This is a genomic window from Curtobacterium sp. MCPF17_051 (assembly GCF_003234595.1).
Lineage (GTDB): Bacteria > Actinomycetota > Actinomycetes > Actinomycetales > Microbacteriaceae > Curtobacterium > Curtobacterium flaccumfaciens.
In genome coordinates, this window is the sequence record NZ_QKSE01000004.1 from 1 (window position 1) to 57,671 (window position 57,671).

General features: G+C 71.7%; 49 protein-coding genes and 1 tRNA gene (1 of these 50 running past the window's edge). 19 read left to right on the top strand and 31 right to left on the bottom strand.

Translation table 11 applies throughout. The annotated features are described in order from the left end of the window. The 17 genes from DEJ35_RS03840 to DEJ35_RS03920 form a co-directional block, all read right to left on the bottom strand. On the bottom strand, positions 1–5,850 hold a 5,850-nt coding region (locus DEJ35_RS03840), incomplete at its 3' end, for an Ig-like domain-containing protein (protein ID WP_146244742.1). After that, a complete protein-coding gene (locus tag DEJ35_RS03845; RefSeq protein ID WP_110859006.1) occupies positions 5,847–7,259 on the bottom strand; it encodes a serine/threonine-protein kinase in 1,413 nt (470 codons plus the stop codon). The genes DEJ35_RS03840 and DEJ35_RS03845, both read right to left, overlap by 4 nt. A gap of 130 nt (positions 7,260–7,389) precedes the next feature. Continuing rightward, positions 7,390–8,211, bottom strand: coding sequence for a PP2C family serine/threonine-protein phosphatase (locus DEJ35_RS03850; RefSeq protein WP_017885739.1), 822 nt, complete (start codon positions 8,209–8,211; stop codon positions 7,390–7,392). Between the two features lie 3 nt (positions 8,212–8,214). After that, positions 8,215–9,000: an FHA domain-containing protein gene (locus tag DEJ35_RS03855; protein WP_111192091.1), complete on the bottom strand. Its 786-nt coding sequence runs from the start codon at positions 8,998–9,000 to the stop codon at positions 8,215–8,217. A 55-nt stretch (positions 9,001–9,055) separates the two neighbouring features. Further along, positions 9,056–9,613, bottom strand: a complete 558-nt coding sequence (locus tag DEJ35_RS03860) for a hypothetical protein (protein ID WP_111192092.1) — start codon at positions 9,611–9,613, stop codon at positions 9,056–9,058. Between the two features lie 107 nt (positions 9,614–9,720). Beyond that, positions 9,721–10,491 (bottom strand): peroxide stress protein YaaA, encoded by a 771-nt coding sequence (locus tag DEJ35_RS03865; RefSeq protein WP_309147146.1) that lies wholly within the window; start codon positions 10,489–10,491, stop codon positions 9,721–9,723. Next, a complete protein-coding gene (locus DEJ35_RS03870; protein ID WP_027465776.1) occupies positions 10,488–10,751 on the bottom strand; it encodes a F0F1 ATP synthase subunit epsilon in 264 nt (87 codons plus the stop codon). The genes DEJ35_RS03865 and DEJ35_RS03870 overlap by 4 nt, the downstream gene beginning before the upstream one ends. A gap of 1 nt (position 10,752) precedes the next feature. Continuing rightward, on the bottom strand, positions 10,753–12,207 hold the full coding sequence (gene atpD / locus DEJ35_RS03875; protein WP_017885744.1) for a F0F1 ATP synthase subunit beta: 1,455 nt from the start codon (positions 12,205–12,207) through the stop codon (positions 10,753–10,755). Positions 12,208–12,254: 47 nt separating this feature from the next. Further along, positions 12,255–13,157: a F0F1 ATP synthase subunit gamma gene (locus DEJ35_RS03880; RefSeq protein WP_027465777.1), complete on the bottom strand. Its 903-nt coding sequence runs from the start codon at positions 13,155–13,157 to the stop codon at positions 12,255–12,257. Then, positions 13,158–14,786 (bottom strand): F0F1 ATP synthase subunit alpha, encoded by a 1,629-nt coding sequence (gene atpA / locus DEJ35_RS03885; protein WP_110859011.1) that lies wholly within the window; start codon positions 14,784–14,786, stop codon positions 13,158–13,160. Positions 14,787–14,894: 108 nt separating this feature from the next. Then, positions 14,895–15,689 carry a F0F1 ATP synthase subunit delta gene (locus tag DEJ35_RS03890; RefSeq protein ID WP_027465779.1) on the bottom strand — a complete coding sequence of 265 codons (795 nt, stop codon included), beginning with the start codon at positions 15,687–15,689 and terminating at the stop codon, positions 14,895–14,897. A 2-nt stretch (positions 15,690–15,691) separates the two neighbouring features. Beyond that, positions 15,692–16,246, bottom strand: a complete 555-nt coding sequence (locus DEJ35_RS03895; protein WP_110859012.1) for a F0F1 ATP synthase subunit B — start codon at positions 16,244–16,246, stop codon at positions 15,692–15,694. A gap of 9 nt (positions 16,247–16,255) precedes the next feature. Then, on the bottom strand, positions 16,256–16,492 hold the full coding sequence (atpE, locus tag DEJ35_RS03900; RefSeq protein WP_027465781.1) for an ATP synthase F0 subunit C: 237 nt from the start codon (positions 16,490–16,492) through the stop codon (positions 16,256–16,258). Positions 16,493–16,553: 61 nt separating this feature from the next. Beyond that, complete coding sequence (gene atpB / locus DEJ35_RS03905) at positions 16,554–17,414, bottom strand: F0F1 ATP synthase subunit A (protein ID WP_027465782.1); 861 nt, start codon at positions 17,412–17,414, stop codon at positions 16,554–16,556. A gap of 107 nt (positions 17,415–17,521) precedes the next feature. Continuing rightward, entirely contained in the window at positions 17,522–18,013 is a 492-nt protein-coding gene (locus DEJ35_RS03910) for a hypothetical protein (protein WP_258369795.1), read from the bottom strand. Further along, positions 18,010–19,236 carry an MraY family glycosyltransferase gene (locus tag DEJ35_RS03915; protein ID WP_027465783.1) on the bottom strand — a complete coding sequence of 409 codons (1,227 nt, stop codon included), beginning with the start codon at positions 19,234–19,236 and terminating at the stop codon, positions 18,010–18,012. Before DEJ35_RS03915 ends, DEJ35_RS03910 begins: the two co-directional genes overlap by 4 nt. After that, positions 19,233–19,907 carry an L-threonylcarbamoyladenylate synthase gene (locus DEJ35_RS03920; RefSeq protein WP_110859013.1) on the bottom strand — a complete coding sequence of 225 codons (675 nt, stop codon included), beginning with the start codon at positions 19,905–19,907 and terminating at the stop codon, positions 19,233–19,235. Before DEJ35_RS03920 ends, DEJ35_RS03915 begins: the two co-directional genes overlap by 4 nt. A 25-nt stretch (positions 19,908–19,932) precedes the next feature. On the opposite strand from DEJ35_RS03920, the gene DEJ35_RS03925 reads away from it, so the two are divergent. Further along, a complete protein-coding gene (locus DEJ35_RS03925) occupies positions 19,933–20,598 on the top strand; it encodes an HAD family phosphatase (RefSeq protein WP_110859014.1) in 666 nt (221 codons plus the stop codon). Between the two features lie 495 nt (positions 20,599–21,093). Here DEJ35_RS03925 and prmC read toward each other — a convergent pair whose 3' ends face one another. From prmC to argS, 9 genes are all read right to left on the bottom strand, one after another. Next, entirely contained in the window at positions 21,094–21,969 is an 876-nt protein-coding gene (gene prmC / locus DEJ35_RS03930) for a peptide chain release factor N(5)-glutamine methyltransferase (RefSeq protein ID WP_111024548.1), read from the bottom strand. 25 nt (positions 21,970–21,994) lie between these two features. Beyond that, positions 21,995–23,077, bottom strand: coding sequence for a peptide chain release factor 1 (gene prfA, locus DEJ35_RS03935; RefSeq protein WP_110859015.1), 1,083 nt, complete (start codon positions 23,075–23,077; stop codon positions 21,995–21,997). 3 nt (positions 23,078–23,080) lie between these two features. Beyond that, positions 23,081–25,414 carry a transcription termination factor Rho gene (gene rho, locus DEJ35_RS03940; protein WP_111124232.1) on the bottom strand — a complete coding sequence of 778 codons (2,334 nt, stop codon included), beginning with the start codon at positions 25,412–25,414 and terminating at the stop codon, positions 23,081–23,083. Positions 25,415–25,594: 180 nt separating this feature from the next. Beyond that, entirely contained in the window at positions 25,595–26,578 is a 984-nt protein-coding gene (thrB, locus tag DEJ35_RS03945; protein WP_181435502.1) for a homoserine kinase, read from the bottom strand. Between the two features lie 32 nt (positions 26,579–26,610). Continuing rightward, positions 26,611–27,690, bottom strand: a complete 1,080-nt coding sequence (thrC, locus tag DEJ35_RS03950; protein ID WP_111124231.1) for a threonine synthase — start codon at positions 27,688–27,690, stop codon at positions 26,611–26,613. An 86-nt stretch (positions 27,691–27,776) separates the two neighbouring features. Beyond that, the gene (locus DEJ35_RS03955; protein WP_027465790.1) at positions 27,777–29,084 is read right to left on the bottom strand and encodes a homoserine dehydrogenase; all 1,308 of its coding nucleotides are present in this window, start codon (positions 29,082–29,084) and stop codon (positions 27,777–27,779) included. A 65-nt stretch (positions 29,085–29,149) separates the two neighbouring features. Next, positions 29,150–30,571 (bottom strand): diaminopimelate decarboxylase, encoded by a 1,422-nt coding sequence (gene lysA, locus DEJ35_RS03960; protein WP_110859017.1) that lies wholly within the window; start codon positions 30,569–30,571, stop codon positions 29,150–29,152. Between the two features lie 58 nt (positions 30,572–30,629). After that, positions 30,630–31,385 (bottom strand): LmeA family phospholipid-binding protein, encoded by a 756-nt coding sequence (locus DEJ35_RS03965; RefSeq protein ID WP_111124230.1) that lies wholly within the window; start codon positions 31,383–31,385, stop codon positions 30,630–30,632. A gap of 153 nt (positions 31,386–31,538) precedes the next feature. Then, positions 31,539–33,209: an arginine--tRNA ligase gene (gene argS, locus DEJ35_RS03970; RefSeq protein ID WP_110859019.1), complete on the bottom strand. Its 1,671-nt coding sequence runs from the start codon at positions 33,207–33,209 to the stop codon at positions 31,539–31,541. A 59-nt stretch (positions 33,210–33,268) separates the two neighbouring features. On the opposite strand from argS, the gene DEJ35_RS03975 reads away from it, so the two are divergent. From DEJ35_RS03975 to DEJ35_RS03995, 5 genes are all read left to right on the top strand, one after another. Next, positions 33,269–33,844 (top strand): hypothetical protein, encoded by a 576-nt coding sequence (locus DEJ35_RS03975; RefSeq protein ID WP_110859020.1) that lies wholly within the window; start codon positions 33,269–33,271, stop codon positions 33,842–33,844. A 147-nt stretch (positions 33,845–33,991) separates the two neighbouring features. Continuing rightward, positions 33,992–34,063 (top strand) — tRNA-Arg (locus DEJ35_RS03980). Between the two features lie 223 nt (positions 34,064–34,286). Then, positions 34,287–35,363 (top strand): Gfo/Idh/MocA family protein, encoded by a 1,077-nt coding sequence (locus DEJ35_RS03985; RefSeq protein ID WP_258376403.1) that lies wholly within the window; start codon positions 34,287–34,289, stop codon positions 35,361–35,363. Positions 35,364–35,407: 44 nt separating this feature from the next. Next, positions 35,408–39,304: a Pls/PosA family non-ribosomal peptide synthetase gene (locus DEJ35_RS03990; protein WP_111192094.1), complete on the top strand. Its 3,897-nt coding sequence runs from the start codon at positions 35,408–35,410 to the stop codon at positions 39,302–39,304. 14 nt (positions 39,305–39,318) lie between these two features. Next, positions 39,319–40,647 (top strand): M1 family metallopeptidase, encoded by a 1,329-nt coding sequence (locus tag DEJ35_RS03995; protein WP_258378429.1) that lies wholly within the window; start codon positions 39,319–39,321, stop codon positions 40,645–40,647. Between the two features lie 21 nt (positions 40,648–40,668). Here the strand turns inward: DEJ35_RS03995 and DEJ35_RS04000 are convergent, their stop codons facing one another. Further along, positions 40,669–40,938, bottom strand: coding sequence for a helix-turn-helix domain-containing protein (locus DEJ35_RS04000; protein ID WP_027465796.1), 270 nt, complete (start codon positions 40,936–40,938; stop codon positions 40,669–40,671). Positions 40,939–40,970: 32 nt separating this feature from the next. On the opposite strand from DEJ35_RS04000, the gene map reads away from it, so the two are divergent. Next, positions 40,971–41,738: a type I methionyl aminopeptidase gene (map, locus tag DEJ35_RS04005; RefSeq protein WP_111124238.1), complete on the top strand. Its 768-nt coding sequence runs from the start codon at positions 40,971–40,973 to the stop codon at positions 41,736–41,738. Here the strand turns inward: map and DEJ35_RS04010 are convergent. Next, complete coding sequence (locus tag DEJ35_RS04010; RefSeq protein WP_181435503.1) at positions 41,722–42,276, bottom strand: 4'-phosphopantetheinyl transferase superfamily protein; 555 nt, start codon at positions 42,274–42,276, stop codon at positions 41,722–41,724. The genes map and DEJ35_RS04010 overlap by 17 nt on opposite strands. A 72-nt stretch (positions 42,277–42,348) precedes the next feature. Then, a complete protein-coding gene (locus DEJ35_RS04015; protein WP_017885770.1) occupies positions 42,349–42,552 on the bottom strand; it encodes a hypothetical protein in 204 nt (67 codons plus the stop codon). A gap of 283 nt (positions 42,553–42,835) precedes the next feature. Between DEJ35_RS04015 and DEJ35_RS04020 the strand changes: the two genes are divergently transcribed. From DEJ35_RS04020 to DEJ35_RS04040, 5 genes are all read left to right on the top strand, one after another. Next, positions 42,836–44,674, top strand: coding sequence for a YgcG family protein (locus DEJ35_RS04020; protein WP_181435504.1), 1,839 nt, complete (start codon positions 42,836–42,838; stop codon positions 44,672–44,674). 113 nt (positions 44,675–44,787) lie between these two features. After that, entirely contained in the window at positions 44,788–45,513 is a 726-nt protein-coding gene (locus DEJ35_RS04025; protein ID WP_110859024.1) for a PspA/IM30 family protein, read from the top strand. Positions 45,514–45,557: 44 nt separating this feature from the next. Beyond that, on the top strand, positions 45,558–46,379 hold the full coding sequence (locus DEJ35_RS04030; RefSeq protein WP_111123429.1) for an arginase family protein: 822 nt from the start codon (positions 45,558–45,560) through the stop codon (positions 46,377–46,379). A gap of 55 nt (positions 46,380–46,434) precedes the next feature. Continuing rightward, positions 46,435–47,838 (top strand): NAD(P)/FAD-dependent oxidoreductase, encoded by a 1,404-nt coding sequence (locus DEJ35_RS04035; protein ID WP_111192097.1) that lies wholly within the window; start codon positions 46,435–46,437, stop codon positions 47,836–47,838. 2 nt (positions 47,839–47,840) lie between these two features. Continuing rightward, the gene (locus DEJ35_RS04040) at positions 47,841–48,197 is read left to right on the top strand and encodes a Fe-S oxidoreductase (RefSeq protein WP_175330772.1); all 357 of its coding nucleotides are present in this window, start codon (positions 47,841–47,843) and stop codon (positions 48,195–48,197) included. 990 nt (positions 48,198–49,187) lie between these two features. On the opposite strand, the gene DEJ35_RS04045 is transcribed toward DEJ35_RS04040, so the two are convergent. Next, complete coding sequence (locus tag DEJ35_RS04045) at positions 49,188–50,006, bottom strand: ABC transporter ATP-binding protein (protein WP_111192098.1); 819 nt, start codon at positions 50,004–50,006, stop codon at positions 49,188–49,190. Then, positions 50,006–50,905: a siderophore-interacting protein gene (locus tag DEJ35_RS04050; RefSeq protein ID WP_258376336.1), complete on the bottom strand. Its 900-nt coding sequence runs from the start codon at positions 50,903–50,905 to the stop codon at positions 50,006–50,008. Before DEJ35_RS04050 ends, DEJ35_RS04045 begins: the two co-directional genes overlap by 1 nt. Before the next feature lie 65 nt (positions 50,906–50,970). On the opposite strand from DEJ35_RS04050, the gene DEJ35_RS04055 reads away from it, so the two are divergent. The 7 genes from DEJ35_RS04055 to DEJ35_RS04085 form a co-directional block, all read left to right on the top strand. Next, a complete protein-coding gene (locus DEJ35_RS04055; protein ID WP_181435505.1) occupies positions 50,971–51,981 on the top strand; it encodes an alpha/beta fold hydrolase in 1,011 nt (336 codons plus the stop codon). After that, positions 51,978–53,522 carry an ABC transporter substrate-binding protein gene (locus tag DEJ35_RS04060; RefSeq protein WP_111123434.1) on the top strand — a complete coding sequence of 515 codons (1,545 nt, stop codon included), beginning with the start codon at positions 51,978–51,980 and terminating at the stop codon, positions 53,520–53,522. The genes DEJ35_RS04055 and DEJ35_RS04060 overlap by 4 nt, the downstream gene beginning before the upstream one ends. A 46-nt stretch (positions 53,523–53,568) precedes the next feature. Further along, entirely contained in the window at positions 53,569–54,522 is a 954-nt protein-coding gene (locus tag DEJ35_RS04065) for an ABC transporter permease (RefSeq protein WP_110859030.1), read from the top strand. After that, a complete protein-coding gene (locus DEJ35_RS04070; protein ID WP_110859031.1) occupies positions 54,519–55,385 on the top strand; it encodes an ABC transporter permease in 867 nt (288 codons plus the stop codon). Before DEJ35_RS04065 ends, DEJ35_RS04070 begins: the two co-directional genes overlap by 4 nt. Continuing rightward, a complete protein-coding gene (locus tag DEJ35_RS04075; RefSeq protein WP_111192099.1) occupies positions 55,382–56,209 on the top strand; it encodes an ABC transporter ATP-binding protein in 828 nt (275 codons plus the stop codon). Before DEJ35_RS04070 ends, DEJ35_RS04075 begins: the two co-directional genes overlap by 4 nt. Further along, positions 56,206–56,988 (top strand): ABC transporter ATP-binding protein, encoded by a 783-nt coding sequence (locus DEJ35_RS04080; protein ID WP_111192100.1) that lies wholly within the window; start codon positions 56,206–56,208, stop codon positions 56,986–56,988. Before DEJ35_RS04075 ends, DEJ35_RS04080 begins: the two co-directional genes overlap by 4 nt. A gap of 153 nt (positions 56,989–57,141) precedes the next feature. Beyond that, positions 57,142–57,671: the start of an aminotransferase class I/II-fold pyridoxal phosphate-dependent enzyme gene (locus DEJ35_RS04085; RefSeq protein WP_111090449.1), read on the top strand. It continues 949 nt past the right edge of the window; 530 of the gene's 1,479 nt are visible here — the first part of the coding sequence; it begins with the start codon at positions 57,142–57,144; its stop codon lies beyond the right edge, outside the window.

A 57,671-nucleotide genomic window follows, 5' to 3' on the forward strand; every position in this document is an offset into this window, starting at 1 on the left:
GCCGGGGGCTGGTTCCGGGGCGGGCTGCTCGGGAGCAGGGGCCGCGTCCGACTCGTACGTCCAGGTGTCCGTCTGCCCGGCGATCTGCACCTCGATGGTCACGGTGGTGGTCCGGAGCGGTGAGAGGGCAGATGTCGGCACGACCGAGTTCGTCGTGTACGCCACGTCCTGATCGTCGCTCCCACGACCGTCGAAGCGCACGGTGTACGTGGGGGTGGCGCGACCGTTCGAGGGATCCTGGACGTTGAGGGCCGTGCCCTCGACGGGTCGCTGCACGATCGGCTTGGTGATGATCGGGGTCGCGGAGTCGGATTCCGAAGACGCGGGACCGCAGTAGTCGTAGTTATTGCTCGGTCCGCGGCAGCCCTGCACCTCGATCGAGACCGCCGTCCCGTAACCCAGTGCTGCCGTGGGCCCGGAAGGTGCGTCCTGCCATCCACCACCGTTGTAGCGAACACGGTAGTGATCAGCGCGTCCGGACTTCACGCCGTACCCCTCTGCGACCAGCTGGTAGACGCCGTTGTCCCGGTCGGTCTTCACCACACGGATCGAGGGTGTGGTGGCCTGGCCAGGACGCTCGTAGCTCGTCACGGATGTCGTCGCTCGGCTGACGCTGCAGAACCCGTAGGTGTTGGACGCCACGACGACGTAACTGGTCGTGCTGCCGTCCGCAGCGTTGCCGTCACGGAGTGTCCCGCCTCCGGGGCCCGTGCTGTCGACCTGCTGACCGCCGCCGATCGGACCGCAGGTGACCTGGCCCCCGACCCGGACGAGCGCGTACGACTGGATCGGCGCACCTTGACCGTCGGACTTGGAGTAGTCGACGCTGACGACCGTGCGACCGGAGGAGGCATCGACGTTCGGATCCCCCGCGGAGACGGCTGTCGGCACGCCGACCGCGCTCCCGGTGGCGGACGCGGAGTTCCACTGCACGACGGTGCCGTTGCGGTCGGCGGCGTTGCGGGCCGACACGGTGACCGTGTACTGGGCGGCACTCTGGGCTCCGGTGAACGAGGTGCTCGTGGCGGTGCCGGTGTTGCGCGTGTCGGACAACCCCGGACCCTCGATCGTCACGACGTAGTTGTCGACCGCGCTGCCGTTGTTCGGCGCGGACACCTTGCCCCACTTGACGTCGAGCTGGTTCGGCGTCGACTTGCTGGGCGTGACCGTGATGCCCTTCGGCGGTGCCGGCACGAAGTCCGCACTCATCGGACCCGAGCGGGCCGAGGGCTTCGAGTCACCGATCGCGTTGGTCGCCACGACCTGGAACCGGTAGGACTCCTTCGGGTCGAGGCCGGTGACCGTGCACACCGTCGCGGTCCCGCAGTTCTTCGAGACGCCGTTGGTCCCGACGACGCGGTAGCCCGTGATGGGCGAGTTGTTGCCCTGCGGGGTCGCCCACGTCAGCGTGGCCTGGCCACCGTCGTAGGAGCCGGTCCGGGTGGGCGCACCCGGCGCGTCCGGAACGTCCTGCACCGAGATCGTGACGTCGCCCCAGACGTACCGGGCGGGGTCGTTCGTGGCGTCCGCCACCTGGTACTGCAGGTGCGCGTCGCCGGGCTTCGCGGTTCCGGCGACCGCAACCTGCAGACGCGAGCGATCACCGCTCGGTGTGACGGTGACACCCTTCGGGAGTCCGCCGGACAGACCGCGGATGTTCACGACGCGCAGCCGCTCGCCCGGGAACGGGTTGGTCGGCTGGTCGTTCGTCAGGACGTCGATGGTGGTGGTCGCCCCGCGCTTCGTCACCGAGCGGTCGGCGCCCGGCTGGACCACCGGCCGGGTGGAGGCGACGACGCCGACGGTGACTGTGCCGGCGCGACCGGCGTTCGCGTCGTCCGCGACACCGATCCCGATCGACGCGGTGGTGTTCTTCTTCGCGGTGTCAGCAAGCGAGATGGTGAGCTGCTGCTTCGCGATCGACGCGGTCGTCCCGGCGGCGGGCCGGCCGACGATCGAGTACCGGAGCTCCGGCAGGTCCTTCGGGTACGGGTAGTCGGTGAGCTTCGTCAGGTCGATCTTCCGCGTCTCGCCCGGCTGCATCTCGATCGAGGAGCCCGCGAACGCCGGCGGCTGGTTCGACCGGGGCGTGACCGTGATCGGGAGCACGAGGGTGGCGACGCGGCCCTTGCCGCCGTTCGCCGACGACCCGTCGGTGACCTCGAACGAGATCGACGCCTTGCCGTAGTAGAGCTTCGACGACGTGAACTGCAGCGTCGACGAGTCGACCACCAGGGTCTGCCCGTTCGCGTGGGTGGCCTTGACCGTGCCGCGGTCGGTGATCTTCGCGGTCTGGCCGTTCGCCGTCACGACGAAGTCCTGCAGCGGGATGCGAACCGTGGCCTCGCTCTTCACCGTGACCGCGCCGGCGCTGCGGTTGATCTGGGGCAGGGCGTCGTCGAAGCCCGGCACGTTGATGAAGCCGTAGGAGACGATGTCCGGGTGGTCGAGCCGGGCGACCGAGAACGGGATCACCTGCGAATCGTCGGTCAACCGAACGGTGATGCGGCCGTCGTCGGTGGGCGTCGCCGTGTCGCCGTAGCCGGGGACGACCCCGACCCGGAGGTCGGCCGCGGTGCCCTCGGCGAAGAAGACGTTGTCGAGCACGTCGACGGTCACGCTCTGCCGGCGCAGGATGTCCTGCAGGTCGAGGGTCGTGTCGTCGACCTCGGGCCGGAGGGGCTGGGCGTCCGGGTCGACGGTCACCGTGAGGAACGCCGTGCTCGATCCCCCGCTGCTGTTCGCGACGGTGTAGAGCACCGCGAAGTCACCACGCTTCGCCGACTTCGGCGGCGTGACGCGGATCTGCTGCTTCCGGAGGATCTTCGCGGAGACGTCCTCGGCCGTCGGCTGGGCCTGCGCGACGGTCAGCTGCCCACCCTCGGGGTCGGAGTCGTTCTGCAGGACACGCACCGTCACCGACCCACCGGGACGGATCGTGACGTGGTCGGCCTCGGCCACGGGGTTCGAGGCCTGCTCGGCGCGGGGTGCGATGCCCACCCGCACGGTGCCGGTCGCACGGGCACCGAGGGCGTCCACGACCGTGTAGGTGAACTCGTCGGTACCTGCCGAGTAGTCGCCGGCCTCGTAGGTCAGTGCGTCCGAGGCCACGTCGGCGACCGATCCCTTGTCGGGGTTGGAGCCCACGCCGACGAGCTGGACGGAGTCGCCGTCCGGGTCGATCCCGTTCAACGGCACGCTGATCCGCACCGACGACCCGGCGACCACGCGCGCGGTGACGGTCTGCGGGACCGGTGGGTTGTTGGTCGCGGCGTCACGCTCGCGCACCGAGATCGACACGGCGGCATCGGCGTACTGGCCGTCCGGGCCGGCGACCCGGTAGACGGCGGTGTAGTTGCCCGGCGTCTTCGGGGCGAGGTAGCGCAGGTGGTCACCGGAGACGAACAGCAGGCCGCCGTCGCCCGGCACGTTCTGCACCAGCTCGGGCTGGAGCGTCAACGGTTCGCCCTCGGGCTGGGTGTCGTTGCCGAGCACGTCGATGTTCGCGACGTCGCCGACGCGCACGGTGGCGGTGTCCGGCTGGGCGACCGGAGGCTGGATGCGGTCGGGCTTCGGGATCTCGACGACGGTGATCGTGCCTGGGGACGACGCCAACCCGTTCGTCTCCGTGTACCCGAACGACACCGGACCGTCGAGCGGCGCCGTGAGCGTCACACGGACCGTGTGCTGGTCGAGGATGCTCGCCTGCACGCCGCTGCCCCGCGCGGGTCCGTCGAGCGCCGTCACGAGCAGCACGCCGCCCGCCGGGTCGATGTCGGTGGCGGTCACGTCCGTGTCCTTGGTGGACAGCGTGTTGACGAACACCGTCTTCGGCGTGGTGATCGGCGCCGTCGAGGCGTCCGGTGGCGCGAGGACGGTCACGCGGACGATCCCGCTCGACGTCTTCACGCCGTCGGTCACCGTGTACTCGAGCTGGTGGTCGCCCGCCCGCTCCCCCTGCACCCGGAAGGTCCCGGCGTCGTAGCTCGGGGTGACGGTGAGCCCGGACGCCGACGACACGCTCGTCAGCGTCACGGTGCCGTTGCCACCACGGACGTGGTCGAGCGGCTCGACCGTGAAGGCCTTGCCGGCGTACCCGGACACGGGGAACGGATCGGCACGCAGCGGGACGGTGCCCTGCTTGGCCACGCGCACCGTCACGGCACCCCGGCCGTCGGCGCGTCCGTCGCTCACGACCAGCTGCACCGACCGCTCACCGGTCCGGCCGCTGTCGTTCCGGAAGTCGAGCAGGCCGTCCGGTGTGGTGGACGCCCGGTCGCCGTTCGACGCGGTCGCCGACTCCAGGTACACCGGGTCGCCGTCCGGGTCGACCCAGTCGCCGAGGACGTCCGAGACGACGTGCCCGTTCTGGACGACGTCAGCCGAGGTGTCACGGACCTGCCGCGGCGCCTCGTTCTGACTGTCGGGGCGCACGCTGATCCGGACGGTCGCTGTGTCCGATCCGCCGTTGCCGTCGGTGATCGTGTACGGGAACGTCACGGTCCCGGAGGCGCGCGACGACAGCGTGACCTGCAGGCGTTGGCCGTCGCCGACGATCGCGACGCGGCCGGCGGCCTTCGAGATGGTGCCGACCTCGCTCACGATGATCGGGTCACCGTTCGGGTCGTAGTCGTTCAGCAGGACCGGGAGGCTCGTGGTGCGTCCCGGACGAGCGCCCAGTTCGTCGTCCACCGCCACCGGCGGCTTCTGGTCCTTGTCGACCTCGGGGTCGTCGTCGGAGACCTGCTCCTGCTGCTGCTCGTCGTCCTGCTTGATCAGGTCGGCCCAGTTGTCGATGAGCTGGCCACTCCGGTCGATCGCCCAGGAACGGCCGCTCGTCGGGTCGTTGGCGACGACGGTGTCGCCGTTGTGCAGGATCTGCAGTTCGCTCGCGCCGCCGGTGCTCGCCAGGCGCTGCAACGCGCTGCCGTCACACGTGTCGATCGCCTGTCCGCCCGCCCACGCCGCGTACGTGCAGGACCCGTCGACGTAGGGCCGCGCGGGTCGCCCGGACACCTGGAGCGCGGTGGCGTCCACGGTGCCGGAGGCGCTGACGCGGACCAGGCCCGCCGTGCCCGCGACCGTGACCTCGGCCGCGCTGTCGGAGGACCGCTGGAGGGCCGGCGACGACCCCACCCGGTCGCCGAGCTCGACCGTGCGGCCGTCGACCGACAGGGCACCGCTCGTGCGGTCGAGCACGGCGAGGTGCCCGTCGAACGTGGCGACCTGGAAGTCGTCGCCCCGGTCCATGTCGACCTTCCACCGTTCGGAGACGGTGAGTGTCGCGCCGACGTCGACCAGCGACGCCGTCCCGGTCTTCGCGGAGTAGACCGCGACGTGGCCGTCGGAGGCGTCGAAGACGGTGTCGGCGCCCAGGGTCAGGTCGGCCTTGGCCGACGCGTCGAACTCGCCGAGGTCGCTCGTGGGGGTCGCCCAGAGTTCGCCCGTGTCCGCGTTGCCGATGACCGCGGTGTCGCCCGCGAAGAAGACCTGCGGCGTCCCCGCCGGCAGCGTGATCGCATCACCCACCGTGGCGTCGGCGACGTCGACGCGGGCGACCGTGCCCTTGGTCTCGTCGACGCTGTAGACGGTGGAGCCGCGCTGCAGCACCGACAGGTCGTCGCTGGCCGTCTCGACCGCGGTGTTGAGCTGCAGGATGCCGGTGTTCGCCCGGCCGACCGCGCCGTACTCGGCCGAGGGGACCCAGACGGTGCCGTCGCCGAGGTCGACGCGTTGGGTGTGGTACCCGGTGGAGACGATCGCCGTGGTCGCGACGACGGCGGCGACGAGCACCGAGGCACCCGTGGTCACGGCAGCGGAGCGGTGCTTCGCGAGGAGGGCGCGGATCACCCGGCGCTCCCGATCGTCGCGCACTTCTGCGCGCTCGCGGCACCTGTCCTGCCGTCGCGGTTCACCGCGACGGCGATGCACTCCTCGTCGCCGCGTTCACCGGAGACGACGAACGTCGTGCCGGTCTGCTGGCTCGAGGACCCGTTGGACGAGATGACGTACGTGTCGCCGCTGCGCAGCCCGGGGTCGGTCCAGCTGAAGGACACGAACTGCGGCGACGGCTCGGCACGGACCTCGGCCACGACCGGGATGGCCCCGGCGCCGAGCCGACCGACGACGACGACCGTGGCGATCGCGAGGGCGGCGACCACGACGACGGCGAGGGACGTCGCCCACACCAGGGTCGAACGGGTCCGGCGCCGCGAACGGGTCACGGACCCGGTGCGGTGCACGGTGCCGACGCTGTGCGAACCGCCGGCCACGACCCCGCCCTGCACCGCGCGGCGGGTGCGACGACGCCCGCCGACCCGGGTGGGTGGCTGCAGCTCACGGATCACGGTGCGGTCACCGTGCGGGGTCGGCGTCGAGATCGCCCAGGCCTCGACCGCGACGTCGGCGGTCGTCTGCGGGATGCCGAGTTCGGCCTCGACCTGCTGGAACCCGCGCACGAGTTCGATCACCGTCGCGGGGCGTCCCTGCGGCTTGCGGGACAGCGCCGAGGCGAGCAGGCGCTCCAGCGAGGGCGGCACGTCGGTGCGACCGGTGGGCTTCACGCCGCCCTTGTCGATCCGGTGCATCAGGTCGTTCGCGCCGTTCTTGCCGCCGCGGACCTCGAACGGGCTGCGCCCGGCGAGGAGCGAGTACACCGTCGCCGCGAGGGAGTACACCTCGGACTGGATCGTGCCGCGCGACTCGTCGATCAGGACCTCGGGCGCAGACCACGGGATCGACATGCCGATCGGCTCGTCCGGGTCGGTGCCCCCGATCGTCGCGGCGATGCCGAAGTCGGAGAGCACGGGGTTGCCGTAGGCCGTCAGCAGGATGTTCGACGGCTTGATGTCGCGGTGCAGCACGCCCTCACGGTGTGCGGTCTCGAGCGCCGACCCGATGCGGATGCCGATCGACAGCACCTCGGACACGGGGATCGGTTCGCGACGGTACCGCTCGCTGAGGGACGAGGAGCAGAGCTCCATGACCAGGTAGGGACGGCCGTCAGCCGCGACGCTGGCCTGGAAGACGGTGAGGATCGACGGGTGGGTGCTGAGCCGGGCCATCAGGTTGGCCTCGGCCTGGAACATCTGCCGGACGCGGTCGTCGACGACCTCGTCCAGCAGCACCTTCACCGCGACCTGTCGTCGGGGCATGTCCTGCTCGTAGAGAAAGACGTCGGCGAAGCCACCGGACCCGAGGACGTGGACGGGGCTGAAACCGCCGATCACGGGCGGGGTGGACGGCAGGCGTCTCGCCATGGTCCTCTCCTCCCCCGGCCGAGCGGCCAGCTCTCTCGACGTGGCCATGTCATTGTACGAAGCGTGGGTGACGGACATTCCGCACGTCGATCCCCCACAGCTCGACGTGTTCCCCCAGTTCGGGGGCCAGCTAGTGCCGCGGCAGCGTGTCCTCGAGGTCGCCGTCGTCCGGTGCGGCATCGACCTGCAGCACCACCACGGTGACGTTGTCACGACCGCCGGCCACGACGGCGTCGCCCACCAGGCGTTCCGCCAGGTCCTGCGCGCCTGGCTCACGTGCCGCGATGCGCGCGATCCCGGCGTCGCCGAGCTCCTTGGTCAGCCCGTCGGAGCACACGATGTAGCGATCGCCGGCCCGCAGGGGCAGGGTCCACCAGTCCGGCGCCGGCGGTTCGCCGAAGCCGACCGCACGCGTGATGACGTTGCTGTCCGGGTGCTGCTCGGCGTCCTCGGCGCGCAGCAGGCCGGCGTCCACCATCTCCTGCACCACCGAGTGGTCGACGGTGACGCGGCGGAGCACGCCGTCCTCGATGCGGTAGGTGCGGGAGTCACCGACGTTGAACACGAGCGCCGCGGGCTGCCCGAGCGACGCCACGAGCGCGATCCCGGTGACGGTGGTGCCCGCGCCGATGGCGTTGCCGCCGGCTGCACGCTCGATGTCGGCGGTCGCGAGGAGCAGTGCGCGCTGGATGCCCTGGCGCGTGGTGAACGGCTCGGCCGTCACCTGTTCGAGCCGACGCACGACCGCGTCGCTGGCGCGGTCGCCCGCGAGGTGTCCGCCCATGCCGTCGGCGACGACGAAGAACGGCGCCCCCACGATGTAGCTGTCCTCGTTGTGGTCACGCCGTCGACCGACGTCGGTCGCGGCTCCCCACGAGAGCGTCAGGGTGGCGCCGTCGGCACCGGGGACGTCGATGGCGTGCGCAGTGGCTGCTCGGCCGAGTTCGGTCACGTGTCAGGATCGCTCTCTGGTGGGTCGGGGCGTGCCGTGTGCTGTCTGATCGGAGGGCCACGGGGGAACCGGAGGCAGCCCCTCTGCCGTCGGTGCGACCCGGAGGTACGGCGAGAGGACCTCGATGGCGTTGCCGTCACCGATCTCGACTACCGTACCCGTCAGCGCGACGATCGACGCACCCGACGCCATGCGGTAGGCGGGCGCACCGGCCGGGCGGACGACGGTGCCGTTCGTCGACCGGAGGTCCTGCACGACGACGGCTTCGCCCTCGGCGTGGATCCGGACGTGGGACGACGACACCTGCCCGGACGCGGACCGCACGGTCACGAGTTCGGGCTGCGGACCACGGGTGACCCGGGGCAGCGACGGCCGGCGGCCGATGACCACCGGGTGGTCGAGCCGGAAGGTGCGGCCGTCGATGCGGATCGAGGGCACGCGTGTCGCGGGTGCGGCGGGTACCGACGGGACGGCCGGGAGGCCCGGGGCAGCACCCACGAACGGGTTCGCTCCGGCGCCGGGTCGCGCCGGCACCCGGACGACGGTGTCCTCCGGATCGACGTCGTCCCCCGCTGTCGGTGGCTGGCCGGGTGCGCCGAGCGCGGGCCGGATGACCGTGTCACCGAGGACCCCGTCGTCGGATCCGGGGTCGGAGTCCGGACCGGCGCCGGGGACGACGGGACCTGAGCCGCGGATGACGGTGTCGTCGACGGCGTCCGCCGTCCGGTCGCCCGCCGCCGATAGTCGGGGTCGCCGGATGACGGTGTCCTCGATGTCGTCGTCGCGCAACCGGAGCCCTCCCAGTGTGGTCTCCCCCACCGTAGACGATCCGGTCGACCCCACGTCATCGACGCTCCCACGACGGGCCGCTGCCCGCGACGACCGAGCGCAGGACGAGCCCCGCGAGCGGATCGTCCGCGCGGGTCTCGAGGGCGTACCGGGCACGCGTCTCCGCCCGGGCCCACGACCCGAGCGCCCACGCACACCAGGCTCCGAGCGACAGGGCACCGGCGGCACCCGACGATCCGTCGAACGGGCCGTCCTGCGCCCGCCACACCCGCCACGCGTCGGCACACCGGTCACCGGCGAGCCGCACGCGGCCCCGATCGGGAGCCGGGCCGAAACCGTGGAGCGCCGGCGGGGTCGGGTCGGCGAAGGGGTCGAACACCCGGATCGACCGGGGGTCCGGAGCGCCCTGCGCCGCGATGAACGGCACCAGGGCCATGCGGGGCGCGAGTGCGCCGCACGCCGTCACCACGGCCGTCGCAGCGGCCTTCGACAGTTCCGCGCGGCCGGGCGCGACGAGCGCGGCCGCTGCGGCTGGGAGGGTGACCGCCGCGGCGATCTCGCGAGGGAAACGGACTGCGGAGCCGGGGCCGGACTGTGCCGTGAGGGGGATCATGCACGCCATCGAAGCGTGCTGCGGGCCTCCAGGCAGGGGCGCCGCGGCCAGCTGTGGACCGGAGCAGCCCCGCCCACGCCTGTGGAGGACGAGTCGGCGGAAGCCGCTCAGGCGGCGACGGGCTCCAGGCTCTCGGCGACCAGGTCCCAGCCGCCCTCGTTGCGTTCGACGGCCACGCCGTTCGCGGCCGCCCAGCCGACCAGGTCGTCCATGCTGCCGATGCTCGCACCGGTGCGGGCGAGCAACGCCACCAGGCGGCCCTTCGCGGTCTTGTTCCAGTGGTTCAGTGCACGACGACGACCGGAGCCGTCGACACTCACCACCCGTGGTGCCACCGCTCCGGACACGGGACCGAGCTGCCGGTACCCCTCGGATCGAAGGTCGAGCACCAGGCCGTCCGCACGGGTCAGCAGGGAACGGGTCGACACCGCGGGCCAATGCGCTGCCAGTCGGATCGAACCGAGCCGCGAGTCGTGCGACAGCCGGTAGGCCGGGATCGGGTCACCGGCACCGATCGGGCCGAACATCGCGGACTGCACGATCACGTGCTCCGCCCACCACCCACGGGTCGCCGCGTCCGCGTCCTGCGCACCCAAGGGGTCGTAGAGGACCCCCGTGTACCGCTCGATCGCGGGCATGGTGCCCGAGGTTTCGAGCTCGAGGTTCCGGAGCCGCTCGGCGATCGACTTCGGACCGAGCTTCAGCGCCGTCCTGGCCGAGGACTCCTCGGAACTGACGAAGCGGGCCGCGGTGATCACCGCGGCCCGCTCATCGGCCAGTTCCGGGAACGAGAGTGCACGCAGATCGAGCGTGCGGCTCGTGTCCCCGCCCTCCCGCTTCGTCTCCGAAGGCGGGAGCAGGACGGTCAGTCCGGTCAGGACGCCAGCGCGGCCTGCCGCGCGACGATCGTCACCGTGTCGTGCTCGACCGACAGGAAGCCGTCCTCGGCGTCGACCGCGACGGTCGACCCATCGGCCCGCGTGATGCGGACCTGACCCTGCGCCAGGATCGCGAGCATCGGCTCGTGTCCGGCGAGGATGCCGATCTGGCCCTCTGTCGTCCGTGCGACGACCATGGTGGTGTCGCCCGACCAGACCTCACGGTCGGCCGAGACGACGCTCACGCTGAGACCCGCCATGTCAGCGGTTCTCCTTCTGGATCTGAGCCCACTTCTCTTCCACGTCGTTGATGCCACCGACGTTGAAGAACGCCTGGGTCGCAACGTGGTCGAACTCACCGTCGGCGATGGCGCGGAAGGACTCGATGGTGTCCTTGAGCGGCACCGTGGAGCCCTCGACGCCCGTGAACTTCTTCGCCATGTAGGTGTTCTGCGAGAGGAACTGCTGGATACGACGAGCGCGCTCGACCGTGATCTTGTCCTCTTCGGAGAGCTCGTCGACACCGAGGATGGCGATGATCTCCTGCAGTTCCTTGTTCTTCTGGAGGATCTGCTTGACGCGCGTGGCCGTCTCGTAGTGGTCGGCACCCAGGTAGCGCGGGTCCATGATGCGCGACGTCGACGCCAGCGGGTCGATCGCGGGGTACAGACCCTGCGACGCGATCTCACGGGAGAGCTCGGTCGTCGCGTCGAGGTGCGCGAACGTGGTGGCCGGAGCCGGGTCGGTGTAGTCGTCAGCCGGCACGTAGATCGCCTGCAGCGAGGTGATCGAGTGACCACGCGTCGAGGTGATGCGCTCCTGGAGCACACCCATCTCGTCGGCGAGGTTGGGCTGGTAGCCCACAGCGGACGGCATGCGGCCGAGCAGCGTCGAGACCTCGGAGCCGGCCTGCGTGAAGCGGAAGATGTTGTCGATGAAGAGGAGCACGTCCTGCTTCTGGACATCGCGGAAGTACTCCGCCATCGTCAGCGCCGACAGGGCCACGCGGAGACGCGTTCCCGGCGGCTCGTCCATCTGGCCGAACACGAGGGCCGTCTTGTCGAAGACACCCGCCTCTTCCATCTCACCGATGAGGTCGTTGCCCTCACGGGTGCGCTCACCGACACCGGCGAACACCGACACACCGCCGTGGTCCTGCGCGACGCGCTGGATCATCTCCTGGATGAGGACGGTCTTGCCGACGCCCGCACCACCGAAGAGGCCGATCTTGCCACCCTGCACGTACGGGGTGAGCAGGTCGATGGACTTGATGCCGGTCTCGAACATCGAGGTCTTGGACTCGAGCTGGTCGAAGGCCGGGGCCTTGCGGTGGATCGGCCAGCGCTCGGTGATCTCGAGCTTCTCGTCCGTGTTGAGCACGTTGCCGAGGACGTCGAAGACCTTGCCCTTGGTGACGTCGCCGACGGGGACCGAGATCGGAGCGCCCGAGTCACGGACCTCCTGGCCACGGACCAGGCCGTCGGTCGGCTTCAGGGAGATGGCACGGACGAGGTCGTCGCCGAGGTGCTGCGCGACCTCGAGGCCGATCTCCTGCGACGAGTCACCGATGGTGATGGTCGTGAACAGGAGGTTGTACATCTCCGGGATTGCGTCGTGGGGGAACTCGATGTCGACGACGGGGCCCGTGACACGGGCGATCCGGCCGACACCGGGCGCCGACGACGTCTCGACCGCGGTGGTTGCGGTGTCGGTCATGGCTGGTGCCTTCCTGAGGGTGGGTATCTGTCCGCGAACGACGCGGACTACTTCTTCTTCGACGAGAGGGCGTCGGCGCCGCCGACGATCTCGGAGATCTGCTGGGTGATCTCCGCCTGACGCGCGTTGTTCGCGAGTCGGGTGAAGTCACGGATCAGCGAGTCGGCGTTGTCGCTGGCCGCCTTCATCGCCTTCTGACGCGCGGCGTGCTCGGAAGCAGCCGACTGCAGCATGGCGTTGAAGATGCGGCTCTCGATGTAGACCGGGAGCAGCGAGTCGAGCACCGCATCGGCGTCCGGCTCGAACTCGTAGAGCGGCAGGGGCTCGTTGCCCTCGGGCTCGTCGATGCCCTCGACGACCTCGAGGGGCAGCAGGCGAACGACCTGCGGCTCCTGGGTCGCCAGGCTGATGAACCGGTTGAACACGATGTGGATCTCGTCCACGCCGCCGTCAGCGGTGTCCTGGAGGAACTTCGCCACGACGGCGTCGCCGATCTCCTTGGCCGTCGAGAACTCCGGCTGGTCGGTGTTGCCGACCCACTGCTGCTCGGACGGACGCTCACGGAACGCGAAGTACCCGACGGACTTGCGGCCGACCAGGTAGTAGACGACGTCCTTGCCCTCGCTGCGGAGCAGGGAGGCGAGCTCCTCGCCCTGCTTGAGGACGTTCGTGCTGAACGCGCCGTTCAGGCCGCGGTCCGAGGTGAAGAGCACGACGGCTGCACGGGTCGACGACTCCGGCTCGGTGGTCAGCACGTGGTCGACGTTCGAGAACGTCGCCACGGCCGACACCGCACGCGTGACGGCCCGCGAGTACGGACCGGACGCAGCCATGCGGGCCTGCGCCTTCTGGATCCGCGACGCCGAGATCAGCTCCATGGCGCGGGTGACCTTCTTCGTGGTCTTCGCCGACTTGATCCGCTGGCGGTAGACCCGGACCTGCGCTGCCATCTAGCGACGACCCTTGACGATCTGCTCCTGGTCGACGTCCTCGGCGTCAGCCGCGTCGAACTGCTCGGAGCCGAGGGTCTTGCCGTCGCTCGTCTGGAAGCTCTTCGTGAACTCGTCGATCTGCTTGTCCATCTCGGCGACGGTCTCGTCGCTGAGCTGGTTCGTCTCGCGCAGGGTCGTGAGGACGTCGGAGTTGCGACGCAGGTGGTCGAGCAGTTCGGACTCGAAGCGGAGCACGTCCGGCACCGGGACGGTGTCGAGCTTGCCGTTCGTGCCCGCCCAGATCGAGACGACCTGCTCCTCGACCGGGTACGGCGAGTACTGCGGCTGCTTGAGGAGCTCGGTCAGACGCGCACCGCGCTCCAGCTGACGACGCGACGCCTGGTCGAGGTCGGACGCGAACATCGCGAACGCCTCGAGCGAGCGGTACTGCGCCAGCTCGAGCTTCAGCGTGCCGGAGACCTTCTTGATCGACTTCACCTGGGCGTCACCACCGACGCGGGACACCGAGATGCCCACGTCGACGGCCGGACGCTGGTTCGCGTTGAAGAGGTCCGACTGCAGGAAGATCTGGCCGTCGGTGATGGAGATGACGTTGGTCGGGATGTACGCCGAGACGTCGTTCGCCTTGGTCTCGATGATCGGGAGGCCCGTCATCGAACCGGCGCCGAGCTCGTCGGACAGCTTCGCGCAACGCTCCAGCAGACGGGAGTGCAGATAGAAGACGTCACCCGGGTAGGCCTCGCGGCCCGGCGGACGACGGAGGAGGAGCGACACCGCACGGTAGGCCTCGGCCTGCTTCGACAGGTCATCGAAGATGATGAGGACGTGCTTGCCCTGGTACATCCAGTGCTGGCCGATGGCCGAACCGGTGTACGGGGCGAGGTACTTGAAGCCGGCCGGGTCGGAAGCCGGGGCGGCGACGATGGTCGTGTACTCCATCGCACCGGCGTCCTCGAGCGCACCCTTGACGGAGGCGATCGTGGAGCCCTTCTGGCCGATGGCGACGTAGATGCAGCGGACCTGCTTCTCCTCGTCGCCGGACTCCCAGTTGGCCTTCTGGTTGATGATCGTGTCGATCGCGATGGCCGTCTTGCCGGTCTGGCGGTCGCCGATGATCAGCTGACGCTGACCACGGCCGACGGGGATCATCGCGTCGATGGCCTTGATGCCGGTCTGCAGGGGCTGGTGGACCGACTTGCGGGCCATGACGCCGGGGGCCTGGAGCTCGAGGGCACGACGGCCCTCTGCGGCGATCTCGCCGAGACCGTCGATCGGGGCGCCGAGCGGGTCGACGACGCGACCGAGGAAGGCGTCGCCGACGGGGGCGGAGAGGACCTCACCCGTGCGGGTGACCTCCATGCCCTCCTCGATGCCGCCGAACTCGCCGAGCACGATGGCGCCGATCTCGTCTTCGTCGAGGTTCTGCGCCAGGCCGAGCGTGCCGTCCTGGAAGCGGATGAGCTCGTTCGCCATGACGCCGGGGAGACCCTCGACGTGGGCGATGCCGTCACCGGCGTCGGTGACGTGCCCGACCTCGGCCGTGGAGGCCTTCGTCGGCTCGTAGTTCGAGACGAAGTCCTTCAGGGCATCACGGATCTCATCGGGGCTGATGGTGATGTCTGCCATGGGATTTTCCTTGTGGTTTTCCGGGGCCCTTCGGCTCCGAGAGGGTGACGCTGCCGGACTCGGCAGTTCCCGTTGTGGACTTGGGGAGGAGCGGCTTCGACCGTACGCCTAGCCGGCGAGCTGGAGCCGGAGCTCCGAGAGTCGCGTGGACACGGTGCCGTCGATGACGTCGCCGCCGATCTGCACCCGGACCCCGCCGACGACCGTGGGGTCGACGACCTGGTTGATGCTGATGTCCTTGCCGTACCGCTCGGACAGACCGCGCGTGACGCGGGCCGACTGGGCGGGGGTCAGTGGCGTCGCCGTGACGACGGTCGCGACGAGCTTGCCGGCCTGCTCGGCCACGATGCGTGAGGCGTCGCGGACGATCTCACCGATGCGGCGGCCGCGGGGCTGCTGCACCAGGGCCGACACGATCGTGATCGTCTGCTCCGATGCCTTGGCACCGAGGAGCCGCTCGACGAGCGCGCCCTTCTGCTCGGGGCTGCCGAGCTTGGTGCCGAGCGCCAGCTCGAGGCCGGCGTCCGAGCGGACCGCGGTCTCGAAGGCGAACAGCTCCGACTCGATCGACGAGTCCGGACCCGCGGTGGCAGCGACGGCGCGGATGCCCGCGTCCTCGATGCCCGCGAGCAGGTCCTGCTGCGAGGACCAGCGCGAGCCGGCCACCGCGGTCAGGACCGCACGCGTTGCGTCCGACTGTCCGGCGAAGACACGGTCGATGAGGACCTTCTTGCCGGCCGCGTCGGCCGTGGGGTCGGACAGCAGCCCGAGCAGCTGCGGCGCACCGGCGATCGCACGCCCGGAGGCGAGGATCTCGGCACCCGCGGCCAGGCCGGCGCTCGGACCGAGGTCCGACAGCACCGCCCTGGTGGACGCGAGTGCTTCTCTGGTAGCGCTGCGCATGCTCAGTGCTCCCCCGTCTTCGTGGCCTGCGAGGCCTCGAGGTCGGCGAGGAAGCGGTCGACCACTGCGGTCGACTTGGCGTCGTCCTTGAGGGACTCACCGATCACACCGGACGCGAGGTCCAGCGCGAGGGTGCCCACTTCGGACCGGAGTGCCTGGACGGCGCTCTGGCGCTCGGCCTCGATCTGCGCCTGGGCGTTGGCCGTGATGCGTGCTGCATCGGCGGCCGCCTGCTCGCGGACCTCGTTGCCGATCGCCGTGGCGTCGGCGCGGGCCTGCTCACGGATGCGCGATGCCTCGGCGCGTGCATCGGCGAGCTGCTTGTTGTACTCGTCGAGCGCAGCGGCAGCCTGCTCCTGAGCGGCCTCGGCCTTCTTGATGCCGCCCTCGATGGCCTCGGTGCGCTCATCGAGCATCTTCGTGATGCGCGGCGTGACGACACGCCACATCACCAGGAAGATGATGACGAAGGCGAGCGCCGACCACACGATGTCGTACACCGGCGGGATCAGCGGATTGTGCGCTTCCTCCGCCGCGATGATGAGTGCGTTCTGCATCGAGGAACCTTAGTTGGTGAAGATGAAGTACGTGGCGATACCGATGAAGGCCAGGGCCTCGGTGAAGGCGATACCGATGTACATGAGGGTCGTCAGGCGGCCCTGGAGCTCGGGCTGGCGAGCGACGGACTCGATCGTCTTACCGACGACGATGCCGACACCGATGGCCGGGCCGATCGCTGCGAGGCCGTAGCCAACCGTCGCGATGTTGCCGTTGATCTCCGCGAGAACGGTCGTTGCGTCCACGTGTTTTCCTTTCGAGGTGCGGGTCCGACGGTCGCCGGTCCCGTAGGGGGTCAGTGAGGAATCAGTGCTCGTCGGCCAGCGCCAGCTGGATGTAGACGGCGGTGAGGAGCATGAAGACGTAGGCCTGCAGCAGCGCGACGAGGACCTCGAAGAAGCTGAACGCGATGCCGAACGCGATGGTCCCGACGCCGAAGGCCTTGAAGCCGAGCGAAGCGTCGAAGAAGAAAAACTGCGTGGCCGAGAAGAACAGCACGAGGAGCAGGTGCCCCACGACCATGTTCATCAGGAGTCGCAGCGTCAGGGTGACGGGACGGAGCACGAAGGTGGAGACGAGCTCGATCGGCGTCACGATGATGTACAGCGGCCACGGAACCCCGGGCGGGAAGAGCGAGTTCTTGAGGAACGTGCCCGGGTGCTTGCGGAGACCGGCGTAGATGAAGGCGAGGTACGCGACGATCGCCAGGATCATCGGCATCGCGATGCGGCTGGTGCCGGCGAGGTTCATGCCCGGGATCAGACCGGTCAGGTTCATGAACAGCACGCCGAAGAAGATCGTCGCCAGGAGCGGCAGGAAACGCTTGCCGTCCTTCTCTCCGAGGTTGTCGAAGGTGTTGCGACGGACGACGTCGAACGCGTACTCGATGAACGCCTGACCGCGGTTCGGCACGAGCTTCAGTGCACGGGTACCCACGAACGCGAACACCAGGAGCACGGCGACGGCGAAGAAGCGGATGAGGACGACCCGATCGATCTCGAACGGCGTCCCGGCGAAGAAGATCGCATCCGGGAAGAACTCGTTGATCGACGGACCATGGAACTCGGCGGCCTTGCTGCTCCCCGCCGCGACGGTGTCAACCGCAGCGGAGAGGGACAGGGGAAGAGCGTGGGATAGCAGCGCTGTCTCCTGTGTCGGCGCGCGCACATCATGGCACGCGATGGTGGACGTTGTGGAGGCTCGCCCGCCCCGAGCGAAAGGCTCCGGTAGCGGACTCCGAGAAGCCTATCAGGTGCGAGAGGCTTCCCGGCTTCTCAGATGCGGGGGGCCGGGTTCCCAGGGTCCGCGGAGTCGTCGAGGCCGTCTCCTGGCAGCCGGACGCCGATCGGGATGCGGGCCTTCGCGACGGCGACGACGTCGATCACCAGGGAGCCGACGACCCCCGCGATGATCACGATCGCCAGCACCGGGAAGTCGACCCAGTCGCGGTCCTTGAGCAGGACCAGCAGCACGATGAAGACGATGAACTTGAGCAGCCAGGTCCCCATCACGATGCCGAAGAAGGCACCGGAGATCATCTGGCCCTTCGAGACGCGCAGCGCGACGAGGACACTGACCGCGGTGAGCCCGAGGAACACGACGCTCAGCACCGCGCCGAGCAGTCCCCCGACCAGTCCGGGGCCGTCCGCGACGAGGAACCCGATGAGCCCGCCGACCACCGCGAGGGCGACGGCGAGGACCGCTCCCCAGGTGATGATGCGGCGGAACACCGGCCGGACGTGGTCGAGCGCGTTCGGTGCGGTCACGTGATGTCTCCAGGGATCGTGCGGTCGTTGGCGGCCCGGTCGAGCGGGTCGAGGCTGGCGTCCACCACGGCGGCGGAACGGTTGGCGGTCTGGGCGGCGATCTCGGTGCGTTTCCGGCCGAGCGGCGCGAACGTCGCGACGGCGCAGACGGTGAAGCCGACAGACACGAAGACGACGACCCAGTACCAGTCCACGAAGAGGAACAGCAGGCACCCGAAGGCGACGGTCGCGGTCCACGCGTAGAAGATCAGCACCGCGTGGAAGTGCGAGTGCCCCATGTCGAGCAGGCGGTGGTGCAGGTGCTTCCGGTCGGCCGAGAACGGCGACTTGCCCGCGCTGAGCCGTCGGGTGACCGCGAGACCGAAGTCCAGGATCGGCACGATCAGGATCGCGAACGGCAGCAGGATCGGGATGAACGCCGGCAGCAGCGCCTGGCGTGTCTGCACCGCCGCCGGGTCGATGTTGCCCGTGACCGACACCGCGCTCGTGGCCATCAGGAACCCGACGAGCAGCGCGCCGGCGTCACCCATGAAGAGCTTGGCGGGGTGCCAGTTCAGGATGAGGAAGCCGAAACAGGCCCCGACGAGCACCGCGGTGAGCAGCGACGGCAGGTTGAAGAAGAACTCGGTCTGCACGACCACGCGGTTGATGAAGAACGTGTAGAGGAAGAAGACCCCGCCGGCGATGATCGCGACGCCGGCCACCAGGCCGTCGAGCCCGTCGATGAAGTTCACCGCGTTCATCACGAGCACCACCGCCAGCACGGTGAAGATCAGGCTCATGTACGACGAGCCGACGCCCAGCGTGTTGCCGATGGGCAGCGAGACGATCGCGACGCCCTGCCAGGCGAGGATGCCCGCCGCGATGATCTGCCCGGCGAGCTTCGTCATCCAGTCGAGGTCCCAGATGTCGTCCGCGACGCCGAGGACCACGATGATGGTCGCTCCCCCGAGCACCGCGAGCACGCGGCCGGGTTCGGAGAACACGAGCCGGAAGTAGTCGGTCCCCGCTATCGACGGGAACAGGAACCAGGCCGCGAGCAGCGAGACGATGACGCCGATGTACATCGCGATGCCGCCGAGCCGCGGCGTCGGGGTGCGGTGCACGTCCCGCTCGCGGACCTGCGGGTACCACTTGTACTTCAGCCCGAGCTTCCAGACGATCAGGCTCATCACGAAGCTCACGACCGCGGCGATGGCCCCGGCGAGCAGGTAGTACTTCATGTGACGAGGTCGGCTCCGACGACCCGGATGATCTCCTCGTCGGGGATCACCCCGTGCCGGACGATGCGGAGCTTGCCGCCGTCCGACAGCCCGGTGGCGTCGACGATGGTCGACCCGGTGCTGGCCTCGAAGCCGTCGTGCACCTCGACGGGTCCGCCGTCCAGGTAGATCGCGACGCTGTCACCGAGCATGCGCTCGGCGTCGTCGACGTCCATCGCGGCCGGGTCGCCCGTGGAGTTCGCGGACGAGACCGCGAGGGGCCCGACCTCCTGCAACAGCTCGAGGGCGATCCGCGAGTCCGGCATCCGCAGCGCGACCGTGCCACGCGTCTCGCCGAGGTCCCAGTCGAGCGACGGCTGTGCGTGCAGGATGACGGTCAGCCCGCCCGGCCAGAACTCGGCCACCAGGTCGCGCACCGGCTGCGGGACCTCGCTGGCGAGGGCGTCGAGCGTGGGCGGACCGGGGATGAGCACGGGCGGCGGCGACTGCCGCGTGCGGCCCTTCGCGTCGAGCAGCCGCTGCACGGCCGTCGCGCTGAAGGCGTCCGCGGCGAGGCCGTAGACGGTGTCGGTGGGGACCACGACGAGCTCTCCGCGTCCGAGGGCGGCACGTGCGAGCCGCATCCCGGTCAGGAGCCCGTCGGAGTCGGTGCAGTCGTATCGGGATGCCATGACTCGACGATGATAGTGCGACAGAATGGTGGACATCGTGAACGAGACGCCCGCACCCCCGCTCCTGTTCCTCTTCGACATGGACGACGTCCTGGTCCGGTACGACTGGCAGGTGCGCATGGCCGCACTCTCCGAGTTCACCGGACACGAGTTCCAGGAGCTCCGTCGCCGCTGGTGGGACTGCGGCCACGAGATGCGTGCCGAGGCCGGTGGGTTCGCCGACGGCGACGAGTACCTGGCCGCGTTCGAGCGTGCGATGGAGTGCGACGTCCCCGAGGCCGAATGGGCCCGGATCCGCGGCGCGGCCATGACCGAGCTGCCGGAACGCATCGAGGCGGTCCGGATCGCGAGCGAGCACGGGCGTGTCGGGCTGCTCACGAACAACGGTCCGCTCGCCGGCCGCTGGATCCACGAGTGGGCACCGTCCCTGCCCGAGGTCTTCGGCGAGCACCTGGACACGTCGAGCAACTTCGGTGCCCGGAAGCCCGAGCCCGAGGTCTTCCAGCGTGCGGTCGCGCACCACGGGGTCCCCGCGGAGCGCACGTTCTTCGCCGATGACATGCCCGAGAACGTGGCGGGCGCCCGGAGCGTCGGCATCCACGCGGTCCTGGTCGAGCACGACACCGACCTGCGCGAGCACGTCCGCGCCTTCGTCGCGGCACAGCAGCGCGAGGCCTCCCCCGTCGCGTAGCCCGCCACGCCCGCTCCTTCCCAGCGCGGTCGCGCTGGAAAGCAAGAACGGGCACACCTGGTCATCTCGAACAACCCGGTACGCCCGATCCCACCAGGTACGCCCGGATCCCCCCGGCACACGCACGCACGGCCGAGCGACGGGAGGCCCGCCCCACGCCCGCCACGCCCGCTCCTTCCCATCGCGGTCGCGCTGGAAAGCAAGAACGGGCACACCTGGTCATTCCGAACAGCCCGGTACGCCCGATCCCGCCCGGTACGCCCGGATCCCCCCGGCACACGCACGCACGGCCGAGCGACGGGAGGCCCGCCTCACGCCCGCCACGCCCGCTCCTTCCCATCGCGGTCGCGCTGGAAAGCAAGAACGGGCATACCTGGCCTTCTCGAACAGCCCGGTACGCCCGATCCCACCAGGTACGCCCGGATCCACCCGGCACGCGCGGATCCACCCGGCACACGCACGCGCGGCCGAGCGACGGGAGGCCCGCCCCCGCGCTCAGCGCGTCGCGGTGGTCGTGCGGTCGCGCCCCGTCAGGTCGACGTGCGTCTCCGGGGTGCGGAACCCCCGGCGCGCCAGGACCTGGCGGACGCCGGCGCCCTGCGGCTCGGCGTGCTCGACGACCAGGACTCCCCCGGGCACCAGCAACCGCCAGGCGGTCTCGGCGAGTGCCCGGACGGCGTCGAGGCCGTCCGGCCCGCCGTAGAGCGCCATCGCCGGGTCGTGGTCGCGGACCTCGGGGTCGATCGGGATCGCGTCGTCCGGCACGTACGGCGGGTTCGACACGACGACGGACACCGTGCCGTCGAGTTCCGGCAGTGCGTCGGCGAGGTCGCCCTCGACGAGTCGGACCGTCCCGCCGTGGGCGTCGACGTTGCGCCGGGTCCAGGGCAGGGCCTCTGCTGACCGTTCGACGGCGTAGACCACGGCGTTCGGCACCTCGGTGTCCATCGCGATCGCGATCGCACCGCTGCCGGAGCCCAGGTCCACGGCGATCGGCTCGGGGACCGCGGTCGCCCGCAGCGCGTCGATGCCGAACTGCACGACGCCCTCGGTCTCCGGACGGGGTACGAACACGCCCGGTCCGACGGCCAGGGTGAGCGCGCGGAAGTACGCCTGCCCGGTGATGTGCTGGAGCGGCTCACGGGTGGCCCGGCGGGCGACGGCGTGCCGGAAGCGCTCGACGTGCTCCGGCGCGATGCCGCCACCGATGAGCGCACGGGCCTGGACGGCACCGCGCGAGGTGTCGGTCGCCCACGCGAGCAGCAGCTCGGCGTCGACCCGGGGCGTGGGGACGCCGACGGCGACGAGCGCCGCGGTCGCCTGCTCGAGCAGGCGATCCGCGGCGTACGTGAGGGGCGTGTCGGCGGTGATCCGGGCCTCCAGGCTGGGTGTGCGGTTACGCGTCCTGGTCGCCGATGGCGGCCAGACGTGCCTCTTCGTCCGCCTGGATGGCGGACTGGATGACGGGCTCGAGGGCACCGTTCATCACACGGTCGAGGTCGTACGCCTTGTAGCCGGTGCGGTGGTCCGCGATCCGGTTCTCCGGGAAGTTGTACGTGCGGATGCGCTCCGAACGGTCCATCCCGCGGATCTGCGACTTTCGCGCGTCCGAAGCGATCGCGTCGAGCTCCTCCTGCTGGCGCGCGAGGATGCGTGCGCGGAGCACCCGCATGCCGGCCTCGCGGTTCTGCAGCTGCGACTTCTCGTTCTGCATCGCCACCGTGATGCCCGTGGGCAGGTGGGTGATGCGGACCGCGGAGTCCGTCGTGTTGACGGACTGTCCGCCCGGGCCGGAGGACCGGTAAACGTCGATCTTGAGGTCGTTCTGGTTGATCTGGACCTCTTCGGGCTCGTCCACCTCGGGGAACACCAGCACGCCGGTGGTCGAGGTGTGGATGCGCCCCTGCGACTCGGTCTGCGGCACACGCTGGACGCGGTGCACACCGCCCTCGTACTTCAGGTGGGCCCAGACGCCCTGGGACGGATCGGTCGTGTTCGACTTGATCGCGACCTGGACGTCCTTGTAGCCACCCAGGTCGGACTCGGTGCGCTCGAGGAGCTCCACCTTCCAGCCCTTGGTCTCCGCGTAGTGCGAGTACATGCGCAGCAGATCGGCCGCGAACAGCGCCGATTCCTCGCCGCCTTCCCCGCCCTTGATCTCCATGATCACGTCACGGCCGTCGTCGGGGTCACGCGGGATCAGCAGCCGGCGGAGACGCTCCTGGCGTTCCGACAGCTGCTCCTCGAGCCCGGGGACCTCGTCCGCGAACGCCGAGTCCTCACGCGCGAGTTCCTGGGCGGCGGCGAGGTCGTCCCCCGCCGCCTGCCAGGCCTCGTACGCGGACTTGATCTGGTTGAGCTCGGCGTACCGCCGGTTCACCTTCTTCGCCCGGGCCGCATCGGCGTGGAGCGCGGGGTCCGACAGCTGCTGCGTCAGGTCCTCGTGTTCCGCCAGCAGCCCTGCCACCGACTCGAACACGCGTTACTCCTGGTGACCGTTGTGGTGGGCGCCGGTCGTGGGGACCGACTTCTGCACCTGCACCAGGAACTCGACGTTCGACTGCGTCTCCTTGAGGTTCCGCAGCACGATCTCGAGGGCCTGCTGCGGGTCGAGCCCGGCGAGGGCCCGGCGCAGACGCCAGGTGATCTTGACCTCGTCGGCGGAGAGCAGCTGCTCCTCGCGACGGGTGCCCGAGGCGTTCACGTCGACGGCGGGGAAGATCCGCTTGTCGGCGAGGTGACGGTTCAGGCGGAGCTCCATGTTGCCGGTGCCCTTGAACTCCTCGAAGATGACCTCGTCCATCTTGGAGCCGGTCTCGACGAGCGCGGTCGCGAGGATGGTCAGCGAGCCGCCGTCCTCGATGTTGCGCGCGGCACCGAAGAAGCGCTTCGGCGGGTACAGCGCCGCCGAGTCGACGCCACCGGACAGCACGCGGCCCGACGGCGGGGTCGACAGGTTGTACGCACGGCCCAGACGGGTGATCGAGTCGAGCAGCAGCACGACGTCGTGGCCCAGCTCCACCAGGCGCTTCGCACGCTCGATGGCGAGCTCGGCGACGGTGGTGTGGTCCTCGGCGGGACGGTCGAAGGTCGAGGCGATGACCTCGCCCTTCACCGTGCGCTGCATGTCGGTGACCTCTTCGGGCCGCTCGTCGACGAGGACGACCATCAGGTGCGCCTCGGGGTTGTTCTTGGCGACGGCGTTCGCGATGGCCTGCAGCACGACTGTCTTGCCGGCCTTCGGCGGGGACACGATGAGACCGCGCTGGCCCTTGCCGATCGGCGACACGAGGTCGATGATGCGGGTCGACAGCTTGCCCGGCTCCGTCTCGAGGCGCAGGCGCTCGTTCGGGTACAGCGGGGTCAGGTCGTTGAAGTCGACGCGGGCCGCGGCCTCGTCGGCGGACTGGCCGTTGATCGACTCGACGGCGACGAGCGCGTTGTACTTCTGGCGGCTCTGCTGCTCGCCGTCACGCGGCTGCTTGATCGAACCGACGACGGCGTCGCCCTTGCGCAGGTGGTACTTCTTCACCTGGCCGAGGGAGACGTAGACGTCGCTCGGGCCCGGCAGGTAACCGGTGGTGCGGACGAACGCGTAGTTGTCGAGGACGTCGAGGATGCCCGCGATCGGGATCAGGACGTCGTCCTCGGTGACCTCGGGCTCGAAGTCGTCGTTCTGGCCGCCACGGCCGCGCTTGCGGTCGCGCTGGCGACGGCTGCGGCCGCTCTCGGCCTCGTCGGCGTGCTGTTGCTGCTGCTGCTTCTGCTGACCGCTGGTCTGCTGCTTCTGCTGACCGGCGTTCTGCTGCTGCTTCTGGTCGGCCTTGTCGTCCTGCTTGGCCTCGGCCTGCTTCGGCTGGTCGTTCTGCTTCTGGCCGCCGTTCTGCTGGCCGTTCTGCTGGCCGTTCTGCTGCTCGCCGCCGTTCTGCTTCGGCTGGTTCTGCTGGTCGGCGCCGTTCTGCTTCTGCTGGCCGGCGTTCTGGCCGCCGTTCTGGCCGCCGCTCTGCTGGTCGGCGCCGTTCTGCTGCTCGCCGTTCTCGGCGTTCTGCCCACGGCCACGACCGCGACCACGGCTGCGACGACCGCGACGCGAGCCGCCCTCGCCCTGCTCGGAGTTCTGGTCGCCCTGGTCGTTCTGGTCGCCGGACTCGTTCTGGTCCTGGTCGGCCTGGACGGCGGACGTCGGGGCCTGCTGGCCCTGCTGGCCCGCCTGGCTCGGCTGCTCGGCCTCGGCGGGCGTCGACGCCTGCTGGCCCTGCTCGGTGCCACGCTGGTCGGTGCCACGCTGCTCGGCGTTCCGCTGGCCACGGCCACGGCGCTGCGAGCCGGACTGCGCGGCCTCCTGGGCGTCCTTCTCGGCGCGGACCTGGTCGAGCCCGGCGAGGAGGTCCTCGGTGCCGGTCTGGCCGTGGTTGGTGTGCTCGGCGGCCGAGGTGGGCGCAGCGTTCACGGTGCCACCGGACGACGCGCGGCGCGAACGACGGGCACGGCTCGGGGCTGCTGACTCGGCGGGTGCCTCGGAGTCGGCGACGGGCGCCTCGGCAGCCGGCTGCGCGGGGGTCTCGGCGGGCTCCGACAGGGTCGGCTGCTCGGTGGCGGCCGGCTCGGCGGGGGTCTCGGCGACGACGGCGGCGGCCGGGGCGGCCGGCGTCTCGTCGACGGGACGCTTGTCCTCGATGGAGGCGATCAGGTCGCCCTTGCGGAGCTTGGAGAGCCCGGTGATGCCGAGCGAGGAGGCGATGCGCTGGAGCTCCGGGAGACGGAGGGCACGCAGGTCGCTGGGGATCTCCACCTGGGCGGAGTTGTTGTCGGTCAAGGTCGGTGTTTCCTTTCGAACCGCAGAACGCGGAGAGTTTCCACCGTCCCGGATGCAGGGTGAGCATCGACCGCCGTTCAGACGACGGATCGGGATTCGGTGATCAGAAAGAGATGCACACTCGCGCACCGGACCCTGCGACGTCGCAGGAGCTGTCCTGAGGACGAGCGATCCGTACGGTTACGCGGGTTCGGCTTCGAGCGCCGAGTGCGCTGCCACTGTAGCACCACCGAGATCGACGGCCAGCATGAGCGGCCGCCAGTCGGATTCGGCGTGTCGCTGCACCAGTTCGGCGGCGGTCAGGCGCTGTGCCGGGTCGCTGCCGAGGACGAGCAGGCTCGGCCCGGCACCGGAGACCACCGCGGCGAGGCCGTGCTGTCGGAGCAACCGGATCAGGGCGTCGGTCTCGGGCATGGCGCTGGCACGGTACGCCTGGTGCAGACGGTCCTCGGTCGCGGCGAGCAGCAGCTCGGGGCTCTGGATGAGCGCGGCGACGAGCAGCGCCGAGCGGGAGACGTTGAACGCGGCGTCGGCGTGCGGGACCTGCTCGGGCTGCAGGGAGCGCGCGAGCTTGGTCGAGAGCGTCGAGGTCGGCACGAACACCACCGGGGCGACACCGCGGTGCACCAGGAGCCGCTTGTAGGCCGGGCCCTCAGCGGTCATCCACGCGATCGTCAGGCCGCCGAAGAGCGCCGGCGCGACGTTGTCCGGGTGGCCCTCCATCTCGGTGGCCAGGGTCAGGAGCGTCGAGGCGTCGAGGTCGACGATGCCCTCGAGCAGCCCGCGGGCAGCCATGAGCCCCGCGACGATCGCCGCGGCGGACGAACCGAGGCCGCGGCCGTGCGGGATCGCGTTCGTGGCGTGCAGCTCGAGACCGGGCTGGTCGACACCGGCGTGCTCCAGGCCGCGACGGACCGCACGGACGACGAGGTTCGTGTCGTCCGTGGCGACCTCACCGGCACCGACGCCCTCGACCGTGACGGTCGCGCCGGGTTCGCGGCGGACGCGCACCACGACCTCGTCGTAGAGCGAGAGCGCGAGGCCGAGCGAGTCGAAGCCGGGGCCGAGGTTCGCCGACGTGGCCGGCACCCGGACGCGCACCGCCGATCCGGTCGGCAGCGCACGGACCGCCCGTCCGGCCGATACAGCGCTGCGGGCGGTCATGCCCTCACCCGGTCCGGACGAGCGGTCGGAGATCACTGCTCGCTGACCAGACCGAGCACGTCGGCGATCGACTTCGTGTCGACCGGCACGCTCGTCGGGGTGACCTCGCCGCCGTCCGGCGTGCGGAGGGCCCACTGCGGGTCCTTCAGGCCGTGGCCCGTGACCGTGATGACGACCTTCGCGCCCTTCGGCACGACGCCGGCGTCGGCACGCTCGAGCAGCCCGGCGACACCGATGGCCGACGCGGGCTCGACGAAGACGCCGACCTCGGCCGACAGGATGCGGTGTGCCGCGAGGATGGCCTCGTCGGTGATGGCACCGAAGTAGCCGTCGGTCTCCCGCTGCGCCTCGAGCGCGAACTGCCACGAGGCCGGGTTGCCGATGCGGATCGCCGACGCGATGGTGTCGGGGTGCCGGACGACCTCGCCGTGCACGATCGGGGCGGAACCGGCGGCCTGGAACCCGAACATGCGGGGCAGCTTGGTGCTGCGGCCGGCGGCGACGTCCTCGCGGTAGCCGCGCGAGTACGCGGTGTAGTTGCCCGCGTTGCCGACGGGCAGGAAGTGGAAGTCCGGTGCGTCACCGAGGACGTCGACGACCTCGAACGCGGCGGTCTTCTGCCCCTCGATGCGGTCGTTGTTGACGGAGTTGACGAGGTGCACCGGGTAGTTCGCCGCCAGGTCGCGGGCGATGTCGAGGCAGTCGTCGAAGTTGCCCTGCACCTGCAGCAGCTGGGCGTCGTGGGCGACGGCCTGGCTGAGCTTGCCCATGGCGATCTTGCCCTCGGGCACGAGCACCGCGGCGGTGATGCCGGCGTGCGTGGCGTACGCGGCGGCCGAGGCGCTGGTGTTGCCGGTCGAGGCGCAGATGACGGCCTTCGCGCCGTGCTCGACGGCCTTCGAGATCGCCATCGTCATGCCGCGGTCCTTGAACGACCCCGTCGGGTTCATGCCCTCGAACTTCACGTAGACCTCGGCGCCGGTGCGCTCGGAGAGCCGACGAGCCGGGATGAGCGGCGTGCCGCCCTCACCGAGCGTGACGATGGGCGTCGCCTCGGTCACGTCGAGTCGGTCGGCGTACTCGCGCAGGACTCCCTGCCACTGGTGGGCCATCAGGCTTCTCTCTCTGTCCGGTGGGGTGGATCTGGTGGTGGTCGGCTCGGTGAGCCTGCTGGTCGGCCTGGAGGCCCGTGGTCGCGTCAGCGACCGACGACGCGCAGGACGCTGGTGACGTCCAGGACGACGTCCTCGCCACGGAGGGCGACGACGGTGTCCGCCAGGTCGGCCTCACGCGCCAGGTGGGTGCCGATGACGAGCGTCGCGGTCCCCTCGGCTGCGCCGGTGGTGGTCTGCTCGACCGTCTCGACACTGACGCCGTGCTTCGCGAGCACGCCGGCGACGGTCGACAGCACGCCGGGGGCGTCCGTGACGTGCAGGGTGATCTGGTAGCTCGTGCGGACGGTGCCGATCGGGAACACCGGCAGCTCGGACTGCGTCGACTCGGCGACCCCCGGACCGCCGATGACGTGCCGACGGGCCGCGGAGACCAGGTCGCCGAGGACCGCCGAGGCCGTCTCGACGCCACCGGCACCCGCGCCGTAGAACATCAGGTCGCCGGCGGCCTCGGCCTCGACGAACACGGCGTTCTTCGCACCGTGCACGCTCGCGAGCGGGTGCGACTCGGGCACGAGGGCCGGGTAGACGCGGGCGCTGACGCCCTCGCGGCCGTCCTCGTCGGTCAGACGCTCCGCGGTCGCCAGGATCTTCACGACGTAGCCGGCCTTGCGGGCGGCGCGGACCTGGTCGATCGTGACGTGGGTGATGCCCTCGCGGTGCACGGCGGCGAGCGGCACCGAGGTGTGGAACGCCAGCGAGGCCAGGATCGCGGCCTTCTGCGCGGCGTCGTAGCCCTCGACGTCTGCGGTCGGGTCGGCCTCGGCGTACCCGAGCTCCGTCGCGGTGGCCAGGGCGTCCTCGAACGTGGATCCCTTGCGGTCCATCAGGTCGAGGATGAAGTTCGTGGTGCCGTTGACGATGCCCATGATCCGGACGATGCGGTCACCGGCGAGCGAGTCGTGCAGCGGACGGATGATCGGGATCGCCCCGGCCACGGCGGCCTCGTAGTAGAGCTGCGCGCCGACCTGCTCGGCCGCGGCGAAGAGCTCCGGGCCGTGGGTCGCGAGCAGCGCCTTGTTGCCGGTGACGACGTCCGCGCCCGACTGCAGGGCCTGGAGCACGAGGGTGCGCGCCGGCTCGATGCCGCCGATGAGCTCGACGACGATGTCCGCGCCGAGGATGAGCGATGCAGCGTCCGTGGTGAAGAGCTCCGCCGGCAGGTCGACGTCGCGCTGGGCGTCCACGTCGCGCACGGCGATCCCGACGAGCTCCAGCCCGGCACCGGCGCGCGAGGCCAGCTCGTCGCCGTGCTCGAGGAGCAGTCGCGCGACCTGGGAACCGACCGAGCCGGCCCCGAGCAGCGCGACACGGACGTTGCGGTATTCGATCATCTGGTAGCGGTTCCTGTCGGTGGGGGCGCGCCCTGCGGGGTGGGCGGACCCGGTCGGGTCGGGGGTCAGCGGCCGGTGCCGTCGGCGGGCACGGCGGTGACCCCGGTGTCACGGGCGAGGAGGTCGTCGATCGTCTCGCCCCGCACGAGGATACGGGCTGCACCGTCCGCGACGGCGACGACCGGCGGGCGGCCCACGTGGTTGTAGTTGCTCGACAGCGCCCAGCAGTAGGCACCCGTGGCCGCGACGGCCAGCAGGTCGCCGCGCTGCACGTCGCCGGGCAGGTACTCGTCGTTCACCACGACGTCGCCGCTCTCGCAGTGCTTGCCGACGACGCGGCTCAGCACCGCGGGGGCGTCGGAGGTGCGGGCGAGCCGGGCCGTGTAGTCGGCGCCGTACAGGGCGGGACGGATGTTGTCGCTCATCCCGCCGTCGACCGAGACGTACGTGCGGGTCGCGCTGCCGCCGTCGTCGGTCTCGAGCGTGACGGGCTTGATCGTGCCGACGCGGTAGAGCGTCACCCCGGGCGGGCCGATGATGTAGCGGCCCGGCTCGACGGCGATGTCCGGCACCGGGATGCCGCGCTCGGTGCAGGCCTCGCCGATGATCGTGGCCAGTGCGTCGGCGACGTCCTCGGGGGCGAAGGCCGAGTCGGCCTCGGTGTAGTCGATGCCCCAGCCGCCGCCGAGGTTGAGCTCGGGCACCGGACCGGAGGCCACGAGCGTCGCGTGCACGTCCATGAGCCGGCGTGCGGCCTCGCGGAAGCCGGCGTCGTCGAAGATCTGCGAACCGATGTGCGAGTGCAGCCCGACGAAGGCGAGCGAGGGCTCGGCGCGGACGGCTGCCGCGGCCTCGACGGCCTCGGACAGCGGGATGCCGAACTTCTGGTCCTCACGAGCGGTCGCCAGGTACTCGTGGGTGGACGCGTGCACGCCGGTGTTGATCCGGATGCGGACACGCTGCACGACCCCGGCGTCGGCAGCGGCACGGGCGACGCGCTGCACCTCTTCGTGGCTGTCGAGCACGATCGTGCCGATGCCGACCTCGACCGCGCGAGCGATCTCGGCGTCGGACTTGTCGTTGCCGTGGAAGCCGAGCCGGCCGGGGTCGATGCCGCCGGCCAGGGCGACCGCGAGCTCGCCGGCGGTGCAGACGTCGACGCGCAGGTCGGCCTCGGCCATCCACGCGACGACCTGCGTCGTCAGGAAGGCCTTGCCGGCGTAGTAGACGTGCGCGTGGCTGCCGATCCGCTCGAACGCCTCGGCGAACGCGTTCCGCACGCGGACGGCGCGCGATTGGACGTCACGCTCGTCGACGACGTACAGGGGCGTGCCGAACTGCGCGACCAGGTCGGTCGCGCTGATGCCGCCGATCGCCAGGGTGCCGTCGTCGGTCCGCGTCGCGGACGCGGGCCAGATGCGGTCCACCAGTTCGGAGGCGTCCGTCGGGAACCGCAGCCGCGGCGGTGCAAGGGGGTTCTCGCTCACGGGACCCGATCCTACCGACGCGAGCCGATCCTCCAGGCCGCGTTACGCACCCGTCCGCTCAGTCGCAGCTGCCGACGGTCCGCAGGCCGTCCTCGTTGAGCGGCAGCGCGTCCGCGGTGATCCGGACCGTGGCGTCCGACCTCGACACGTCGAGTGAGCGCACCCGCAGCGCCTCGGGCAGGAACTGCGCGGTGCAGACCTGTACCGGGACGCCGGTGACGCCCGGGATCGAGTCGACCTTGAGGCCGAGGTCGGAGTTCGTGATCCGGACGCTCTCCGGGGTGATGGTGATGCCGCGGCCGTCGTCCTGCGCGACGACGGCGCCCTTCGCCGCGTAGGTGATGTCGTAGCCGAGCACCGACGACGAGCCCGTCAGTTCGACGCCGCCGTCGACCAGGTTCAGTCGGTCGAACAGCGGGCTGTACTTCGCCAGGTCCTTGACGCTCGACGACGCCAGGGTGACCGTGCCGTCCACGTCGCGGACGTCGCCCTCGCCGTCCACGGGGACGTCCTGCGCGGTGACGTCGGCGGCGAGCGGGATGCCGTCGACCGTGAGCTTCGCCGAGGAGATCTCGACGCGGTCGAGCGTGCCGCTGATGAGCTGCGGGATGACGATGCCCTCGGCGTGGGCGTCGACCTCGCCGGTCGTGCCGTCCGGCAGCGACTGCTCGACCTGCTGGGCGATGATCCGGTCGACGACGCCGCGCAGCACGAACTCGGCGATCACGACGAGGGCGGCGAGCACGACGACGACCACGAGCAGGACGACGGGCCAGCGGCGGCGCGTGGTGGGACGTTCGGTGGCTGCGGGCATGCGTCCCACCCTGCCAGTCCGGTCTGCGGCCCAGCTGCGGCCCGGCTGCGGGCCGGCTGCGGGCCGGACGCAAAACACCGGTGTTCGCGCTCGACACCGCGGAATGCGGGTGTCCGGTGCGCGAACACCGGTGTCTTGCGGACGGGGCGACCGCTACATGCGGGACGGAGCCGACACGCCGAGCAGGCCGAGACCGTTGCGGACGACCTGCCCGGTGGCGTCGTTCAGCCACAGGCGCGTGCGGTGCAGGTCGGTCACGGGCTCGTCGCCGAGGGGCGTGACACGGCAGGAGTCGTACCAGCGGTGGTACAGGCCGGCGAGCTGCTCGATGTACCGCGCGATGCGGTGCGGCTCGCGCAGCTCGGCGGCGTGCCGGACGACCCGCGGGTACTCGGCGAGGGCCCCGAGGAGGGCGCTCTCGGACTCGTGGGTCAGCAGCGAGGCGTCGAACACCGACCGGTCGACCCCGGCCGCCGCGGCGTTCCGGGCCACCGACTGCGTGCGGGCGTGGGCGTACTGCACGTAGAAGACGGGGTTGTCGTTCGTGCGCTTGGTGAGCAGGTCGAGGTCGATGTCGATCGCGGTGTCGCTGGCGAAGCGGACCAGGGCGTACCGGCCGGCGTCGACACCGACGGCGTCGACGAGGTCCTCCATCGTGACGATGGTGCCGTTGCGCTTCGACATGCGCATCGGCTCGCCGTCCTTGAGCAGGTTGACCATCTGCCCGATCAGGATCTCGAGGTTCTTGCCCGGCTCGTCCCCGAACGCGGCGCACATCGCCATCATCCGGCCGACGTAGCCGTGGTGGTCGGCGCCGAGCATGATCAGGTTCCGCTCGAACCCGCGCTCGCGCTTGTCGAGGTAGTACGCCAGGTCGCCGGCGATGTACGCGGGCTCGCCGTCCGACTTGATGACGACGCGGTCGCGGTCGTCGCCGAAGTCGGTCGTGCGGAGCCACTCGGCACCCTCGGCCTCGTACATCACGCCGGCCGACCGCAGGCGGGCGATGGCACGCTCGACGGCCTTCGACTCGTGCAGCGCGTTCTCGTGGAAGTAGACGTCGAAGTCGACGCCGAAGTCGTGCAGCGACGACTTGATGTCGGCGAACATGAAGTCGACGCCCTCGCGACGGAAGAGCTCCTGCGCCTCGTCGCGCGGCAGGTCGCGGACGTCGACGCCCGGCTCGAGGGTCGCGATGACCCGTGCCGCGATCTCGGCGATGTAGGCGCCGCCGTAGCCGTCCTCGGGCGTGGGCTCACCGAGTGCGCTGGCCACGAGGGAGCGGGCGAACCGGTCGATCTGCGCGCCGTGGTCGTTGAAGTAGTACTCGCGGGTGACGAGTCCGCCCTGCGCCTGGAACACGCGCGCCAGGCTGTCGCCGACCGCGGCCCAGCGGACGCCGCCCATGTGGATCGGGCCGGTGGGGTTGGCGGAGACGAACTCCAGGTTGATCCGGACGCCGTCGTACAGGTCGCCGGTGCCGAAGGACTCGCCGCCGTCCACGATGGTCCGGGCGATCTCACCCGCGGCAGCCGCCTCGAGCGTGATGTTGATGAAGCCGGGGCCGGCGACGTCGACCGAGTCCACGCCGTCGAGCTCGGTCAGCTCGCCGGCGATCTCGGTCGCGAGCTCGCGCGGGTTCGTGCCGAGCCGCTTCGCGAGCTGCATGGCGGCGTTCGAGGCCCAGTCGCCGTGGGCGCGGTTCTTCGGACGCTCGAGCACCACGTGGGACTCCTCGATCGTCACGGTCTCGGACGCGCCTCGGCGCTCGACGATCCCGGTCAGGATCGACAGGTACGCGGCGGAGAGTTCGGCAGGAGTCACGAGGATCGATCCTACCGGGACGCCCAGGTCCGCACCGATCGATGCAGCATCATGTCGGGATGACCCCCCGCAGCCGTGCCCGGGCGCTCACCGTCGCCACCCTCACCACCGCAGCAGCCCTCGTGCTCGCCGGGTGCTCGGGCGGCGGGGACAGCACCCCGTCGGCCACTGCGACCCCGGCGGGCAAGCCGGTGTCGCAGACCTGCGCGGAGCTCCTGCCCGCGAGCGCACTGTCGGTGTACGGGCAGACCTTCGAGCTCGACGACTCCTTCACCCCGGCGAAGGGTTCCCCCGCCGCGACCATCGCGAAGCAGCAGGGTCGCGTGTGCCGGTTCGTCAGCACCGACGCGGACGCCACGGCGATCACGCTCGCGGTCGCCGACCTGCCTGAGAAGTCGCTCACCAACCTGAAGGACGCCCTGTACGAGCGGGGCGGGTCCGTCCCCACCTACCGGGTGGAGGGGTACTTCGCCCTGAGCGGCGACGTCGGCCGCGCGGACGCCTTCGCCGACCCGTACTGGATCACCGCGCAGTCGACCTTGTTCACCGAGCCGGGTGGGGCGCAGCCCGTCGTCGACGCGGTGCGGGCCGCGCTGCAGCCGTCCGCGTCGGCGACGGCCACGCCCGCGGGCTGACGCGGCACTGCGGCCGCGCACCGTGCGGCCTGGAGGCCCGGGGCGGGCCCGCACCGCGCCTCCCGGGCACCCGTCGTGACGTCCACGGCGCGACACGCGCTGTCCAGGAGCACCCGCCGGACCTGCTACGGTTGTTGACACCCCTTGGCCCCCATAGCTCAGGGGATAGAGCACTGCCCTCCGGAGGCAGGGGCGGAGGTTCGAATCCTCCTGGGGGCACTGGAAATCGCCGGCCAAGGTGACGTCTCCGCTCCGCGGAGTCGGCACCGGCCGATGTCGCCTGCGGCGGCCTTCCCCCGTTGAGACTCCTCCGGGTGCGTCGCCGGCCTCGTGGCTGGGTGCTCCTCGACGGTGAGCAGCAGGACGAACCCCGTGCTCCTCGACCGTGAGCAGCAGGACGAACTGCGCGGCGCGCAGCGGGTCCGCCCGGTAGCGTTCGGGCATGACGATGACGTTCCCGGAGCCCGGAGTCCACGCACTGCGGGGCGGACCCGTGCTCCGGTGGGGTGTGATCGGCCCCGGGGAGATCGCGAACGACTTCACGACGACGCTGCACGCGAACTCCGACCAGCGCGTCGTCGCCGTGGGCTCCCGCTCCCCCGAGCGTGCTGCGGCCTTCGCCGCCCGCCACGGCGTGCCCGGCGTGCACGGGTCGTACGAGGCCCTCGTGGCGGACCCCGCCGTCGACGTGGTCTACGTCGCCTCGCCGCACCCGCAGCACCTCGGGCACGCACTGCTCGCGATCGCCGCCGGCAAGCACGTGCTCGTCGAGAAGCCGATGACGACCTCGGCGGCGGACACCCGCACCCTCGCCGACGCCGCACGGGCCGCGGGCGTCCTCGCGATGGAGGCGATGTGGACCCGGTACCTGCCGGGCACCACCGTCGTCGCCCGTCTGCTCGCGGACGGGGTCCTGGGCGACGTCCGGCTCGCGACGGTCGACGTCGGGTGGCCGCACGACCCGGACCCGGCCGACCGGATGTTCGACCCCGCCGCCGGTGGGGGTGCGCTCCTCGACGCCGGTGTGTACGGGCACTGGTTCGCACGGTTCGCCACCGGCGCCGCGGTGACCAGCAGCACGACGGGGGCGGTCTCGGATCGCGGGGTGGACCTCCAGTCCGTCACCGTGTCGACGGCGGAGGGTGGCGCGCAGTCGGTGGTGACCACGTCGATGACGGCGTGGACGCCGGGGCTGGCGGTGATCGCCGGGAGCCGGGCCACGGTCCGGTACACCGACCACTTCGTGTTCCCGGCGTCGTTCGCGGTGCACCACGGGGGCGGGGAGGACCACTGGGAGGAGCCGACGGGGCTGCGTGGTCGGCAGGGACTCGTGTGGCAGGCGGCGGCGCTCGCGCAGTACGTGGCGGACGGCCGCACGGAGTCCCCGGTGCACACGCTGGACGACTCCGTCGGGATCGCGGCGGCGCTCGACGCGGCACGTGCGGCACTCGACCCGACCGGTGCGGCACCGTCCGTTGCGGCACCGTCCGTTCCCGAGCAGGACACCTCAACCCTCTAGGATCACGGGCCGGTCGTCCCGCACGCGACCGGGAAGAGGCCTCGATGACCACCGGCACCGGGAACGCGCAGCTCGAACTCGCCCGCGGCGGCGACGCACCCGCCCCACGGACCCTGTTCGACGTCCTGGCGGCGACCGCGGCGACCCACCCGGACGCGACCGCCCTCGAGGACCCCGGCGGCAGCGTCGACTACGCCGCCCTGCTCGACCTCGTGCGCGCGCAGGCCGACGACCTGGTCCGCCGCGGTGTCCGCCGGGGCGACCGGGTCGGGGTGCGGATCCCCTCCGGTGGGCGTGACCTGTACCTGTCGATCCTCGCCGTGCTCGCCGCCGGAGCCGCGTACGTGCCGGTCGACGCCGACGACCCCGAGGAGCGCGCCACCCTGGTGTTCGGCGAGGCCGGTGTCGTCGGGGTGATCGGCGCGGGCGGTGTCCTGCGCGACCGCGACGGCACAGAGCTGCCGGTGATGGACCCTGCGGCGAGCGCCGAGCTCCCGCGCGAGACCGACGACGCGTGGATCATCTTCACGTCCGGGTCGACCGGGGTGCCGAAGGGTGTGGCGGTCACTCACCGCAGTGCTGCGGCGTTCGTGGACGCCGAGGCTCGGATGTTCCTGCAGGCGGCGCCGATCGGTCCGGGTGACCGGGTGCTGGCTGGTCTGAGCGTGGCGTTCGACGCGTCGTGCGAGGAGATGTGGTTGGCGTGGGGGCACGGTGCCGCGTTGGTGCCGGCGCCCCGGTCGTTGGTGCGGACGGGGGTGGACCTGGGGCCGTGGCTCATCGCGCACACGATCACGGTGGTGTCGACGGTGCCGACGTTGGCGGCGTTGTGGCCGGACGATGCGCTGGAGCAGGTGCGGCTGGTGATCTTCGGTGGTGAGGCGTGCCCCCCGGAGCTGGCGGCGCGCATCGCGAGTCGTGACCGTGAGGTGTGGAACACGTACGGGCCGACCGAGGCGACGGTGGTGGCGTGCGGGTCCCTGCTCGACGGGAGCCAGCCGATCCGGATCGGGTTGCCCCTGGACGGGTGGGACCTGGCGGTCGTCGACGCGTCGGGGGCCCGTGTGGCGCCCGGAGGTGTCGGGGAGCTGGTGATCGGCGGGGTCGGGCTGGGGCGGTACCTGGACCCGGCGAAGGACGCGGAGAAGTACGCGCCGTTCCCGGAGCTCGGGTGGGAGCGGGCGTACCGGAGCGGGGACCTGGTGCGGTACGAGCCCGAGGGGCTGGTGTTCCAGGGGCGTGCGGACGACCAGGTGAAGCTCGGTGGCCGGCGGATCGAGCTCGGGGAAATCGATGCGGCGCTGCAGGCCCTGGACGACGTGGCGGGTGGTGCTGCGGTGGTGCAGCGGACGCCGGCGGGCAACCAGGTGCTGGTCGGGTACGTGGCTCCGGTGGCCGGTGCGACGGTGGACGTGGCTGCGGCGAACGCGCGGTTGCGGCAGGAGCTGCCGGCGGCGCTGGTGCCGTTGGTGGCCGTGGTGGAGTCGCTGCCGACGCGGACGTCGGGGAAGGTCGACCGTGCGGCGCTGCCGTGGCCGTTGCCGGGGGCCTCGGACGCCGCGATGCTGCCGGACACGGTGGCGTGGATCGCCGAGCGGTGGTCGGCGATCCTCGGGGTACCGGTGGCGAGCGTGGACGACGACTTCTTCGCGCACGGCGGTGGGTCGTTGACGGCGGCGCAGCTGGTGTCCGCCATCCGGGAGCGGTTCCCGACGACGACGGTGGCGGACGTGTACGACCACCCGCGGATCGGGGCGTTGGCGGCGGCGCTGGACGAGTCCGGCCCGGTGGCGGCATCGTCGCGCGACGTGTCTCCGGTGCGCCCGGCGACGGGGCTGCTGATGACGTTGCTCGGGCTGCCGGTGCAGGTGCTCCGGGGGTTGCGGGTGCTGACGTGGACGGCCCTGGTGGCTGCGGTGCTGCACGCGACGACGTTGCCGTTCCTGCCGGTGCTGCCCTGGCCGGTGCTGGTGCTGGTGCTCCTGGTGTTCGTGACGCCGATCGGCAAGATGGCGCTGACGGTGGTGCTGTCGCGGCTGCTGCTCGCCGGGGTCCGGCCGGGGGCGTACCCCCGTGGTGGTTCGGTGCACCTGCGGGTGTGGCTGGCCGAGCGCATCGCCGAGGCGGTCGACGGCCCCTCGACCGCGGGTGCCCCGTGGATCAGCTACTACGCCCGGGCGCTCGGTGCGCGGATCGGCAGGGACGTCGACCTGCACACGCTGCCGCCGGTGACGGGGATGCTCACGATCGGCAAGCGTGCGTCGATCGAGCCCGAGGTCGACCTGGCCGGGCACTGGCTGGACGGCGACGTGTTCCACCTGGGGCACGTCCGTGTCGACGAGGACGCCGTGGTGCGCAGCCGGACGACGCTGCTGCCGGGGGCGCACGTCGGCGCGGGTGCCGAGATCACCGCGGGTTCCGCCGTCGGCGGCCCGGTGCCCGCGGGCGAACGCTGGGCGGGAGCGCCGGCGGAGCGCACCGGGTCGGCTCGTGACGACCGGGAGGCCCGTCCCGCGACCCGTCGGCGCTGGCTGCTCGCGTACGGGGCCGGGTCCCTGGCCGTTGCCGGGTTGCCGGTCGTCGGTGTCGCGGTCGGACTGCTGGTCGCCCTCGCCCTGGTCGGGCGGGCGTCGACCCTGGGCGACGCGGTGCTCCGTGCGCTGGTGACGGTCCCCCTGGTGACGGTCGTCGCCGGTGCGGTGTACGCGCTGCTCGTGGTGGTCGCGGTGCGGCTGCTCGGCATCGGCCTGCACGAGGGGCGGCACCCGGTGCGCTCCCGGATCGGCTGGCAGGTGTGGTCGACCGAGCGGGTGCTCGACGCGGCGCGCACCCTGTTGTTCCCGCTGTACGCCTCGCTCGTGACGCCGGTGTGGCTGCGGCTGCTCGGTGCCCGGGTCGGTCGGGACACCGAGATCTCGACGGTGCTGCTCATCCCGGCGTTGACGCAGATCGCGTCGGGGGCGTTCCTGGCCGACGACACGATGGTGGCCACGTACGAGCTCGGCGGCGGTCGGGTGCGGATCGGTCGCTCGAAGGTCGGCCGGCGGGCGTTCCTCGGCAACAGCGGGATGACGGGTGCCGGACGCTCGGTGCCGCGCGAGGCACTGGTGGCGGTGCTGTCCGCGGTGCCGAAGAAGGCCAAGCGCGGGTCGTCGTGGCTCGGGTCGCCCCCGGTGCGGCTGCGGCGTGCGGCGACGGAGTTCGACGAGGCGCGCACGTTCCGTCCGTCCGGGCGGCTCAAGGTCGCCCGCGGCTGCTGGGAGCTGCTGCGCCTGGTCGCCCCGATGGTCTCCGCCGCCATCGCGCTCGGCGTGGCCGGAGCACTGCTGGCGCTGTGGTCGGCCGTCGGGATCGGGTGGACGGTGCTGCTCGCCGGGCCGGTGCTCATCGCCGCCGGTGCCGTCGCCGCCGTGGTGTCGACGATCGCGAAGTGGGCGTTCGTCGGCCGGATCACCGCTCGGGAGCACCCGCTGTGGTCGTCGTTCGTCTGGCGCAACGAGGTGCAGGACACCTTCGTCGAGACCGTCGCGCGCCCCTGGTTCGCCGAGCAGGCCACCGGCACCCCCGCGCTGGCCGTCTGGCTGCGGAGCCTCGGTGCGACGATCGGCCGCGGCACCTGGCTCGAGACCTACTGGCTGCCCGAGGCCGACCTGGTCACCATCGGCTCCGGGGCATCGGTGGCGCGGGGGACGGTCGTGCAGACGCACCTGTTCCACGACCGCGTGATGCAGCTCGACACCGTCCGACTCGACGCGGGTGCCACGCTCGGGCCGCACAGCGTGGTCCTCCCAGCGGCCGGCATCGGTGCCGGGGCGACGGTCGGGCCGTCCTCGCTCGTCATGCGCGGTGAGCAGGTACCGACGGGCTCCCGCTGGTCCGGCAACCCGATCGCTCCGTGGACATCGGCCGCACTGTCGGTGACAGCCCCACCGACGCCATGAGGTTGACTGTCCCCGTGCCCTCCGATCCCGCCGCAGACCCGTACACCCCGCACAGCGGCGACCGACGGTGGAGCGCCGAGCACTACGAGCTCCGTCTCGACTACCGCGTCGCCACGAACCGCCTGGACGGCACCGCCACGATCACCGCGCGCGCCCTCGAGCCCCTCGACAGGGTCGTGATCGACCTGCACGGGCTCACGGTCGACCGGGTCGACGTCGACGGACGCCGGGCCAAGAAGGTCTCGACCGCGACGCACAAGGTGACGGTCACCCCGGCCGACCCCATCGCCGCCGACACCGTGTTCTCCGTGCACCTGCGGTACCGCGGCACCCCGCACCCCGTGCGGAGCGCGTGGGGGCAGCTCGGTTGGGAAGAACTGTCCGACGGCGTCATCGTCGCCGCGCAGCCCACGGGAGCGCCGTCGTGGTTCCCGTGCAACGACCGACCCGACGACAAGGCCACGTACCGGATCGAGATCGCGGCCGAGGCGGCGTACGACGTCCTGGCGAACGGGGAGCTGCTCGCCAAGGAGCGCGACCGCGTCGGCACCCGCTGGACCTACGCCACCACCGAGCCGATGGCGACCTACCTGGCGACCGTGCAGATCGGCCGGTACCGCACCACGAAGGTGCGCACGAGCGGGGTCCCCGTCACGCTGCACCACCCCGCCGACCTCGCCGCCGCCGCGAAGACCGACTTCGGCCAGGTGCCGGAGATGCTCGCGCTGTTCGGTGACCGGTTCGGCCCGTACCCGTTCGCGGCGTACGGCGTCGTGGTGACCGACGACGACCTCGAGATCCCGCTCGAGGCCCACGGCCTGGCGGTGTTCGGCCGGAACCACGTCGACGGCGAGCACGGCACCGACCGCCTCATCGCCCACGAGCTCGCCCACCAGTGGTTCGGCAACTCCGTCACGGTCACCCGGTGGCAGGACATCTGGCTGCACGAGGGGTTCGCCTGCTACGCCGAGTGGCTGTGGTCCGAGGACCGCGGCGACGACACCGCCGACCAGCTGGCCGAACGGTACCGGCAGGGACTGCTCGAGCAGCCGGAGGACCTGGTGGTCGGTGACCCGGGCGCGAAGGACATGTTCGACGACCGTGTCTACAAGCGCGGTGCCCTCGCCCTGCACGCCGTCCGCCGCACGATCGGCGACGACGCCTTCTTCACCGGGCTACGGAGCATCACCGAGCGGCACCGGCACGGATCCGTCACCGTGCCCGACGTGCTCGGTGCGTTCGCGGACGCCACCGGCCGCTCCGTCGCGGACGTCCGTGCGGTGACCGGGCCCTGGATCGACGAGGCGTCGGTGCCGGCACTGCCCGCGCCGCGCGGACGGTAGCAGGCTCCGCCGCCGCGTCGGCTAGCCAGCCAGCTCGCCGTCGGCCGGGTCGCAGCTGACCTCGGACCAGACGGCGTCGAGCGACAGCCCGACCACGCCCGCGACCGACGCGATCGTCGAGAACGCCGGCGTCGCGATGCGGCCGGTCTCGATCTTCCGGAGCGTCTCCGGCGAGATCCCCGCGGCCAGGGCGGTGTCCACGATCGATCGCGGACCACGGGCACGACGGAGCAGCGCACCGAGGCGACGTCCGCGCGCGACCTCGTCGGGGCGGAGTGGGAGACGGACCATGACCACATAGTAATACCGGTATGATCATCAGCGTGATCGAGATCCTGACCCCCGCCGAGGTCGACAAGGGCCGCGCCACCGGAGCCCTCGTCGGCACGATCCTGCAGACCCTGCGCGAACGCACCCGCGTCGGCACGAACCTGCTCGAGATCGACCGGTGGGCGAAGCAGATGATCGAGGCCGCTGGCGCCGACTCCTGCTACGTCGACTACGCGCCCTCGTTCGGCCGCGGTCCGTTCGGCCACCACATCTGCACGGCTGTGAACGACGCCGTGCTGCACGGGCTGCCGCACGACCAGGTGCTGCGCGACGGGGACCTGCTCACCCTCGACCTCGCGGTGTCCCTGGACGGCATCGCCGCCGACGCCGCGATCAGCTTCGTCGTCGGCAACCCGCGCCCCGAGGACCTCGCACTCATCGACGCCACCGAACGGGCACTGGCCGCGGGCATCGCCGCCGCCGGACCGGGTGCCCGCATCGGTGACCTGTCCCACGCGATCGGCACCGTCCTCGAAGCCGCGGGCTACCCGGTGAACGTCGAGTTCGGCGGGCACGGCATCGGCTCGACCATGCACCAGGACCCGCACGTGTCGAACACCGGTCGCCCCGGTCGCGGCTACACGCTCCGACCCGGGCTCCTGCTCGCGCTCGAACCGTGGGTCATGGCGGACACCGACGTCCTGGTCACCGACGCCGACGGCTGGACGCTGCGGAGTGCCACCGGAGCGCGGACCGCCCACACCGAGCACACCATCGCCATCACCGAGGACGGCGCCGAGGTGCTCACGCTCCCCCGCTGACCGTCCCGACCACCTCGACGGACAGCCCACCCGCCGCGACGACGAGCACCACGTCCGGCGCGGGGTACAGCACGGTGAGCGGTTGTTCGACACCCTCGAACCTGGCGGTGCCGGCGGCCACGTCGACCTCGACCGCGAGCGGGTCGACGCGCAGCCCGCGTCCGTCGCGTTTCAGCACGGCCTCCTTGGCCGCCCACGCGGCGGCGAGGAGCGCCGGGTCCCCGTCGGCTCGACGGAGTTCGTCCGGGGTGAACGCGTCGAGCGGCGCGGCAGCGACCCGCGACACCCGTTCGACGTCGACGCCGAGCGCCGGAGCGCCGACCGCGAGGGCAACGACCCCCGGTGCGCGCGACAGGCTCACGCCGACCGTGGTGGCCGCGGCGGTCGCCCACGGACGACCGTGGTCGGTCCCCGCGCAGTACGGGCAGACGCGCCCCGCGCGCACCGCGACCGTCTCGACGCCGGTCGCCGAAGCGACGGCGGCGACCAGCGCCTCCCGGTCGTCCGCGCGGTCAGAAGCCGGCGTCCGGAGCGTCACCGTGACGGTCTGGAGGCGCGACCCAACGACCGGGGCAGCGCCCGTCGGTCGTGTGGTCGCGCCCAGAGCGGATCAGGCGTGCGTCAGCGCGATGAGCGCGACGTTCATGGTGCTGTACTGACCCTCGGAGCGGGTCGCCTGGCGGACTCGTCCGCGCAGGACCTCGTAGCGGCCGTCGTGCTCGCGCACGAAACCGATCACACCCGTCGCCGGCGTCGACACCCGGTGGTAGCCGTCCTCGAGCGGGACGACCTCGGTGCTCGTGGTGCGTTCCATCGTTCTTCCCCTTCCGTTCATCCTCGAACAGTGGCGCCAGTCTACCCCGTCCGGGGGACAAGACGTCCACAGGAAGCACGGTCCGGAGCGTTCCCCCAGAGTCTGTCCGTGCCCCTGCGTGGCCTGGATAGACTCCGGGCGACAGCGCACTCGTGGCGCGGTCCGGTGCGGTGCCACGGGGTACCGACCGGCGACGGACGGAGGACGGATGCGAGCGGTCCAGCACGGATCGGGCACGGACGGATCGAGCGGGCACAGGGGGACAACGCGGCTGTGGAGCCGTGTGACGGCGGCCCTGGTCGCGATGCTCATCGTCCTGGCTCCGGCAGCGACCGCCCACGCCACGGCGCCCGTCGACCTGGGCGGCGCGTACGTCCTCGACGAGGCCGACGCGCTCACCGCATCCCAGCAGGCGCGGGTCGAGCAGGCCGTGCAGGACCTGTACTCCGAGACCCAGACGCAGCTGTTCGTCGTGTTCGTGCCGTCCTTCACCGATCCCACCGACCACACCGAGTGGGGCCGGGCCGTGCTCGAGCAGAACCAGATCGACACCGACGGCATCCTGCTCTCGGTCGCGGTCGACGAACGCAACTACGACGTCCAGCAGACGAACGAGACCGCGATCTCCTCGTCCGACGTGGAGAACGCCGTCAACGACTCGCTGCTCCCCCGGCTCAAGCAGGGCGACTGGTCCGGCGCCGCCGTGGCCTTCGCCGACGGGCTGACCCAGTCGCAGGCCCCGGTGGACCTCACCTGGCTGTGGGTCCTGCTGCTCGCCGTGGTCGTCGGGCTCATCGTCGTGGTCCTGGTCATCCGGACCCGGAACAAGCGCCGCACCGCCGCGGCGACCAAGGCGCAGGAAGCCTCGCTCGCCGACCTCGAACGCACCGCCGGCGGCGCGCTGGTCACCATCGACGACGAACTCCGCACCGCCGAGCAAGAGGTCGGGTTCGCGAGCGCGCAGTTCGGCCCCGACGCCGCCAAGCCCTTCGCCGACGCCGTGCAGGCCGCTCAGCGCGAGGTCCGCAAGGCCTTCACGATCCGGCAGCAGCTCGACGACGAGATCCCCGACACCCCCCAGCAGCGCGCCGAGTGGGCGAACCAGATCATCGTGATCTGCGAACGGGCGCACGCCGCCATCGAGGAGCAGACCGAGGCGTTCGACCAGCTCCGGTCGCTCGAGGACGGCATCGAGGACGCAGCCGTGTCGCTCGCCCAGGCCGTGGCCGCCGCACCGGCCTCGGTCGGAGCCGCCGCCGCTGCACTCGACCGGGTCCGCGCCCGCTACACCGGACGCACCCTCGCGACCGTGGCGAACAACGTCGACCAGGCTCACCAGGTGCTCGCCTTCGCCACCGAACGCTCGAACGCGGCCACCGCCTCGATCGCCGCCGGTGACAAGGGCGAGGCCGTCGTCGCCGTCCGTGACGCCCAGCACGCGCTCGCCCAGGTGCAGCAGCTCACCGACGGCGCACTCGCCGCCGAGCAGTCCTTCGACGAGGCCACCGCCCGCGCCGAGGCGATGCGCATCGACATCCAGGGGGACGTCGCCGCCGCCCGCAGCCTGCGCTCGGGCGGGCCGGACCTCGCCGCCGCGGTCACCCGAGCCGAGGCCGTGCTCCGCCAGGGGCTCGACCCGAAGGACCCCGTGGCGGCCGTCGACGCGCTGACCCGGGCGAACACGGAGATCGACCAGGCCATCGCCGCGGCCCGGGGTGCCGAGGAACAGCGCCAGCGCGCCACCCAGGCGCTCGACGCGGCCCTGCGCGACGCCCGGAACCGGATCAGCCAGGCCCGCGACTACGTCTCCCTGCACCGCGGCGGCATCGGCCCCACCGCCCGGACCCGGCTGTCCGAGGCCCAGCGCGCCTACGACGACGCCGTCGAGCTCGCACCGAACAACCCGGGCCAGGCGCTCAACGCCGCCCGCGCGGCCGAGCAGTACGCCGCTGCAGCGATGGACGCCGCCAACGACGACCTCGGCGGCTGGGGTGGCGGCCAGGGCGGTGGCGGTGGTGGTGCCCAGCTCGGTGGACTCGTCACCGGACTCGTCCTCGGCGGCCTGCTCGGCGGTCGCGGCGGCAGCTACGGCGGCGGCTTCTCCGGCGGCGGCCGCTTCTGACGGGCGCGCTCCCCCGCACCCGACCCGACCGGACCCGACCCGACCTCCGGCACCCCAGAACCAGACACGACCCGACAACACCGTCCACAGGACTTCCACGAAAGGGAACAGCAATGGCCAAGCAGACCATCTTCGGACGCATCTCCACCCTCGTGCGCGCGAACATCAACCAGATCATCGACGACGCCGAGGACCCGCAGAAGATGCTGGACCAGCTCGTCCGCGACTACACGAACAACATCGCCGACGCGAAGACCGCGATCGCGCAGACCATCGGCAACGTGCGCCTGCTCGAGCAGGACCACGAAGAGGACAAGAAGGCCGCGGTCGAGTGGGGCCAGAAGGCCGCCAACGCCTCGGCCGCCGCCGACAAGTACCGCTCCGAGGGCAAGTCGGCCGAGGCGGACAAGTTCGACAACCTCGCCAAGATCGCGATCGGCAAGCAGATCGCCGCCGAACAAGAGGTCAAGGACGCGGAGCCGAACCTGGCGTCGCAGAACGAGGCCGTCGAGAAGCTCAAGACCGGCCTCGCCGGCATGGAGCAGAAGCTCGAGCAGCTCCGCGCGAAGCGGGACAACCTCGTCGCCCGCTCGAAGACCGCCGAGGCGCAGTCCCGCGTCAACGACGCACTCGGCAACATCGACGTGCTCGACCCGACGAGCGACCTCGGCCGCTTCGAGGAGAAGGTCCGCCGCGAAGAGGCGAAGGTGCTCGGCCAGCAGGAGCTGCAGTCGTCCAGCCTCGACGCCCAGTTCGAGAGCCTCGAGGACGTCGGCAAGGACGCCGAGGTCGAGGCACGGCTCGCCGCGCTGAAGTCCGGCGGATCCTCGAGCATCTGACGAACGCCCTGACGACGCCGGACCCCAGCTGACAGACTGAGACGATGCACTTCCTCGTGGTCGGTCAGTGGCAGGGTTCGGCGTCGTCGCGCGCGATGCGGCTCGGGGACGGCGCGTCGGCGATCGCGGCCGACCTCCCCCGGGCGTCCACCACCGTGGTCGACGTCCCGGCCGGAGCGGGTGACCGCCTCGAGACCGCCGTCGCCCGCTACACCTCGGTGCTCGCCGTCGCCGAACGCGTCGCCGAGGAAACCGCCGTCGCCACCGAACCGGTGCTCGTCGTCGGCGGCGACGGCGCCAGTGTCCTCGGCGCGACCGCCGCCCTCGCACCGGACACCGCGTTCGTCCGCATCTCCGGGTCCAGCGGGTACCGCGCGCTCAACCGAGCCCAGCCCGTCGCCGCCGAGACCGCCGCCCTGCGCCTGCTGGTCGACCGCCCCGACGACCTGTTCCCCGGCCTGCCCGTGGTGCCGGCGTCCTCGGTCGTCGTCGCCGGGGTCCGCGGGGTCGAGGACGCCGAACGGGCCGCCCTCGACAAGGCCGGGATCGTGCACCTCGACGTCGACGCCGCCACCTCGGACGCCCTCGCCGCAGCGGTCGAGCGGACCGGTGCCGCATCGGTCTTCGTGCACGTCGACCTCGACGTCCTCGACCCGTCCGAGGTCGACGGACTCCTCGAACCCGTCCCGTTCGGCCTCGACGGCGCAGCGCTCGTCGAGCGCATCCAGGCCGCGACGCGCGGCCGCCGCCTCGTCGGCGCCGCGCTCACCGGATTCGCCCCCGTCGACCCGGACCGGGCGGTGGACGACCTCGGCGTGATCCTGCGCGTCGTCGGAGCGGTGACCAGCGCCTCCCGGGTGGGCTGAGCACGGGCACGACGCGACCGGCGGACCCCCTGCCGGCCCGCGTACGCTCGGCAGCATGACGGACTACGACCTCATCGTGATCGGAGCCGGCGCTGTCGGCGAGAACGTGGCGGACTACGCCAGGAAGCGCGACCTGTCGGTCGCGATCGTGGAGGCCGAGCTCGTCGGCGGCGAGTGCTCCTACTGGGCGTGCATGCCCTCGAAGGCGCTCCTGCGCAGCGGACACGCCCTCGCCGCCGCCAAGCGGCTCGACGGTGCGAAGCAGGCCGTGACCGGCACGCTCGACGCCGCACACGTGCTCGCCCGCCGCAACTCGTTCACCTCCGACTGGAAGGACGACAGCCAGGTCGCGTGGCTCGAGTCCGCCGGCATCGACCTGATCCGCGGGCACGCCCGCATCACCGGCCCGAAGACCATCGACGTCGACGGCGAGACGCACACCGCGCGCGCCGCCGTCGCGGTCGTCACCGGTTCGCTGCACACGCTGCCCCCGGTGCCCGGTCTCGCCGAGGCGAAGCCGTGGGGCACCCGCGAGGGCACCAGCGCCCAGCAGGTCCCCGAGAGCCTGCTCGTCATCGGCGGCGGCGTCTCCGGCTCGGAACTCGCGACCGCGTGGGCGTCCCTCGGCGCGAAGATCACCCTCGTCGCCCGGCACGGTCTGCTCGGCGGCATGGAGCCCTTCGCCGGGGAACTCGTCGCCGACTCCCTGCGCGAACTCGGCGTCGACGTCCGCACCGGCGTCAACCCGGTCCGGGTCGACCGCGACGAGCACGGTCTCGTCACCACGGAGCTCGACGACGGCACCACGGTCATCACGAGCGAGGTGCTCGCCGCCACCGGCCGCGCCGCGCACACGCGTGACCTCGGGCTCGAGACCGTCGGCCTGACCGCGGGCGACTGGCTCGACGTCGACGACACCATGCTCGTGCACGGCACCGACTGGCTGTACGCCGTGGGTGACGTCAACCACCGCGTCCTGCTCACCCACCAGGGCAAGTACCAGGCCCGTGCCGCCGGCGAGGCGATCGCGGCCCGGTACCAGGGCACGCCGCTGCACACCGAGCCGTGGGGTGCACACGTCGCCACCGCCGACCACGCCGCCTCGCCGCAGGTCACCTTCACCGACCCCGAGGTCGCGAGCGTCGGCCTGACCGAGGCGAAGGCCCGCGAGCAGGGGCTGAACGTCCGCGCGGTCGAGTACGACCTCGGTGCGATCGCCGGGTCCTCCCTGCAGGCCGACGGCTACACGGGCCGCGCGAAGATGGTCGTCGACGAGGACCGCGGGGTCGTCGTGGGCGTCACGTTCGTCGGCCAGGACGTCGCCGAGATGCTGCACGGCGCCACCGTCGCCGTCGTGGGCGAGGTCCCGATCGACCGCCTGTGGCACGCGGTGCCGGCCTACCCGACGATGAACGAGATCTGGCTCCGCCTGCTCGAGACGTACGGCCGCCCGGCCTGAGCGTGCGCAACCCGCTGCTCGACTCCCCCGTGTCCCGTGCGGGGTGGGTGTTCGCGACGGCCGTCGGGCTCGCCGTGGGCGTCCCCCTGTCGACCGGGCGGATCCGGGTGGAGGACGGGCTCGTGGTCTGCACGGGGCTGCCGCGCTGGGTCTTCCGGCGCGGAGGCACCTGCGTCGGGTCCGTGTACCTGACCCGCGACAACGACGGCCCGCGGGTGCTCCGGCACGAGCGGGTGCACGTCGAGCAGTGGCGCCGGTACGGCATGCTCATGCCGCTGCTCTACGCCGTCGCCGGGCGGGATCCCCTGCGGAACCGCTTCGAGGTCGAGGCCGGCCTGGAGGACGGCGGCTACCGCTGACGGGTGCGGCGGGCGCTGCGTCCTGCGTCCCGCCGAGGTCGCTTGCGGTCGCCTGCGGTGGCCTGCGGTGGCTTGCGGTGGCACGACACGCCGTGTGCGCGTCGTCGTGGTCGCGCGAACTGTCGTCCCGACGCCGGTCGGGCGGCAGTTCGTGCCACCTCGGTGGGCGTGCCGACCGGCGGCTCGGTCGGTCGCGACACCCCGCCGGGTGCGCTGCGAGCGGTCACAGACCGTCGCCCGCGGCGCCCCCAGCCGACGGTTCGTGACCACTCGGCGCCCGGCCCACGACGTGTCCTGACCACTCGGCCGCGGGCCGGCCAGGCGACGAAACGCGACCGATCGACGGCCTGGAGGCGCGTGGCGGCGCCGCCCCGGCCTCCAGGCCGCCGCGCCCCACGCCCACTGCACCCGCCTGCCGGTCACAACACCCCGCCGGGTGCGCTGCGAGCGGTCGCAGACCGTCGCCTGCGGCGCCGCCAGCCGACGGTTCGTGACCGCTCGGCGCCCGGCCCACGACGTGTCCTGACCACTCGGCCGCGAGCCGGCCAGGCGACGAAACGCGACCGATCGACGGCCTGGAGGCGCGTGGCGGCGCCGGAACAGGGTCACGGCCGGTCACAACACCCCGCCGGGCACACCGCGAGCGGTCGCAGACCGTCGCCTGCGGCACCCCCAGCCGACCATTCGTGACCGCTCGACGCCCGGCCCACGACGTGTCCTGACCACTCGGCAGCAGGCCGGCCAGGCGACGAAACGCGACCGGCCCACTGCCTGGAGGCGCGTGGCGGCGCCGGAACAGGGTCACGGCCGGTCACAACACCCCGCCGGGCACACCGCGAGCGGTCGCAGACCGTCGCCTGCGGCACCCCCAGCCGACCATTCGTGACCGCTCGGCGCCCGGCCCACGACGTGTCGTGACCACTCGGCGGCGAGCCGAGCAGGCGGCAGCAGGCGGCAGCAGGCGGCAGCAGCGGCAGCGCCGCAAGCGCGTCAGGCCGCGCGCCGCCGGGGCACCACGAGGGGTGTGCCGGTCTCGGGGTCGGGGACGACGACGCACGGCAGGCCGAAGACGTCCTCGACGAGGTCCGCGGTGAGCACCGACGCTGGCTTCCCCGCCGAGACGATCGCCCCGTCGCGCATCGCGATGACGTGGGTGGCGTAGCGCGCAGCCTGGTTCAGGTCGTGCAGCACCGCGACGACCGTGCGACCGGCGGCGTGCAGCGTGGAGGCCAGTTCGAGCACGTCGTACTGGTGCGCGATGTCGAGGAAGGTCGTCGGCTCGTCGAGCAGCACGATGTCGGTCTGCTGCGCGAGCACCATCGCGATCCACACCCGCTGCCGCTGCCCGCCGGAGAGCTCGTCGACACTGCGGTCGGCGAGTGACACGGTCTCGGTCTGCTCGAGTGCGGCCTGCACGGCCTGCCGGTCGGACCCGGACGACGGGTGCAGCAGGTCCTGGTGCGGGAACCGGCCCCGGGACACGAGGTCGCGCACGGTGATGCCGTCAGGGGCGATCGGGGTCTGCGGGAGCATCCCGACCCGCCGGGCGACGGCCTTCGGGCGGTACGAGTCGATCGGCGCCCCGTCGAGGAACACCGTGCCGGCTCGCGGCTTCAGGGTGCGGGCGAAGGACTTCAGCAGCGTCGACTTGCCGCAGGCGTTCGGCCCGACGATGACCGTGAGCTCGCCGTCGGGGATGTCGACGTCGAGCGTGTCCACCACGACCCGGTCGTCGTAGGCCAGGGTCAGCCCTCGGGCCCCCAGCGCGGTGGTCGGGACCGGACCGAGGGCGGTGCCCGCGGCCGGCATCAGTGCTCGGCCCTGCCGTGCCGCCAGTACCCCATGAACGCGACCTGCTTGCGGTCGATGCCGACACCGCGCACCAGGTGGCGGCGGAGTTCCTTGACGCAGCCGGCCTCGCCAGCGATCCAGGCGTACACGGGGCGCTCGTCGACCGGGGCGGGGACGTCCCACAGCACCTGCTCGTCGACGTCCACGTCGGTGAGCTCGACAGCGGGACCGCGGCCGACGGACGTCGGCGCGACGGTGGAGGCCCAGGCGTGCACCTGGTCGGTCATCCGGACCCCGTGGGTGGCGCCGTTGCGGGCGATCCAGCGGACCTCGACCCCGGCGGGCGCGGTGACCGGCAACCGGTCGGCGTCGGTGGGCACCTCGATGAAGACGTGGCCGACGGCCGAGACGTCGAGGGCTTCGAGGATGGCGCAGATGGCCGGTGCGGCGGTCTCGTCCCCGGCGAGCAGGATCCGGTTCGCGTGCCCGGGAGCGAACTCGGCGGCCCCGGTCGGCAGGTCCTCCGGCGACTCGGGGACCCGCGGCCCGACGATGCGCAGCTCGTCACCGACGCAGCAGGCCGACACCCAGCGCGACGCCGGACCGGTGTCGCCGTGCGCGACGAAGTCGATGTCGAGCTCGCGGGCGTCCGGTCGGAACGAGCGGACGGTGTACGTGCGGAGCGGGTTGCGGGTCTCGTCCGGCAGAGCACGCCACGCGGCGTACCAGTCCTCGTCCTCCGGCAATTCGGAGAAGCCGATGCCGGGCAGGGGCAGCACGATCTTGATCCGCTGGTCGAGACCGACCGAGGAGAAGTCGGCGAGCGCCTCGCCCGTCAGCGTCACCCGGACGAAGTTGGGGGTGAGCGACGTGACGGCGGCCACGCGGACGGAGAAGACGCGATACCGGGTTGCCACGGAATCGAGTATGGCATGCCTTACCTCACGTCTCCAGGCCCCGGAACGGTGCGAGGATCGTCCCCGTGTCCGAAGCCCCCGACGACGAATTCGCCGACCTGCCCGCCCTCGCCAGCGCGAGCGGCGTGCATGCGCCGCTCCGCGCCTCCAGGCAGGTGGTCCGCACCACGGACGGCCAGGAGATCTCCGCGATCAGGTGGGGCGACGACGGCCAGGAGGCCCGGATCACCTACCTGCACGGGCTCGGCATCGACGCCCACAGCTTCGACACCACGGCACTCGCCGTGGGCGAGCCGGCGGTCGCCCTCGACCTGCCCGGCCACGGCCGGTCGTCGTGGCGGGAGGACGCGGACTACGCGGCGGCCGCGACGGCGCCCAGCGTGCTCGACGCGCTCGACGCGCTCGCGGTGCCGCCCGGGATCGTCGTCGGCCACTCGCTCGGCGCCATCCTGTCCGCTCGACTCGCGGCCACCGCGCCGGAGCGGGTCACCGGACTCGTGCTCGTCGACATGTCGCCGGACTTCGCGCAGCGTGCGGTCGACCGGATCGCCCGCGCGCTCGAGGCCGAGGAGCCGTTCGAGTCCCTCGATCAGGTCGTCGACCGGGCGATCGAGGCACGGGTCGGCGACGACCGGCAGGTGCTGCTCCGTGAAGCCCGGCACACGACGGCCCTCGGTGCGGACGGGCGACTCGTGCGCCGTCACCACTTCCCGCACCTGCCCGCCGGGCGGACGTCGTCGGTGGGGCGCTTCGCTGATGCGTGGCCGGACCTCGAGGCCCTGCGCGTGCCGATCCTGCTCGTCCGGGGTGACCGCGGGTACGTCTCCCCGAAGCTGCACGCCGGCTTCGCCGAACGCCTGCCGGACGCCGAGATCGTGACGGTGACCTCGCGGCACGCGGTGCAGAACCAGGCACCCCTCGAACTGGCTTCGGCGATCCGGGCATGGGCGGAGCGGCACGGATTGTTGCACCCGATCGAAGAACCGTCGCCGGACGGCACCAGCCGCCGGTACCCTCGTGCGAGCGCGAGGCCCGATCCCAGCCCTCGCGCCCGGAAGGAACCCACAACCCCATGAGTCCGCTCCTGCCCCGTCGCACCGCGCGCACCTCGCGCATCGGGCGTGCTGCCCTCGCCGCCACTGCGATCGCCGTCGTCTCCGCCCTGGCGTTGACCGGCTGCTCCGGCTCATCCGACACCACCGGGGGCAAGGACGCCACGGTGCGCGTCGGGCTGGTGCTCGAGCCGACGAGCCTCGACATCCGCACCCAGTCCGGGGCGGCGCTCGACCAGGTGCTCATCGACAACGTGTACCAGGGGCTCGTCGGCCGGACCGCCGAGGGCGACGTCCGCGACGTGCTGGCCTCGTCACACGAGGTCTCGGACGACGGCCTGACCTACACGTTCACGCTGCGCGACGGCACGACGTTCCAGGACGGCAAGCCGGTCACCGCGGCCGACGTCGTGTGGTCGCTCGAGCAGGTCAAGTCGAACGACTCGTACGTCGACTCCGCCAAGCTCGCGGGCGTCACGTCGATCACCTCGCCGTCGGAGGACTCCGTCGTGCTGCAGCTGGCGAAGCCGGACTCCGACCTGCTCTGGAACCTCACCGGTCGCTCGGGCCTGGTGCTCGAGAAGGCCGCGGGGAACGACCTCTCCGACAGCGCCAACGGCACCGGCCCGTTCGAGGTGACCGACTGGAAGCAGGGCGACTCGCTCACCTTCGACCGCAACGAGGACTACTGGGGCACGAAGGCGAAGGTCGCGAAGATCGTCTTCCGGTACATCACGGACCCGTCGACCGCCGTCAACGCGATGGCGAACGGTGACCTCGACGTCCTGAACCCGGTCGACGGCACGCTGCAGAGCCAGCTGCAGGGCAACGCCGACATCGCGCTGCACAGCGGCAAGACGACCGACAAGTACACGCTGGCGTTCAACAACCGCAAGGAACCGTTCACGGACGAGCGCGTGCGCCGGGCCATCCGGCAGGCGATCGACGCGAAGGCGCTCATCAAGGCGATCGGCGGCACCGGCGTGGAGCAGGGCGGCCCGATCCCGGAGCTCGACCCCGGCTACGAGGACCTGACCGACATCGACGCGTACGACCCCGCGAACGCGAAGAAGCTCCTGGCCGCCGCCGGTCAGCGGGACCTGAAGCTGACGCTCACCTACGCGAACATCTACCCGACCACGATCGGCGACGTGCTGAAGTCGCAGCTCGCCGACGTCGGGATCACCCTGACGGTCAAGCGTGTCGACTTCGCCACCTGGCTGTCCTCGGTGTTCCAGGCACCGAAGTCCGGCGAGCGGGACTTCGACCTGTCGATGGTCGACCACGTCGAGGCCCGTGACTTCGGCAACTGGGCGAACCCGGACTACTACTTCGGGTACGACAACGCGACGGTGCAGGCGCTCTACGCCCAGTCGATCGCGGCGACCGACGAGGCCACGAAGACCGAGGCACTCCGGAAGGCGGCGCGCATCGTCAGCGAGGACGCGGCCGGCGAGTGGCTCTACACGGCGACCGAGATCACCGCGGTGCGCTCCGGCGTGACGGGCTTCCCGGTCGACGGCGGGAACTCGCGCCTCGACCTGGCGAAGCTCGCGGTCAAGTGAACCGGAGCGGCCGCGGCGCGGGGTGCGTCCCCGTAGCATCGGTGTCGTGACCCGGTTCCTCATCGGGCGGGTGCTCCTGCTCGTCGTCGGCCTGCTCGTGGCGAGCGTCATCATCTTCGCCACGCTCCGCGTGCTGCCCGGTGACGTCGCCCAGGTCGTCGCCGGCACGCAGTCGACCCCCGCGCAAGTGGAACAGCTCCGGCAGCAGCTCGGACTCGACCGGCCCGTCGTGGTGCAGTACCTCGACTGGATCGGTGGCGTGTTCCGCGGTGACCTCGGCCGCTCCCTGGTGACGAACGGTGCCGTCGCGCCGGAGATCGCGCAGAAGCTCGCGATCACCCTGCCGCTCGCCGCGATGTCCCTGGCGACCGCGCTGGTGATCGGCGTCCCGCTCGGGGTGATCGCCGCGGTGCTCCGTCGCCGCCCGGGTGGCGCGGTGATCGGGTTCGCGGCGCAGGCGGTCGCCGCCGTGCCCGTCGTGTGGGCCGGCATGCTCCTCGTCGCCCTGTTCGCGGTGACGCTGCACTGGCTGCCGACGCAGGGCTTCCCGCTCGACGGCTGGTCGGAACCCGGGCGGGCGTTCGCGTCGCTCGTGCTGCCCGCGCTCACGATCGGTGCGGTCGAGGGCGCCGTGATCCTCCGGTTCACCCGATCCGCCACGCTCTCCGTCCTCGACGCCGACCACCTGCGCACCGCCGCCGCCGTCGGCCTCACCCGCACGCAGGCGCTGCTCCGCCACGGTCTGCCGAGCGTCGCCCTCACGGTGCTCGCCGTGCTCGGCGTCCAGATCGCCGGGCTGCTCGTCGGAGCCGTCGTCGTCGAGCAGCTGTTCTCCCTGCCCGGGGTGGGCCGGATGCTCGTGACCGACGTCGGCCGCCGCGACATCACGAAGGTGCAGTCGGAACTGCTCGTGCTCACCGGACTCGTGCTGCTCGTCGGGTTCGCCGTCGACGTCGTGCACCGCACCCTCGACCCCCGACAGCGCGAGGTGCAGGGATGATCCGCCGCCTGGTGTCCCGGCCGACCGGGGTCTTCGCCGTCGTCGTGCTCGGCCTGCTGCTCGTGCTCGCCGCCGTGTCACTCGTCTGGACACCGCAGAACCCGTTCCGCGCCGACCCGTTCCACCAGTGGGAGGGGCCGAGCGCCGCGCACTGGTTCGGCACCGACGCCGCCGGCCGGGACATCGCGAGCTACCTGCTCGCCGGCACCCGCACCACCGTGCTCGTCGCCGTCGGTTCCGGGGTGATCGCGAGCGTCGTCGGCATCGTCCTCACCGCGATCGGGTCGCTCACCGCCCGCTGGGTGCGCGAGGGCACCGCGGTCCTGCTCGACATCCTGGTGGCGTTCCCGACCCTGCTCACCGCGATGCTCCTGACCGCGGTGTTCGGCGGGTCGCTCGGCGTCGTGATCGTCAGCGTCGGGCTGTCCTTCGGCGTGACGATCGCCCGCGTGGCCCGCGGTGAGATCCGCCGGATCGCCCGGAGCGACTACGTCACGGCGGCCCGGGCGTCCGGCGTCGGCGGTGCCGGGGTGCTCTTCCGTCACCTGGTGCCGAACGCGGCGCCGCTGTTCACCGTGCAGCTTTCGCTCGCGATGGCCACGGCCGTGCTCGCCGAGGCCGGGCTGTCCTACCTGGGCTACGGCGCCGGATCGGACACCGCTTCGTGGGGCAGCCTGCTGTCCGACCTGCAGACCTACATCGGGGTCCACCCGTGGAGTGCGACCTGGCCGGGAGCCGCCATCGCCCTCGTCGTCGCGGCACTGTCGTTGCTCGGCGACGCGGTGCGTGACGCCTCGGACCCGCGGCTGACGACGAGCGACCGGACCGATCCCGGCACGACCACGCCGGGGGTGACCGCATGACCGACCACGCAGCCAACACCGACGCAGCCGGCACCGCCCACGCCACCGCAGCCTCCGGGCTCGAGGTGCGCGGGTTGTCGGTCCGCATCACGGGGCGGACGATCCTCGACGACGTCAGCTTCACCGTGCCTCCCGGCCAGCGCGTCGGCGTGATCGGCGCGAGCGGATCCGGAAAGTCGATGACCTCGCTCGCCCTGATGGGCCTGGAGCCCACCGGCGCCGTCGTCACCGGCAGCATCCGCCTGGACGGCACCGAACTCGTCGGCCTGCCCGACCGCGAGCGCGCGCGACACCGCGGCGCGGGCATCGCGATGGTGTTCCAGGAGCCGGGCACAGCGCTCGACCCGCTGCGACGGGTCGGCGCGCAGATCGCGGAGCCGCTCCGGCTGCACCGCGGGCTCGACCGGCGTGCGGCCCGCGCGGCAGCCGTCGACCTGGCGGCGTCCGTGGGCCTGCCCGACCCGGAGTCGCTGCTGCGGCAGTACCCGCACCAGCTGTCCGGCGGGCAGCGGCAGCGGATCTGCATCGCGATGGCGATGGCGGGCGAGCCGTCGTACCTGGTGGCCGACGAGCCGACCACGGCGCTCGACGTCACCACCGAGGCCCGCATCCTCGACCTGTTCGAGCACCTGCCGGCGGGCATGGTGTTCGTCACCCACGACCTCGCCGTGCTCGCGCGCATCGCCGACACCGCGGTCGTCCTCGACGCCGGTCGGGTGGTCGAGCAGGGCCGCGTCGCGGACCTGCTCGCCGCACCGCAGCACCCCGCCACCGCCGCGCTCGTCGACGCCGCACGTGCCACCGCCAGGAGGACCGCCCCGTGACCCTCCCCGTCCTCGAGGCCGCCGGTCTCCACCGCACCTACCGACTCCCCCGCCGCGGCCCGTTCGAGCCCGGTCCGGTCCGCACCGCGGTCGACGGCGTCGACCTGACGGTCGCTCCCGGCGCACGACTCGGCATCGTCGGCGAATCGGGATCCGGCAAGTCCACGCTGGTCCGGTTGCTCGCCGGCCTGGAGGCCCCTTCCGCCGGCACCGTCGCCGCCTCCGGCCGTCCGGTCGCGTCCCGGTCCGCGCGGGCGTTGCGCTGGTTCCGTCGCGAGACCGGGGTGGTGTTCCAGGACCCGTACGCGTCCCTCGACCCGCGGATGCGCGTCGGGGCGATCGTGGCCGAGCCGTTGCGGGCGCTGCAGGTCCCGGGGTCGCACGACGACCTGGTGCGTGCCGTGCTGGAGCGAGTCGACCTGCCCGCCGACACGGTCGACCGGTACCCGCACGAGTTCTCCGGCGGGCAGCGACAGCGGATCGCGATCGCCCGGGCCGTGGTGCACTCGCCCCGGATCCTGTTCGGCGACGAGCCGATGAGCGCCCTCGACGTGGTGGTCCGTGCCCGGGTGATCGAGCTGTTCCGGTCGCTCGCCGACGACCTCGGGCTGACGCTCGTGCTGGTGTCGCACGACATCGGCGTCGTGCAGCGGCTGTGCGACACGGTCGCGGTGATGTCCGACGGCCGCATCGTCGAGCACGGACCGGTGTCGCTCCTCGACGATCCGCAGCACCCGGTGACGCGGGCGTTGGTGGCGGCGGCACCGACGCTGCCGTAGGGCGGCCGGCGCGGCCCGGGGCGAACGTGGGGGTACCGACGCGGAGCGACACCGTCGACGTCGTACGACGACGACTCCGTCGCACCTCCCGCCGCGCCCACCGAGTCCGGCGTCCTGAGCCGACGGTGCACGCCGCCCGGGTAGACGGGATCCATGAGCGGCGACCTCGACCAGACCCAGGCACCCTTCCTCGACGCGCTCCGGGACTACCACGCCCGAGACCGCTACGGCTTCTCGCCACCGGGCCACCGGCAGGGCCGCGGCGTCGACGCCGACACCCTGGCCGTGCTCGGCAAGGACCCGTTCCGCGCCGACGTGCTCGCCAGCGGCGGACTCGACGACCGGAAGTCCTCGAACGGGTACCTGACCACCGCGGAGTCCCTGATGGCCGAGGCCGTCGGTGCCGACACGGTCTTCTTCTCGACGTGCGGGAGCTCCCTGTCGGTGAAGGCGGCGATGCTCGCGGTCGCCGGCGTCGAGGGCGGGATCCTGGTCAGCCGTGACGCGCACAAGTCGGTGACCGCCGGCCTGGTGTTCTCCGGGCTGCAGCCGTACTGGGTGGAGCCGCGCCTCGACCGTGACCAGGGGATCTCCCACCCGCCGTCGCCCGCCGACTACGCCGCGGTGTGGGACGAGCACCCGGACGCCGCCGCCGCACTCGTGGTCAGCCCGACCCCGTACGG

Bases quoted from the DNA above. Each gene is read 5' to 3' on its own strand.
- DEJ35_RS03845 (WP_110859006.1), bottom strand. From the start codon at position 7,259: ATGGCGAGACGCCTGCCGTCCACCCCGCCCGTGATCGGCGGTTTCAGC.
- DEJ35_RS03860 (WP_111192092.1), bottom strand. From the start codon at position 9,613: ATGATCCCCCTCACGGCACAGTCCGGCCCCGGCTCCGCAGTCCGTTTC.
- DEJ35_RS03870 (WP_027465776.1), bottom strand. From the start codon at position 10,751: ATGGCGGGTCTCAGCGTGAGCGTCGTCTCGGCCGACCGTGAGGTCTGG.
- atpD (WP_017885744.1), bottom strand. From the start codon at position 12,207: ATGACCGACACCGCAACCACCGCGGTCGAGACGTCGTCGGCGCCCGGT.
- DEJ35_RS03880 (WP_027465777.1), bottom strand. From the start codon at position 13,157: ATGGCAGCGCAGGTCCGGGTCTACCGCCAGCGGATCAAGTCGGCGAAG.
- atpA (WP_110859011.1), bottom strand. From the start codon at position 14,786: ATGGCAGACATCACCATCAGCCCCGATGAGATCCGTGATGCCCTGAAG.
- DEJ35_RS03890 (WP_027465779.1), bottom strand. From the start codon at position 15,689: ATGCGCAGCGCTACCAGAGAAGCACTCGCGTCCACCAGGGCGGTGCTG.
- DEJ35_RS03895 (WP_110859012.1), bottom strand. From the start codon at position 16,246: ATGCAGAACGCACTCATCATCGCGGCGGAGGAAGCGCACAATCCGCTG.
- DEJ35_RS03915 (WP_027465783.1), bottom strand. From the start codon at position 19,236: ATGAAGTACTACCTGCTCGCCGGGGCCATCGCCGCGGTCGTGAGCTTC.
- DEJ35_RS03920 (WP_110859013.1), bottom strand. From the start codon at position 19,907: ATGGCATCCCGATACGACTGCACCGACTCCGACGGGCTCCTGACCGGG.
- DEJ35_RS03925 (WP_110859014.1), top strand. From the start codon at position 19,933: ATGGTGGACATCGTGAACGAGACGCCCGCACCCCCGCTCCTGTTCCTC.
- thrB (WP_181435502.1), bottom strand. From the start codon at position 26,578: ATGACCGCCCGCAGCGCTGTATCGGCCGGACGGGCGGTCCGTGCGCTG.
- thrC (WP_111124231.1), bottom strand. From the start codon at position 27,690: ATGGCCCACCAGTGGCAGGGAGTCCTGCGCGAGTACGCCGACCGACTC.
- DEJ35_RS03955 (WP_027465790.1), bottom strand. From the start codon at position 29,084: ATGATCGAATACCGCAACGTCCGTGTCGCGCTGCTCGGGGCCGGCTCG.
- DEJ35_RS03965 (WP_111124230.1), bottom strand. From the start codon at position 31,385: ATGCCCGCAGCCACCGAACGTCCCACCACGCGCCGCCGCTGGCCCGTC.
- DEJ35_RS03975 (WP_110859020.1), top strand. From the start codon at position 33,269: ATGACCCCCCGCAGCCGTGCCCGGGCGCTCACCGTCGCCACCCTCACC.
- DEJ35_RS03985 (WP_258376403.1), top strand. From the start codon at position 34,287: ATGACGATGACGTTCCCGGAGCCCGGAGTCCACGCACTGCGGGGCGGA.
- DEJ35_RS03990 (WP_111192094.1), top strand. From the start codon at position 35,408: ATGACCACCGGCACCGGGAACGCGCAGCTCGAACTCGCCCGCGGCGGC.
- DEJ35_RS04000 (WP_027465796.1), bottom strand. From the start codon at position 40,938: ATGGTCCGTCTCCCACTCCGCCCCGACGAGGTCGCGCGCGGACGTCGC.
- DEJ35_RS04015 (WP_017885770.1), bottom strand. From the start codon at position 42,552: ATGGAACGCACCACGAGCACCGAGGTCGTCCCGCTCGAGGACGGCTAC.
- DEJ35_RS04025 (WP_110859024.1), top strand. From the start codon at position 44,788: ATGGCCAAGCAGACCATCTTCGGACGCATCTCCACCCTCGTGCGCGCG.
- DEJ35_RS04030 (WP_111123429.1), top strand. From the start codon at position 45,558: ATGCACTTCCTCGTGGTCGGTCAGTGGCAGGGTTCGGCGTCGTCGCGC.
- DEJ35_RS04035 (WP_111192097.1), top strand. From the start codon at position 46,435: ATGACGGACTACGACCTCATCGTGATCGGAGCCGGCGCTGTCGGCGAG.
- DEJ35_RS04045 (WP_111192098.1), bottom strand. From the start codon at position 50,006: ATGCCGGCCGCGGGCACCGCCCTCGGTCCGGTCCCGACCACCGCGCTG.
- DEJ35_RS04060 (WP_111123434.1), top strand. From the start codon at position 51,978: ATGAGTCCGCTCCTGCCCCGTCGCACCGCGCGCACCTCGCGCATCGGG.
- DEJ35_RS04070 (WP_110859031.1), top strand. From the start codon at position 54,519: ATGATCCGCCGCCTGGTGTCCCGGCCGACCGGGGTCTTCGCCGTCGTC.
- DEJ35_RS04075 (WP_111192099.1), top strand. From the start codon at position 55,382: ATGACCGACCACGCAGCCAACACCGACGCAGCCGGCACCGCCCACGCC.